The following is a 57,671-nucleotide window of genomic DNA, read 5'->3' as shown; positions in this document are numbered from 1 at the left end:
TCAGCGAAGCTTTCCGAATGAACCCAAGCGAAGTGGGACACATCCAAGAAACCTTCCATCTGCCGGCCGGCAGAGCCGGCAATGTCAATGGAAGGCGGAAGGATATTCAAATATCCCTCATCCTCCCACGCAGGCAATTCCGGAATGTCTTCTTCATCACTCGCAATCGATGTCCATACCAAGCCGTAACGCTCGACAGTTGGATAAATATTAATGCATAGCCGCGGGGAAATCTTGGCACCGGGATGTGCAGGTATCCCGGTACAATCACCTTCCGGACCATACCTGAAACCATGGTACGGGCATACGATATCATCTCCATCAACCCATCCCATGCTTAACGGCACCCCTCGATGGAGGCAAAGGTCCCTTGCAACGATGATCTTCCGATTGACCCGATATAGGACAAGGTGTACATCAAGAAGTTTAATGCCTATCGGCTTTTCTGCCACTTCCTCGACTGCCGCTACAGGAAACCAATATCCGGTTAATACATCCCAGTCCTTTTTACTGAATGTGCACTCTTTCGGAAATGGCGTTACTCTTTTTTTCTTGTATGAACCTATCCCTTCACCCATGTTATGCACTTCCCCTTCGGACTTTTTTGTAAATAATAACAAAATTATTATATTTTGTCATTAACTATGTTATAAAACCTCACATTTGATGAACGCCCAAAATGTCCAACAACGAAATTTGTAAGATATGTCAAAGGGTTTGTATGATATGATAATGAAAATCCGCTAAGCAAGTCCATAAAACTACATTTATCAGAATGAGGTGTTCCATATGAAGGTAACAGAACTTTTGACATTGCCCGCATTAGCCGGCATGAATGTAATTGCAGGGGAAACAGGGACCGATCGGGAGGTCTACACAGTCAACATGATGGACGCTCCAGATATCATCCACTTTTTAAAGCCTAACGAACTTCTTGTAACCACCGCTTATCACGTAAAGGACAAGCCGCACCTTTTGTCATCCCTTGTCGAGGCAATGGCCAATCAAGGCTGCGCAGCACTCGGAATAAAGACAGGGAGGTTCCTGACGGAAATCCCTGAAGCTGTATTGGTTCTCGCAAACGAATTATCCCTCCCGATCATCGACCTGCCTCACGAATTGTCTCTTGGGGAAATCATCAACTACACATTGCGGGGGATATTGGATCAACGGGCAGCAGAGTTGGCATTTGCCATGGAAACCCATAAGCAATTCACCGATTTAATCATGCGCGGCAAAGGTATCGAGAAATTACTTGATCATTTATCCGAAATGATTGGATATCGCATTCTTTTAGTTGACCAATACCTTAAACCGCTATCCCGTCCAATATCCACATCCGGAATTATTCCAATAATCAAAAAGATGCGTGGTGCAGGCTTTCGATTTAATAAAACAAAAGCTTCGTCCTTTTCCTTTACATCCCTTACCAACCAACAAACCTATACCATTTTCCCCATATACATGGACGAAAAAAAGTTTGGTTATTTGACGATAGCAGGAGAGGTCAAGTCGAGCGATAACCTTGTAACACTGACGATAGAGCAAGCCACAAACGTCATCTCCTTCGCTCTAATGAAGGAACACGCACTTAAACAGCACGACCGGAATATCCGGAATGATTTCTTCCTTCATTTTCTTGATGGCAATTTTTCTTCACAAGAGGAAATCACAAACCGGGCTAAAGAGTTTTCCTTACGCAATGAACAAGCGTATATTTGCGCAGTCGGCAAGATCGACGGACCCGAATCTACGAAAAGCTATACACAGCTGCAAAGGCAGGCCGATTCGATTTTTCAATCCTTGGAAGATGAACTTCATCTATCACCCCATCCCATTCATCTCTTCACAAAAGGAAAGAAATGCATTCTCTTATACGAAGTCAATGAAGTTTCTGGGGATGTTCTCCAATATGTCGAAGCCTCGTTAAAATCATTGCAAAAAATCACAGCCAGCCAGTTCGGTTGCACGATTTCTTTCGGCATAAGCACAAGGAGCCCGAGTTTTTTACAAACCAAGAATTCGTATAAAGAAGCGAACGACTCCCTCATTGAAGGAGGTCTCGCAAAAAAGACCGAATACATCCAATCATTCAGGACGAAGGACATCATGGAATTATTGAGGATTATTCCCGAGGAAGACTTGAAGAATTTCTACTTTTTTGCCTTGCAGGGATTTTCCAAGATCATTACCGAGGAGGAGCAGTCCTTATTGCAAACATTATCTGTATATCTTGAAACACATTGCCAAATATCCGAAACGGCTAAACGGTTGTTCGTTCATAGGAACACCGTCGTGTACAGACTGGAGAAGTGTGAAGAACTACTCGGCAAAAGCTTGAAAGACCCGGAGACAACACTCCAAATACGACTTGCCCTTCGCATTAAATCATTGCTAAATGGATGATCCGCCCTACTCCCTTCCGCACTTTATGCAGTTTGCTCATATGATTATCCAAAAATTGTCTAAAATAACTAATGACAATTTTCTGATTTTTTATTATGATATACTTCATAACAAACGTGTGTTATATAATATAACATTAAATGAAGGAAGGGAGTTTTTATATGAATAAGTTCAAAACCTTCTCGTTAGGTCTTCAACACGTTCTTGCCATGTACGCAGGAGCGATCCTCGTACCAATCATCGTCGGCGCTGCATTGGGTGGGGCTCACCTCTCAACAGCTCGCCTACCTGATTGCCATTGACCTATTAACCTGTGGAATTGCTACTCTATTGCAATCTTGGAAAAATGAATTTTTTGGCATAGGACTACCCATCGTTTTGGGGACATCTTTCGTAGCCGTCACCCCCATGATCTCCATTGGCAGCCATTATAGCATTTCCGCCATATATGGAGCGATCATCGCAGCTGGTTTATTCATCATTTTATTTTCCAACATTTTCAGTAAACTGCTTAAATTATTCCCCCCTGTCGTGACCGGTACCGTCGTCATCATTATTGGATTATCCTTAGTGCCCATCGGAATCCAGAATATGGCCGGCGGTTCAGCCAACAAAGATTTCGGTTCAGCAGAAAACTTAATGCTTTCCTTCGGCGTCCTTGCTGTCATTCTATTAATCAATCGCTTCTTCACAGGATTCATCCGCTCCATTTCCGTTCTCATCGGCATCATCACCGGAACGATCGCTTCAACGGCATTTGGTGAAATGGACTTTTCCACCGTTTCCCAGGCATCTTGGTTCCATATTCCTGCCCCTTTCTACTTTGGATCGACCACGTTTGAAATGGCCCCGATTCTTACGATGCTGCTGGTTGGCACGGTCATTTTAATTGAATCCACCGGCGCATTCCTTGCCCTCGGAAAAATAACCGGTAGAGTATTAACCGAAAGGGATATAGTCAAAGGCTACCCGGCAGAAGGCATCGCATTCACTTTAGGAGGGATTTTCAATGCCTTTCCATATAGTACATTCGCACAAAATGTTGGCCTTGTTCAGTTATCAGGAGTCAAAAAAAGAACGATCACCATCGTTGCAAGCTTCATCTTGATCGGACTTGGGCTGACACCCAAAGTCGCAGCGCTCGCTACACTGATCCCTACGGCCGTTCTCGGGGGTGCAACCGTGATCATGTTCGGAATGGTCATTTCTTCAGGAATTAAAATGTTGAACGACGTCGATTTTTCCAACAACGCCAATTTATTGGTCATTGCTTGTTTCGTTTCACTTGGACTGGGTGCCACTGTCGTTCCCGAGTTATTTTCCAGTTTTCCTGAAGCCATCCGGATTGTCGTCGGTGACGGAATCATTACTGGAAGCCTGACTGCGATCATCCTGAACTTGATCTTCTCCCCGCCAAGGAAGGAGACGGCCAAAGGTGATGGCACGATCCCCGATTCCGATCGGTTAATAGCCAAAAGTATATAAAAAAGGAGGAAAAAAATGCTCACACTTGCGGAGCTAAATGCACAAAGCGAAAAGGAATTCACGAAGTTCCTTGGTGATACTTTCGAACATTCGCCATGGATTGCCCAGAAAGCGGCAGCAAGCAGGCCCTTTCATTCCATCATGAACCTTCATCAATGCCTCGAGGCTATAGTAAGGAATTCATCAAAGGAGGAAAAGCTGGCATTAATCAGGAAGCACCCGAACCTTGGGGACAAAGTAAAAATGAGCAATGAATCGCTTTTGGAACAGCATGGTGCCGGTTTAGGCGACCTTACTGCCGCTGAATATGAAAATTTCATAGCATTGAACAGGCAATATATGCAGAAGTTTGGCTTTCCATTTATCCTGGCTGTACGAGGCAAAGATAAAAATGACATCTATCAATCCATGCTAACAAGGATGAACCATACAACGACGGCTGAGTTCGATAAGGCTTTGGCTGAGATTTACCGGATAGCCCTATTTCGTTTGCAGGATAAACTTAAAATTGAAGGGAAGAATTTCATGAAAAATAAATCTGCTGCCCAATCACTTAGTTACGGAAAGGGCAATGTTTTCGCTTATCGGACCTATTCCATTCCTTTGACCGGAATTAAACAAATTCCAGAATCAACTTTTTCGGGCAGGGATCATATCATTTTTGGCACCAATGTTAAAGTATCCGTAGGCGGCTCGGCATTTCTTCCTTCCTTCACGGAAGGAGACAATTCCATGGTCATTGCGACCGATTCAATGAAGAACTTCATCCAAAGGCATTTAGCGACATTCACGGGGACTACATTGGAAGGATTCGCTTCATACGTGTCAGAGGCCTTCCTGAATAAATATCCGCAAATCGATACTGTCAAATTGATGGCCGAAGACATTCCTTTTGAAGCAGTCACTGAAGCGACAGGCACTCCCTTGAAACCGAGTGACCTCGTATTCAAAAAATCCCGCAATGAACGGGCACAATCCTCCCTTGAAATCATCCGTGGCGAAAATGGAAACGAAATCACTCAGCAGTGCAGTTCCATCCTCGATCTCCAATTAATCAAGGTAAGCGGAAATTCTTTTGTCGGTTTTGTCCGCGATGAGTATACGACGCTTCCTGAAGACGGGAACCGGCCGCTTTTCATTTACCTGAATCTCCATTGGATTTATGAGGATCAAAAAGATGCATTTGGTACGGACCCTTCAAAATACGTAGCTGCCGAGCAGGTAACCGATATCGCTACATCCGTTTTTCATGAATTGGAAACACCATCCATCCAAAATCTGATTTTTGAAATCGGCTGCAGGATTTTAACTAGATTTCCACAGCTTCTTGAGGTTACATTCGAATCCCAAAATCACACATGGGAAACCGTCGTTCCCATCATCTCGGACTCTATGGGAAAAGTATATACCGAGCCTCGTCCACCATTCGGCTTTCAGGTCTTCACCGTTAAAAGGGAACATCTCGAAAACGACAATATTTTGGCTGCTGCAAAAGCAGCGGGCAAGGAGTGGATATGACCGGGATAACTACGCATGTTTTGGATGTAATGCAGGGCCAGCCTGCGGCGAATGTAACGATCGAATTATACTATTGTGAATCACCCTCGGCTAGCTGGCAGCTGCTCCAGACAAGCGTCACTAATCCCGATGGAAGGCTCGCTGCCCCGCTGCTGAAAGCAGAAGATACGAAAATGGGAAACTACGAAATCGTCTTTCATATCGGAGATTACTTCCGGAGAAAAAACCTCGGACTTCCCGAGCCACCCTTTTTGGACCTGGTTCCCGTCCGTTTTGGCCTATCTTCGCCATCCTCTCACTATCATGTGCCGCTCATCATTTCCCCATGGGCCTATCAGGTTTATCGGGGAAGCTAAAAAAACTGCCGGACTTCTTCTCCGGCAGTTTCTTTGTTGATTATATCGTATTGTTAGACCGAACTTCGGCCATGTTTTAAATCATCGGGTAAATTTGATATAATTTCTCAGAAGATAAGGAATGAGAATGTGAGAGCTAATATTGTAAAGGAGCTTGAGCCATGACAGAATTCTGGGAGTCCAGCTTTATAGAAAATCAAGAGATGTGGGGATATGAACCTTCAGACTCGGCAATCTTCACAAAGGACTTTTTCCTTGAAAAAAAAGTGAAGGATATTTTGATTCCTGGTATTGGATATGGCAGGAATGCAAAGGTGTTCATTGATAATGGAATAGATGTAACAGGTATTGAGATTTCAAAAACAGCGATTGAATTGGCAAAGCAAAGCGGGCTTACTATTCGTTATATACATGGTTCAGTCACTGATATGCCTTTTGATAACAAACTTTATGATGGTATATTCTGTTATGCCCTTATTCACTTATTGAATGAGCGTGAGAGAGAGAAGTTTATTAAAGATTGCTACAATCAATTAAAACCTAATGGATACATGATTTTCATCACTATTTCAAAAGAAGCCCCCATGTTTGGAAAGGGTAAGCAAATAGGGAAAGACTATTTCGGGATTTTCGATGAGCTAAAAATGTTTTTTTATGATTCCGATTCGATAAAACAAGAATTTGGCACATATGGCCTGATGGAAATTTCGGAAATTGTTGAGCCCCATAAAAATATGGAAAATAAGCTTCCATTTCCATTTATAATGGTGAAATGTCAAAAAGAACGTACATAATAAAACCCCACCTGTTCCCAATCGGCAACTGGTGGGGTTTCTAACTTGCTTCTACATCTACATCAACCGGGAGATCCATCTCGTGCAAACACGCCCTTTCACTTATACGGCTAACTTACTGTACTCATCCAACTGGTCTTTGGTTAAATTTTTAATGAAATGGTCGAAGTTTATCGACTCGATTTCATACCTTTTACAAATCTTCAAATAACTTTCATAGGCTTTATCATGAATGTTCATGAGCTTGACTCTCCTCTCTGTTATATAACAACATTTTTATCTTGTTAATAATATATAACAAAAGTTTTTCTCCGTCCATACATTTTTTTGAAAATCACGGACTATTTTCTTCTTTTATTATCTCCCAAATCGGTCTTTGCTAACCCTCTTCCATCACAATAAACAGAACAACAAATGTTTAATTCCCCTCAAGGCAAAATTAAAAGGATTACGTCCGGGTGGTACCGAACGTAATCCTTGAAAGCAGCGTACCTATTATTTTTTTGCACTTGGACTATCTAAACAGCACTTTGGTTGTTACCAGTTTGGATGGGGATGGGGTTGGAAGCAATTCTTTTTGTAAGATAGGGGCATATGTATCGACACGACGGTCTCTAAAGAATTGCAGCATATTTCTCGTTCTTTCTATTTCTTTCAAATCTATTTCTTGTACAATGATTCCTTCCTCTTCATCCAGAGAAGCCAGGATATTCCCTAGTGGATCGCTTATGAATGACCCACCGTAAAAATTCATGTCCTTTTCCTGCCCGACTCGATTTGTCGCTGCGACAAATACACCGTTAGAAATGCCGTGAGCGGAAATCGCTTTTTCCCACGATGATCTTGTTGATATCCCGGGGTGATCGGGCTCCGAACCAATAGCAGAAGGATAGAATAAGATTTCTGCACCTTGTAAGCTCATGATTCGGGCAACTTCCGGAAACCATTCATCCCAGCAAATACCAACTCCGATTTTCCCATAAGCTGTTTCATAGACAGGATACCCAGTATTACCTGGAACGAAATAATATTTTTCATGATACTGGGGACCATCCGGAATATGATTTTTTCTTGTAATCCCTAAACATTCGCCGTCAGCATCAAATACGGCTGCACTATTGAAATAGACTCCAGAACCAGCCCTTTCGTAAAATGGCACAATCAAGACGACTGCCAGTTCCTTTGCTAATTCACCCATTTCCACCAAATTACCGCTATTTGTCTCTTCCGCTAAATCATAATTTTTCACATTAACCGTTTGCGGAAAATATTCCGAAGAAAATAATTCCTGTAAGCAAACGATTTGTGCCCCTTTATTTGCCGTTTCTTTTATTTTCCCCATCGTTTTTTGAATATTTTGTTCGATATTTTCTCCACAATGGATTTGAATAAGACCGACTTTTACTTTTGACATTTTCTCACTACCTGACTTTATTTATTTTTTCGACTTATACCCTTTGGACCGCCTGGCTTTCATGCACGATCTTTCCGTCCATCACCGTCATTTTCACTTTTGTTTCCAGGATTTCCTCTGTCGATATGCTAAATAAATTTTTATCCAGTACTGCGATATCCGCTATCTTCCCTGCTTCCAATGTCCCTAGTTCTTTTTCCCTGAAAGACCCGAATGCCGGAATGTTCGTGTAGGATTTTAACGCTTGTGCCACTGTTATGCCTTCCGATTCCTGCCATGCCTTCCCTGCCAAATCTTTTCTGGTGATCGCCTGATAAATGCCCATCATAGGATTTAGGGGCACGACAGGAAAATCCGTACCAAAGGCAATTTTTGCACCTGTATCGACTATTGTTTTGACAGGATAATAAAGGGGTTGCTGCTTCTCACTAATCCTGGCGGTATATGCCTCACTTTCCATCAATTCGATATGTTTGGGCTGAAAGGAAGCGATGACATTCAATTCCTTAAAGCGATGGACGTCGTCAGGATGCAATACCTCCACATGTTCAATGACATGTCTGGCGTCTCTTTCTCCATTTGCATTTCTTGCGTCTTCAAACGCATCCAACGCCAAGCGGACAGCCCCATTCCCGATGGCATGGAAGCGAATTTGGAAGCTTTCCTTATCTGCCCTTAGCACCAATTGTTTAATGGTTTCAGCTGGATAGGTGGTTCCCCCTTTCGTATCGGGACGATCTTTGTAATGATCCAATAAAAAAGCGGTATGACTTGTCACCACACCATCTATAAATTGCTTTAATCCCGAAAAGGTAAGCTTATCGGACTGATAATTTGTTTGTAACTCCATTGCGTCAGCTAAATCCATTTTTAACTCCGGCGAAAAGTGGATTCTAGTTGTAAGTAACCCTTTTTGATCGAATTCCTTGAAAATCTCCAGATCATCTAATGGATTTGGCGCAATTTTAGCTCCGTATAAATCATTAACGGATGTGATTCCCAACCTTTTGGTTTCATTGAGGAAGACTTGAAATAGTTTTTCCCGTTTTTCTTTCGGTAACTTGTATGCATGTTCTGATGCAAAACCAATTGCCTGCTCAAACAGAAGGCCAGTCAGCTCCCCATTTTCATCTTTTCCGATTTCTCCATATTCGGGATTGGGGGTATTCCTCGTCAATTGAATCTTTTCGATTGCTTTACTATTGATCCAGGCATAATGCACTTCTGCATTGAATAATAAAACAGGACGATCACAAATATATTGATCTAATGTTGATCTATGTGGGAGCACTTTGTTTTTCCAATTGGTATGATCCCAGCCAATACCAAATATCCATTCATCATTTGGTCTCGTTTCTGCAAATTCACCTACCATTTTTGCTGCCTCTTCCTCTGAAGCTGCAGTAAATAATTTGGCGCTATCCTCCTGTAAAATGCTTCCCATCATGATGTGCATATGAAAATCATGAAATCCCGGAATGATCAATCCATCTTCCATGTCATAGACTTTTGTTTGATCGCCAATCAATGACGTGATTTCTTCTATCGAACCGATTTCCATAATTTTATTCTCTTTAATGGCGATAGCCGCTTGAATTGGCTCATCTTGTAATCCAGTAAAAACATGTTGACCAGAAAGTACGATGTCTGCTTTTCCCATTTTTATCCTCCTCGATGAATATTGCTTTATGCCTGAATTTCAGTTTCCGCCACACTATCAATAGAAAGCTCTGGTGGCCGCTTACTAAACATTTTCGTATTGGAAAGGAGCAGGATGAAACCTATTCCAAACCATCCCAGTCCGAGGAAAAGTGCCTTTAAATCAAGACTAGTCCATAACCAAATGGTGAAACTTGCCCCCATCAGCGGCAATATAAGATATTTTAGTGTGTTGATCCCGTCCCTTTGCTTCTCCCTCATAAAATAATGAGAAATAACCGAAAGATTCACGAATGTGAATGCCACGAGCGCGCCAAAGTTAATAAAGGAGGATGCTGTCACTAAATCGACGAATAAAGCAGATAAAGCAAAAATTCCCACTAAGATGATGTTGTGTGTTGGCGTCCGGAATTTGGGATGGATATGACCAAATATTTTTTTAGGAAGAACGCCATCTCTCCCCATCGCATACAAAAGCCGTGAAACACTCGCATGGGCTGATAGACCGGATGCCAGCCCCCCCGTGATATAGCCTGCTAGAAAAATGGATTGAAATAAATTCCCTCCGATATACATGGCAATCTCCAAAGCAGCGGAATCCGGATCATTAAAAGCTTGGAAATTTGGATAAACGAGGTGACAGATGTATGAGATGGCGATAAACAGACCTCCGCCTATTAATGCTACCAGGAAAATGGCTCTTGGTATGGTTTTTTTCGGATTAATCGTTTCCTCAGAAAATGTGGTGACCGCATCAAATCCTAAAAAAGATAAACATAGAATAGAAGATCCTGCCAATACCAAGGATAGCGGTATATCTCCATTCACAAATGGCGAATGCATGAATAATGTCCCTGAACCCATTCCGGTAAGTAATCCTTTAATGGATAGGAATGTGAATATCGCTATGATGGAGAATTGACAGCCAACCAATAAAATATTTATCTTGGTTGCAATCTTCACACCAATGATATTGACGAAGGTGATTAAAAGGACAAAGCCAATTAACCAGGCAGAGAAAGGAATGGATGGAAAATATGCGTTTAAGTAAATGGCAATCAATAATCCGTTAATCATCGGCAAAAATAAATAGTCCAATAGGATGACCCAACCTACCAAGAAACCAAGATGAGGATTAAAGGCCTTTTGAGTGAATGTATACGCAGAACCAGAAACCGGGTAGGCCTTAACCATCTGGCCATAGCTATAAGCTGTAAACAACATGCCCACCAAAGCTATGATGTAAGCAGCAGGTACCATCCCTTTCGTTATTTCGGCTACTACCCCATATGTGGAAAAGACGGTGGTCGGTGCCATATAAGCCAACCCAAATATCACTAAAGGAAATACGGTTAACGAACGTCTTAATTTTGCATTCTCCATGTATCACTCCACCCATAATCAGACTTAACCAACTAATATGCAAATATCATACCAAGCCGAGTAAAGGTTTCTTGACGATTGGGATGCTATATTTTCTCAATAATTACAATAAACAGATTATTTATTAGGTGTTTAGCTTTATGCACCCCTACATCAATTATGCAACATTGCATACTAAGTCGTGGGCGAAAAAGCTGTTTCACGACTATTGGTTGATCCCGAATGATGCTCCCAACACCGCTCATGATAAAAACAACCGTTTGATTTCATTTATCATGTAAAACGTGTGCGCAAAAGACACACACCCCATAATTATCCTTCCGTTACTTGGTTCAACGTAGCATAAGAATATCAGAGATAAAAGGCTTCTCGTTGTGTAAATCACGAGAAGCCTCAGTTTGTAGACAAAAGGGGTTCGGAATTAAAAAATTCCGAACCCCTTTTGAAATTCCTTTGAAATTTTAACCAAAGGTTACGAGATTTGGGCTCTTCGAGCCGCTATGTTAAGCCGTTTTAGGACCTTGCCATGTCCAAGTGGCCATCTTCTTTACATTCATGGCAGCGAAAGTAAGCATCGCCTGCATCGACAATTTTTTAAGTCCCCTTAAAGTAGTCCAACGCATACCATGCTTTTCTTTTGCATCTGCGAATACACGCTCAATCGTTTCTTTGCGTTTCGCATATATAGGTTTTACCTCTTGATGATGACGCAGATGATCTGCTTCTTCCACATATGCTTGCCAGATATGCCGTGTCACTACTTTTTGATGGTCTTTGCTTTCCGTACACCGTGATAAAAATGAGCATGTTGCACAAATTTGTTTTGGCGATTTGTATGCGCGATAGCCCTCTTTATTTGTTGTTGAGTACTTTAAAGTTTCTCCCGAAGGGCAAAGGTAACAATCAAAGTGTTCATCGTAAACATAGTCATGTTTGCGAAAGAATCCTTCTTTTGTACGAGGACGTGTATAGGGTAAAGCAGGTGTGATTTCTTTGTTAAATAGGTAGCTTGTAATCGCTGGTGTTTTATAAGCTGCATCTGCGGCAGCATGGAATGAATAGGCAAACTGTTTTGTTCATTCATCTTTCACATAGTAGCCACTCTCAGGATCCGTAGTACTTTCTTTAATTGCTTTGGTTTCTTCCTTATCAAATTTATCTGGTGGAAAAGGCTTCTTTCCGTGGTTTTCACGATCTTGATTGATTTCTTCTTGAAGACGTCCTTGATACGCTCGTGTTTCTTTACGAACGATTTTCTTTTCAAATTTCCGTTTATTCGCACTGGCTTTCACATGTGTGGAATCCACGAAAACGTGTTCTACACTTATTAACTTTTTATTAGCAGCTGTCATTAAAATGCGACAGAAAATCTGTTCAAACAGGTCTGTATCTTTAAAGCGTCGCTCATAATTTTTTCCGAACGTAGAGAAATGAGGCACTTTATCATGGAAACCATAGCCTAAGAACCAACGATAAGCCATATTGGTTTCAACTTCTTCAATCGTTTTACGCATGGAACGAATACCGAAGGTATATTGAATGAAAGTCAGTTTAACTAAAATAACTGGATCAATACTTGGGCGTCCTACCTCTGAGTACATATCTTTCACCAAGTCATAAATGAAAGTGAAGTCAATGGCAGCCTCCATTTTACGAACCAAATGGTTCGGTGGCACCAGTTGATCTAAAGTAATCATTTCAAGTTGATCTCGCTGAATAGAATCATGTTTAGAAAGCATCCTCATCACCTCAAGTTTTAATCCTTCAATTTTAAAACAAAAATGACTCCAGTCAAAAGTGTTCTATCTAAAAGGTAAGACAAAGTTGATTGGAGCGGGTGTTCGAGACTCCTGCGGGAAAAGCGCGTCTAGGGGAGACCCCGCAGGCAAAGCCGAGGAGGCTCCCCGACCGCCCGCGGAAAGCGAGTGCCTGGAGTGGAAATCAACGTCTAAATTGTACAGGCCATAAAAATAGACTAACTCGATTTTCATCGAGTTTGTCTACAGTCTGAGGCTTCTCGTTGTGTAAATCACGAGAAGCCTTTTTTAATGATGGATGATGTTACACCTATAGTATTTCAGGTCCTTTTTATTGTTCTTTGAAGCAGAAACGGACCTCTCATTCCAAGACTCGGTGCTTCAAATTAGGAAACACATCCCGAATTTCAGCAATCTGAGATGGATCAATCTCCGTTTTAATAATGGCTTCTTCATCTCCTCCTGCAGCCACAACAATCCCCCATGGGTCAACCACTTGACTATGGCCAGCTAACAGAACGTCATTAGTATTGCCAACACAATTGCTTGAAATTAAGAAGCACTGGTTTTCCAATGCCCGAACTGAATTGAATAATTTCCAATGCTCCAATCTTCTATGCGGCCAAGCAGATGTAACCAGAAGCATTTCTGCTCCAAGATCCACTTCTGCGCGGTACAATTCAGGAAATCGCAAATCATAACAAGTTGATAAGCCGACTTTCCCGAATTCCGTATCCACTACAGTCGTTTCATTTCCCCTCGTCAATATTTGCCCCTCTTTTGAACCGTATTGAAACAAATGCATTTTTCGGTAGGTACCTATAAGTGTCCCGTCCGGAGAAAACAGGACGCTCGTGTTGTAATATTTCCCATTGTTTTTTTCTATAAAACTGCCTGCAAATATATATGAATTGACCTCTTTTGCCTTTGAGGAGAATCGCCGTACAAAATCCCCATTCAGCTCTTCCGATTCATCAATATAACGATCAAAAGAAAAGTACCCCGTTGCCCACGTTTCTGGCAGAACAATTAAATCCTGTCCTTTTAATCCGTCAATCATTGACTCGACGCGATCTATGCGATCATTTTTTGATTCAATATCTTTAATCTCCAATTGTATTGATGCAATTTTCATTTCTGCAACATCCTTTTTATTTAGATTTTTTATATTCGTTCTCTCACTCTCACCTGAGGTAGGATGGTAAAAATTCATCCACCATTTGGACCCGCTCATACTATCAGATAAAGCAATCTTTACTACCGTTAAATCCTTTTATGGCATGCAAACGAGCAATCCTTCCTTCAGTAACTCTTGAATGGCTTTCGCTAGAGACGTTCTTGAAATATTTAACCATTCAGCTAATTGAATTTCAGTAAATAATCCATCACTGGTACTGCCACCTTTTTTAACCTGTTTATACACTTTATCTTGCGTTGGACTTTCCTTCCCGATTGGCTATAATTGTATTTTTGCCATATGAACAATCGAATCTACTATTTTGTCAAATCCTTGCATGTGTCATGTATACATATTACTAACATGCCAGACACAAGCCAATGATATATTCTCATTTTTCAAAATTTTTTTCTCGGACCCCCAATGTTTGAAATGGACAATGTAACCTAGATTACAAGCTAACAAAAAATTCTTCACGCTCACCGCTACTTGAATTAGTGTTATCTCATTATTGCATTTTTGCATTTTTGGCAACATTAGGTCTTTCTTGATTATGGTTCTTGCAGCCCCTTTGATCCAAATTTCATACATGAAGACCAAAAGAAGTTCCTTTTGTTTTTCCGATCCCATTAAAAAGCTTTCATACACTGATTACACAACGATTATCATCATTTCATGTACTATGCGAAAGGGATTTTTGTTATCATTAGTTCATATTCTTGGGAATGAATGCTAAGTTTTTTAAGGAGGAACCGTTTTGAAAAATCCATATTCGGAATTAACGATCGGGATGCTGAGGACGGGCATTTTAGGTTTTGGCGGCGGACCATCTGTCATCCCGCTCATCCGTCATGAAGCCGTTTCCCGATATCATTGGCTCGATGATGATGAATTCGGTGACACGCTGGCGATCGCCAATACGCTTCCAGGGCCGATTGCCACCAAGATGGCGGCATACCTTGGTTATCAATTGAAGGGCTGGCCGGGAGCACTTTTGAGTGTGGCTGCACACGTATTGCCTTCATGTCTTGCTATGGTTTTCCTGATTGGATTCATTAATGTGCTAAGCAATTCAGCAATGGTCGGCACAATGATCGCTGCTGTCATGCCAGTTGTTGCCGTCATGCTTGGTCAAATGGCTTATGAGTTTGGCGAAAAGGCGATAAAAGGGTTAGGGATGGTGCTTGGCATCACCTTTTTTGCGATTTCTTTTATCCTGCTCCAGACGGTCTCCCTTCACCCAGGTATCGTCATCATGATTTTCCTTTTGTATGGAGCGTTCCACTTTAAATTAAAAGAAAAATTGAAAAGTAAAAAGATGGATCGGAAGGAGGGATCTTCCTAATGGGCTTTATCATCCCGATCGGGGTCGCTGTTTTTCTTGCGTTCTTCATTGCCAACCTTCTAGGATATGGCGGAGGTCCAGCTTCCATCCCGCTTATGTATGATCAAATCGTAACCCGTTACGGCTGGCTCGATAATACCCAATTCTCACAAATGCTCGCGCTGGGAAATTCCCTTCCAGGTCCGATTGCCACCAAGATTGCCGCATATGTCGGATATGATGTGTATGGCTGGCCAGGTTTCTTAGCTGCATTGGCCGGCACCATCATCCCTTCCGCCGTGGCATTGATCTATTTATTGAAAATCCTGCGTAAATACAAGCAATCATCTGTCGTAAAAGGGATGTCATTACTGGTACAGCCCGTAATCACGATCATGATGTTATTGCTTACCTGGAGCATGGCCGCAGATGCCGTCGGTTCCATTGGTTACATCCATTCGATCATCATCGCCGGATTGGCCTTCTTGGCTTTAGGTAAATTCAAGATCCATCCAGCATTCGTAATCGTCCTTGCCTTTGCTTACGGAGGCTTTGTCATTCCGCTCACTTAAATCCCGCCAAATTTAAAGTTTAAAAATTGATTGCATAGTGGACTCATTGAACACATTTCTTACCTATAGGCGAAAATTCAAAAGGGGTTCGGATTTTTAAAAATTCCGAACCCCTTTTGTCTGCAAACTGTCCCGCCGATATCTCGGCCTTATCTTTAATGAATGATCCGGAGCCAAAAGTAAAGCCCGATCAATGTAATCAATAAGGTGGGGACGGTTAGGATGAACCCGACCTTGAAATAATACCCCCAAGTGATCTTGACACCTTTTCCCTTTAAAACATGCAGCCACAGCAACGTGGCCAAAGATCCTATCGGGGTGATTTTCGGTCCTAAATCAGAACCGATCACGTTTGCATAGATCAGCGCTTCTTTAATTGGCGCTGTTGTTTGTACCTCGGCGATGGCCAATGCATCAATCATCACTGTTGGCAGATTGTTCATGAAGGAAGAAAGAACCGCTGCGATGAACCCCATGATGATCGCAGCCGAAAATAATCCTTGATTCGCCGTCGCCTGAATGACATCAGCTAACAAGCTGGTCAATCCAACATTCTTCAAGCCGTACACGACTACATACATCCCGATCGAAAAGAAAACGATATTCCACGGTGCCCCTTTCATTACACCTTTTACGTCCACTGCAGGACTTCTCCTTGCCAGCAATAAGAGGAAAAGCGCAATCGCAGCTGCAATGAAAGATACAGGAATGCCGATGAATTCGCTAACGAAGTATCCAACAAGCAAAATCGCAAGGATCAGCCAGGAAATCTTGAACATGTTTGCATCCCTGACCGCTTCTGCCGGTATCTTTAAATGCTTTGCTGCATATGTAACGGGTATCTGTTGCTTAAAGAATAAGTACAGGACCAAAATGCTTGCGCCTAGACTGATTAAGGTAGGAACGATCATCCTGCTGGCATACTCGCCAAAACCGATCCCAAAAAAATCTGCGGAAACAATATTCACTAGATTGCTGATGACAAAGGGCAAGGACGTCGTATCTGCGATAAATCCACTTGCCATGATGAATGGCAGCACCATTTTATCTTCAAAATTCAGTGCCCGTACCATTGCAAGAACGATTGGAGTCAAAATCAAGGCTGCTCCGTCATTGGCAAAAAACGCAGCGGTTATGGCTCCCAAAATCAATACCAATACAAATAAACGGACACCGCGGCCGTCAGCAACACGAGCCATATGGAGCGCTGCCCACTCAAAGAAACCCACTTCATCCAATATTAACGAAATGATGATTAACGCGACAAACGTCAATGTCGCATTCCAGACGATTTGCGTTACATCACTTACATCCTGAAAAGAAACGACATCGAACATCAACGCAATGATTGCCCCGCCGCACGCACTCCAGCCTATCCCTAGACCCTTGGGCTGCCAAATAACCAAAACCAACGTGACAACAAAAATAATTATCGCCAATATTATCGAACTCATGTTATCTGCACCACTCGCAACTCCTTCTACGAAACTATCTCTTAACTATATAAGAATAATAGTTAAGACACAATCCGGACGCTTCAACAAGTCCTGACAATTCAATACTCCCCTTCCAGCTCATTCTCATGCACCTGGACAAGGAATGGGACGTCGACGAAATCATTTCCTGTCGAATAGCCATTCCCGGTAAAGGAGGTGTGAGGAGATGTCTCCTTTCCTTTGGCATCATAAAAACTAGTGAACACTTGCAATCCGTCCCCCAGCGCCAGAAATTCATTCTGTCCATCTTCGGCCTGTATTTTCGCATACTGTGTCATAAGCTCCTGCCAATGATCAGGATACTCCTCGACTCCGTACATTTTTTCTTGAAGCGTAATCCGGTGCATCATTTCCATTCCTGGTTGATAGGTATCCACTCCATCTGCCACCATGAATTCCCTTTCTTTCTTTAGAAAAAACCTGATTTCGCCAACGTCATCTTTAGGATTGATATTCCAGATGATTTTTGATTTCTTTTCTCCATTCCAAACCTGAGGCTGACCTCCTTCATTCACGGAAGCTGCTCTCCATTTATTATTCTTCCAGATCCAAAAGCTCATCCCATACCCATCATCTTCGCTAATAAAAGGAACAAATACATGTGTATCATCCAAAAAGATACGGTCTTGAATGATCTTTGGCTGGGCTTCAGAAAAAAATGAGTTGATGCGTTTGATGACTTGCTTATCCGATAGGAAAGGGGCAGGGTCTTTAGGTAATTGAGTAAATGAAAGAACACCGATTATCAATAATATCGCAGCTAGTAAAATAATCTTTTTTGTTTTTTTAGCCATTCTCCCCATCACCTCCTTTCAAAATCGATTCCTTGAGCCTGAAGTAGACTTGACGTCCTTTATTAGGTGTAATCAGGATTCCCCTGCCATCTTCTTCAATGAAAATGATTGCTTTAAGTCCGCTCCCCTTTGCAGCGGTTGTCCCATTCAGGATATAAGGGAATTTCTCTTTGTAATCGCCATCTTTACGGATTCGATTATACCAAGATTCACTCTCGATCTTTTTTTGTTTCATCTTTCCCATCAATTTTTCCAGCTTTGCTTTATTTAATGTTCCTTCTTTCGAGTGGGGGTGGCTCGCTATCAATGAAGCCTTTTTAACATCCATCATATATGTCGACGGTACATTCTTCGGATACATCATTCCATCAAGCGGTATGGCTAAAAGGGCAAAAGCGAAAACGATGAAATTCGATAAAAATCCGAGCCAGGCAAAACGGCGATATCGCTGCCATCTCGCCGCATTCCCTTGCCTTCCCAAGAGCCAAGAGAGGAGAGCCACACCGATTGGGAGAATGGGTATGCTTATGACCTCTTCTGCTAGATTAAAAGTGAAATGAAAAGCGAACATTCCTAGCACTAATACGAGAATAGCCTTCCAGAGCTTAGGAGATGCTGGTTTTTTTCTATAAATGATGGCAAATAAGGTTCCGATCAGTATGTAACTGGACGCTGTAGCAATTAAAGAGGGTGCATGCATATATTTTTCGAAATCGAACATATCTTCTGAAATTCTCCTTTTTTAGACATTTCACTCCACATTTGATCCTGAGTACCTATACAATACCATATATATCCTAAGTTGTAAGTGAATGCAGGCTGTCACCCCCTCATTGAGAAATCGAAGGCGGAGGTTTTACAGCCTGCTTAAGGTGGGACAAACGTTTATGATCATTCAAGGTTCCCTTCTTCAATCCTTCGCTTGAAAGGTCTTAGCAATCGTTTTGTATTCTTCTTCATTGATGATGCCGATTTTTTTGAATAAAGCCGAATACGCAAGTATTTTTTTTTGGGTACGGTTTGTACAATTCATAACGATCAGCTCCTTTTTTACATTATATTCACCTGATGACAAAATGTTTCCTTTACTCAACAAAATTCATTTCGGTAAACCAAGGAAAACTCTCATTCTTTCATTCTGCTGGAATCGGGAAAGCACCAGATGGAGTTGATTTAAAATGATCGCAGTTCTCCTTGTAAACTGCCTTCATTCGGATTATGTTTAGTATGGGAAGCAATGTGGTCGCTCTGCATAATTCCTTCATATTTATCCTCTATAATGACTTTAACAAGAAGGTGAACATCTTGAAAATCTCCTTGAAGCTAGGACTCTATATATTTAGTAGCATTTTCCTATTGGAAACAGTTTCGATGCTTTACTTACACAATCACGTCATCCAATCGCGGATCAATCAAGAATTGGAATCATTGAAATCCCGGGGCAACAGCCATCGAGATGTGTTAGAACTCTCGTATTCCGAGGGGACCCTTAAGCATATCGGCCTGATGGAATCCCATACAGATACAGATGTCGTGATAACGCATTCAACAGGCGATATTCTGCAATCTTCGGAAAATATAAATGCAGAGATGAAAACAATCTTACGGAAGACTCTTCCCCAAGTTCCCCGAAAGGGCTTGATCATCCAATCAAGTTGGAAGGATCAACCGTATATTGCCACCGTTACACCATATAACAGTGACAATGAATATGAAGGCTATGTCTATATGTTCAAAAATACAGGTGAAGTAGAAGAATTGATTGCCCAATTGAATAAGCACTTCCTTTTTGCAACGGTATTGCTTCTTTTCTTCATGCTCATCATCATCTATTTCTTATCAAAAGCCTTGACCAGACCACTTATCGGCATGAAGGAGGCGACAACGAAATTAAGCGAGGGGAATTTCTCCGTAACTGTACCCATTCGATCACATGATGAACTTGGTGAACTTGCTCAATCGATACAAAGCTTGGCTAATGAATTGAATTATTTAAAGAAGGAACGCAACGAATTCTTGGCTAGCATATCCCATGAACTGCGCACCCCTCTCACCTATATCAAGGGGTATGCTGATATTGCCCGAAGAAAAGACTTGGATGTATCCGAAAGGACGTCATATTTGGAAATCATCCATGATGAATCACAACGATTAAACAAATTGTTGGACGAACTATTCAATATGGCTAAAATGGATATGAATACCTTCACCATATCAAAAGAAACCGTCCGGCTTGCTTCATTCCTGGAAACGATTCATGAAAAGGTGCTCCCAGCCTTTCAGTATAAAAAAATGCAATTGCATCTCGAATGCAAGGAGGATTCATCGATTGATTTAGATCCTGCAAGGTTTGAGCAAATCATGCTTAACCTGCTGGATAATGCATTAAAATACTCGAACGAAAATACGGTTACCACCATCAAAGCAGAACGGTTACCTGGCAGTATCAATATTTCCATCATCGATCAAGGGGTGGGCATTCCCGATGAAGATGTCCCTCATATCTTTGACCGTTTATACCGTGTCGAGAAATCACGCGCTAGAAATACCGGCGGATTCGGTTTGGGGCTCTCCATCGTCAAACAGTTAGTCGAGATTCAAGGAGGAACCATTTCAGTTAGAAGCAAACTGAACCAAGGGACGTGCTTCACGATCATATTCAAAGGAGACCATTAAATGAAAACAGCAGTTCTGGTAGATGATGAACAAAGAATGATGGATCTGATCGAGTTGTATCTTGCTCCTCAGGGATATACGTGCATAAAGAAGGACTCGGCGCTTGAAGCGGTATTGTTCTTGAAGCATAATCATGCTGACATCGTCATTCTTGATGTGATGATGCCTGAGATAGATGGGTGGGAAGTCTGTAAAAGGATTCGGTCATTTTCTGCCATTCCCATCATCATGCTCACTGCCCGTGATGCAGCGGAAGATATGGTGAAAGGGCTGAACAATGGCGCCGATGATTATATAACGAAGCCTTTTAACGAAGATGTGTTACTGGCCAGGATCGAAGCTGTGACGCGACGGATATCGCATCACGAAGTCGACGGGGTGTCCTTTAAGGGGTTAAAATTAAATGAATCCGCTTATGAAGCGCATTATCAAGCCAAGTCCATTTCATTGACGCCGAAAGAATTTTCCTTGTTGTCCTTGTTTTTAAAATCACCTGATCAAGTATACTCCAGGGATCACCTGCTTACGACCATCTGGGGTTTCAGATCGAACACGGAAGATCGGACAATCGATTCCCATATTCGAAATATTAGGGAAAAACTGCGCCATGCCGGCTTTCCGGCAAATGAGCATTTGAAAACGGTATGGGGCGTCGGGTATAAATGGAAATCTTCTTGATTGATATGCATTTCTTTTCTGAGGCGTTAGCATCAAGCGGTCACTTGTCCATTCTTGTCAGTATCGTCTTTAACATTTTGATTAGCGTGCTCGGTGTTATTCCCAGCGCTTTCATCACTGCAGCAAATATCACCGTGTTTGGATTCCAGGAGGGATTGATCGTTTCTTACTTAGGGGAAATTATAGGAGCGGCAGTGAGCTTTTGGATATATCGGAAAGGCATCAATCACTTCAACCAAAATTCACGAGGAACCGTTGGATCATGCGACTGCAAAAGTCACAGGGATTTCCTGCATTTTGGATGATCCTCTTGCTTAGGCTCCTACCTTTCGTTCCTTCCGGCGTGATTAACCTCGCGGCAGCATTAAGTAAGACGAGCATCCTGATTTTCTTCGTCGCCACATCGATCGGGAAGATGCCCGCCCTCCTCATCGAGGCGTACTCCGTGAACCAAGTATTGAAGGCTTCAAACGAAGGGAAAATATTTTTGGTGTTGCTGCTTCTCATTATGGCATTCCTTTATTACGTTAAAAGAAATAAGAATACAGACCTATAATTCAATAGGCTTTTCTTTTTACTAATATTCGCTAGAATACACTTATTCGAAGAAACAGGATTTCCACTTTCTTCCTTTCGGCTATAAGGCTCCTCCCTTCCATTATTATTCAGCTGCGCAGGGGCCTCGCCGAGTTCCTTATGTAATGTCCTCCTTGCTGCGGATGGCTTCGTAGCCTTTTTCCTTTTATTCCCTTTCGACGAAACATTCAAAGAAAGACTCTACCATGTCTGGATCGAAATGCTTTCCTTTTTGTTCGTTCAAGAAGGATAATGCCCGTCCCACTGACCAAGAGTCTTTATACGCCCTTCTGCTTGTCAGGGCATCGAACACATCCACAATCGCAGTGATCCTTGCTTCCAATGGAATCTCCTCCCCTTTCAAATGATGGGGGTATCCCGTCCCATCCCATTTTTCATGATGATAGAGGATAATATTTTCCGCCACTTCGAGACTGCTGATGAACTCATTGTTTATTTCCCGAGAGATCTTATTCAAAATATCGGCTCCCATTAATGGATGCATCTCAATGATGGTTCGTTCATACGGAGACAATGGACCAGGTTTATATAGGATCCCTTCAGGAATCTCCGCCTTGCCGATATCATGCAGAATACTCGCATGAGCGATATGATGAATATCTCTTTCAGACATCCCCAGTTGCATTCGCCTATTATGTACGATTACAAGCTTTTCACTTAAAGTTTGCACTCTCGATAAATGCTCCTCTATGCTTGGATCGCGAATTTCGCATGAAATGGCGAGGATCTTCAATAATTCCCTTTGCGTCTCTGTCCTTTTCTTTTCCGAAAGATAAACTCCTTACTTCAATTGTTCCAATTCTCGAAAAACCCCGACGAAATAAGACTTGTTTTTCACTTGAACAGGTGTGATCGTTATCGAGGAATGCCATACGTCACCTGATTTCTTCCGATTGGTCAATACCCCTGACCAGGGATTCCCGTTCCTTAATTCGTTTTTCAAAGATGTGTAGGTAGTTGCTGGTGTTATACCTGACTTTAAAAAACCAGCTTTGAAACCGATTATGCTGTCCCTTGTATATCCCGTCGTCTGTTCATAATAACGATTAATATCAAGTATTCGATGATCTTGGTCCGTAATGATGACGGCATCCCCCAGCTTTAAATATCCCGCCAATTCAATTGGCAGTACAGATTTCCCTTTCAAATTCCATCCCCCCGCTAATTGATTCTTTCTCTGCTGCCCGTGTCTTCTAGGTTAAATGAACTATTTTCGAATAATAAGGTATATAATACCATAAAATAACTTGAACGGTGGTTACTTATGTCATGAATTTTTCAGGAACTTGACTGCATGCGAAATCATTCTTAGCTCCCTTTACCTTCGCAGGACAAAGGGTAAATCGATTCAGTTGCTGGAAAGGATCGCCGATATCTTCGGGAGATGACTCTACTATATTCCTGTTTTCTGGAAAAATAGAGTGATTTAATTGTGTTTTCAGGGGCAATTCCTATATAATGCGCATTAGATGATTTTTTTAGCACTGAATACGAAAGGAGACTGAACATGAAAAAACTATTGTACCCTATCGTTATCGGATTATTGGCTGTTGCCTTGACGGCTTGTGGATCGAACGATGAAGCGGATAAAAAGAATGACGAGAAAGAAACTAAAACAACCGAGGCACAGCAAAGCAAAGAAACGGCTAAAGCAACTGAGGAACAACAAAAAAAGATGGAAGAAATGCAGAAGAAACTAGACAAACAAAAAGTGGATGAAAAGAAAACGGTAGCCATCGTCAATGACGAAAATATTACCGGTGCGGAATACAATACCGTGTTATCGTCAACACAAATGCAAATGCAGCAATTTGGACAAGACCCAACTACCAAGGAAGGTGCCAAGCAAATTAAAGAGCAAACGATCAATTCGTTAGTGGGGCAAACATTACTGCTGCAAGCTGCTGACAAAAAAGGCTACACAGCCTCCAAGGCTGAAATCGAAAAGCAACTTGCGAAAATCAAAGAGCAATATAAAACCGAGGAAAAATTCAAGGAAGCGATGAAGCAAGCAGGCCTGAATTCAGAAACGTTAAACACGCAGATTGCCGAAAATATTCCCTATACAAAGTACGTAGAAAATGAGATTAAAGTAGAAGAGCCAACGGATGAAGAAATTCAGAAATATTATGATCAGATTGCCGAGCAATCCAAGGCAAGCGGGCAAAAGGTAAATAAACTGGAAGAAATGAAACCGCAAATCAAGGAACAACTCGAACAGCAAAAGAAACAAGAAAAGCTTGTGAAACATGTGGAAGAACTTAAGAAAGATGCTAAGGTCGAAGTTAAAATCTAACCAAGTACGTTCAGTTCATGGACCAAAAGGTTTCGGAGGGATTCCCTTCCGAAACCTTTTTTGATATTCATTGGATTGGAAGCAGGTATTATCGCATTCTTCTACACGGTGTGAGTGATCGCCTTACCTATCAATAGGCTGGACGCTTCGCCCAGACTATAAGGAGAGCGGGATGAGCGACCAAATACAGAGCCTTCAAGTCTGCGGGCAATCAGGATTCCAGCTTAATTTACATGCAAAAGGGCATGGAACGAAACGGACAAAGTGTAAAAACTAAAAAAAGGCAGACAGCCTCCATTATTATCGAGATTGTCTGCGATCGGAGAGCAGCTGATTTATAGCAGCTCCTTTTTCATGAACATTTTTCATGTCATTTTCGAAACGAGTACATCCTTATCTTTCCGACCGTGAAGAACATGATAAATCGGTATGCCCATTATAATTAGCCCCGCCAGCGATAAATACATACCTCTGTATCCGATTAAAGGGACCAGGCAGCCTAATATGAATGGACCAAAACCTATCCCCAATTCAAGAAAAACGAGATATGTCGATGTTGCCAATCCGATTCTTTCCCTAGGGGTCACCTTGATGGCAAGCGATTGTGTACAAGATTGGAAATTCCCATACCCTAATCCGACAAAGGCCGATGCCACTAAAAAGACGAAACTCGTTTGTGCCTGACTAATTAGAATCATACCAATTGCAAATAAAACCAAGCCAGGATAAGCCACGCTATTGCCGCCTTTCAAATCAACCAGTTTCCCTGTAAATGGCCGTGAAACCAGAATGGCCAGTGCATAGACAAGAAAGTAAAAACTGCCCGCCTCTACTAAATCGATTTCCGCCGTATACGCGGTGATAAATGACAGAATGCTTGAATACCCAAGTGCTATTACGAATATCGAGAGTGAAATGGGCAAGGCCTTCGGTTCAATGAAACTGGAAAACGTAAATCGTTTCCTGGCAGACGACATTATCTCCTTTGCTGGAGAATCGACAAGAACGGAAATGATCAAGCTTCCCAACCCGACCGCTAATGAAAATACAAAAATACTCGTGTAATTAATATATTCTATAAGCGCGACTCCAATCAAAGGGCCGATAGCTGCCGCCAACACTGCACTTAAACTGAAATAACCGATTCCTTCTCCATATTTATTAGGCGGGATGACCTTCCCTACAATGGTTCCAGTTGCTGTAGTCGCCATTCCCACTCCTATTCCCTGTAAAAAGCGAATAACCATGAGGGCAAAGATATTAGTAGGCATAAAATAAAAAAAGGTCATTATGATATAGATGGCAATCCCCATCATCAGCATTTTTTTATTGCCTACCATTTCTATTTGCCGACCAGCAAATAAGCGACTCATTAAAGCGCCAATTATAAAGATACTGGCAACCAATCCAGCAGTACTGACCGAAACACCATATTTTTCAATAGCATAGGGCGCCATCGTTACTAACAGTAAATACATCGATAACATCAATCCGAAGTTAACCACTGATATGGAAATGAAATCTTTTGTCCATAATCCTTCTTTTTTCATGATACACAACCTTTGTACGCTAGTATTTTGGGAATATTCTTAGAGACAGTCATCATTTTCCGATACGTTTGATCCTTCAAGCATTTTTTGGGCTTCCGCTCGATCGTGCGTTTTGTCACAATATTTCGTTAGTTAAATCCTCAACCATGCAGTATAACCTTCCAAATATATAAATGCTAGTAATTTAATTGATAACAATTTTCATTATCAATTGGATGAATGGAAATGTCAATATAATGTTTCTCATACAAAGGGCGATATACATTAGGTTTTTATTAAGTAATTACGCCCTCATCCAATCAAGGCTAATCCATCCTGCGTAGTATGTAAAAAAAGCAAATGGGGTGATGATTATGAAATTACAAGATATCCAGGGATCCTATGATTTGGTAGTGAGCTTAGGCGCGTGGTGCGGTCCCGCATTGCACTCAAAACGTCATGATTTAAGAAGGCATTCATTGCCTTTCGATTGGGTTCAATCCCCTAATCTATCCGAAGTAAATCGTTTATTGAGAAATGGGTTTCAGGGTTTCATGGAGCTGGAAAATATGGTGGAAAAGGACATACTGGCACATTTCGTTGATGAAGGTAATGCCGTCTTTCAAGAAGGAGAAACTGAACCAGCCAGGGCACATTTCATTCATGATAGTCGTTATAAGATTGATTCCGTTCATGATTTTCCAATGATCGTTAATCAAGATTGGACAGCTCAGTATCCATTATATAAGGAAAAATTGAACACTCGAATTCAACGATTTTTCGCCCAAATTGCCCAAAGTCAATCCACTTTATTCATAAGGTATGAATGGCTAAACGCGAATTATGAAAACACCGCAGAACTACAAGCCATCTTGTCTGGACTCACTAAGGGTAAAGTAACGATTCTGTTAATGGAGCAGCTTGAAGGTTTAAAGGGAATAAGAGAAGTGGAATGGGGTTTGGACGGGGTTTCTTTAGTACAAGTTCCACGTCAAGAGCCCAGTAACCATGAGATTTGGGATCAAGTCCTTGAGGGCATATCGCTAGCCAAATAAAAAGGGCCTTTCCAAGCCCTTTTTCAAACCGGAGGCCATAACCTTTAAGCATGATGGGGGCCTCCGTTAATATGGAAAGGACAGGATAGCTACATAAAGTTATTAAAAAGAATGCCCTCTTTACTTAAGCCTTTAAATCTAAACAAGCTTATATTATCAACGATGACATTATAGTGGGCTTTTTTCCATACTATACTTTTGGGGTGAAAAAACGCCAAGGGTAAACTACCGAATTTCAGACGCCGACTTAATGGAAAGGATGATGAGAGCAGAAGGCGAATGGCATATCAACCTTTTGCTGGCTCTTTAAAAATCATTTTTTTTTATGGGACGAAACCTGGAGCATGTGAAAGTGTTTATACAGGTTAGGCTAGGAGATTTATTGTAATTATTTCTTTCTGATGCGTAATGGTTGTTGGTTTCAAATTGCAACCTAGCACTTAAAATAAAGATATATTAAGACCAGCCTGACTTCCGACTGGTCTTTTTGCCAACGAAGGACTGCCACAGTATGAACTCTCCATTGTTGCAGTTGCTGGGATATCCGTTTCACACTGCAATCTGTCGCTTCCTATCTTACAATAGTTCCCTATTTCGCTGCCAATACAGCAGCAGCTTCTTCCGCTTCCGCATATGCTTTGGCTAACACTTCTTCTCCGCCAATCAAGGCCGTTCCTTGTACACGCAACATTTCATAATCTTCAATGCCAAAAAAATTGAACATGGATTTCAAGTATTTATGGGAGTATTCCACTTCTGCATACCAATCATCGTTTGTGTAAATAGATCCACTTCCTTGTATGACAAGCATGCTCCGTCCATCTTTCAATAGACCCACTGACCCGTTTTCTGTGTATTTATACAATTCCCTTGGAATCATAATATTGTCCATATAGTCTTTTAACTTTGATGGAATATTAAAGTTATGCAGAGGCAGCACAATCACATATTTATTGGCACTTTTGAATTGGTGTAAGACTTCTGTCATGCGGTCTGTCACTCTTTTTTCTTCCATTGTCAGCTCTAGGCCCTTAGCGGTTTTTTCCCAGGCGTTCAACACCTGTTCATCTATCGCCGGTACTTCATCTCTGTACAATTTTATTTCTTCAATTTCTTCTTCTTCACCATGTATTTCTTTATAACGCGTCAGAAAATGATGGAATACTTTAAGGCTAAAAGAAGAAGCAGAATTGACTCTCGGATGTGCATTGATAATTAGCAATTTACTCATAGGTGGGATCTCCTTCGGATATATAGAATGGTGATTTAATTAAAGATTAATCCAATCGACGATTAACTCGATCAATAATATACCTCTGATTATGTTGTTTGTCAAACAAAAAAAACTCCAGTGAATGATGGATCGAAGGTTTGCATGATTGACAAAACTATCTATTACTTCTAATATACATTTAATTATCTTATGAACGAAAAGTAGGTGAAGTTATTATGTCATATGGCGTTGGAGTCGAATATGCATTGCACTGTCTTGTTTACTTAATTGATGTACCAGAGAAGACGAGTGTTGGAATTAAAGAGCTCTCCGAATTTCAGGGGCTTTCGGAAACGTTCCTTTCAAAAGTGTTTGGTAAATTGTCTAAGGCAGGCATCGTATGTTCAGTTCCTGGAGTCAAAGGTGGTTATAAGTTGGCAAGATCCGCTGAGGAAATTTCTTTTTGGAATGTAGTCGAAGCGGTTGAAGGGGTAAAACCAATTTTTCAATGTAAAAACATTTTACAGGGTGGTCTGCCATACAAGGATAAAGAGGAATCCATCTGTTCTTCTTGCCCTTCGGGAAATCTTTCTTGTCCCATTAATTTGACCATGCTACAAGCGGAAGAGCAAATGCGTGCTTTTCTCCGTCAGAAGACACTTGCTCAGCTTCAGGCTGAACTGGATGTTCTTTTACCGAAGGAAGTTCGTTCTTTTACGAAAGAGTATTTCACTAAGGGCAAATGATCCATTCTCGATGTCATCGACTTTATACACACGAAGACACCACACATTGACTTAATTGGATTTGTCAGTGTGTGGTTTTTGCTTTGGCATTTTTGGCATACTTTGTTGCGCATGTGATGTGCAAGATGCGATCTATCGCCAAGCTGTTATCGCCGCAGGCACCGGCTGTAGGGCTTCCAGATGAACGGTTATGCGTATTGTATCAATATGCATACAGCTGTTGCCTGAAAAACGGAACAACGGATTTATTGTGTGAGTGTATGGGAACGTGAACTTGACAGAACGTATTACCTTGATTCCAACAAAATGTCCCAAGTTGACTATAATGGAGCTTGAAGCAAAAAAACTGCCGAATGACCGGCAGTTTTTTTCAGCATTATAAATATTTTCGGTGAATCCCTTTTCCATCATAGGAAAACAGGACCTCTTTTCCTTCCATCACTGATTCCATATGCACGGAGCGTCCCCAGAGCTGATGGATATATGGCATGACTTTCTCGAGGTATTTCAGGTCCAGCTCTATACCTTCGAACCAATGCTTTAAATATAGCTCACCATTACGCATGTAGTCGCCATCATTCACGGTGATATATGGGAATCCGCCGTTCACCCTCATGCTGACGAGCTGATCGCGGACCTGTTCCCATGCCTTATCGACGATTTTATAATCTTTGCCCTGCTTTTGGAATAGATACATATCCTCCCGCATGACCAGGTCCTTCGTCAAATAATTCCGGAGAAAGGAAATATCGGATTCGATCTCCCTGACCTCGAACATCTTTTCCCGGCCAGATCCAGGCTTGACGCCCAGCCTGATCATTTCTTCGGTTGGATTATCATAGCGTTCCTCGATATCCTCAAGCACTTTCAATCCAAGGTAATAAGGGTTGATGCTGGTGCGTGATGGCTGAACGACGCCTGCATTCAATTTGGCGAACTCGATCGCTTCCCCTGAGGATAGATCCAATTCGCGGATGATGCGCTGATGCCAATAGGAGGCCCAGCCCTCGTTCATGATTTTCGTTTCGAGCTGAGGCCAGAAATACAGCATCTCTTCCCGCATCATCGTCATGATATCCCGTTGCCAATCGGCTAGATCCCTGCTGTACTGTTCAATGAAAAGCATAATATCCTTTTCAGGCCGCGGCGGGAATTTTTTTCTTTTTTTAATGCTCGATTTCTTCGGTTTATCCTTGCTATCCAGGTTCCATAAATCATCGTATTGAGTCGCTGCCGGTTTTATCTCTTCTTCCTCTTCCTCGTCTTCCATCGACCAGGCTAGCTTAGGTCTCATCAGCGAAGGGTCGATGTGCTCTTCGATGGCTAAGAGTGCATCAAGGAACGTCTCCACTTCCTTTTTGCCATGCAGGATTTCATAATCCCGAATTCTTTCTGCGGTCGCTGACATGCTTTCGACCATATCCCTCTTCGTATTATTGAAGCGAATATTATTCTTAAAGAAATCACAATGCGCCAATACGTGGGCAACAATCAATTTATTCTGTACAAGTGAATTGGAGTCCAGCAGGAAAGCGTAACAAGGATCAGAGTTAATGACAAGTTCATAGATTTTGCTTAACCCAAAATCATACTGCAGTTTCATCTTATGAAATTGTTTTCCAAAGCTCCAGTGAGAAAAACGGGTCGGCATCCCATAGGCACCAAATGTATAAATGATTTCCGAAGGACAAATCTCATAACGCATCGGGTAGAAATCCAATCCGAATCCAGTTGCTATTTCTGTTATCTCACTAATGGCATATTCCAGAGCCTTTTGCTCCGCTCCATTCATCCGATATCCCCCTTGTCTTCCGCCTTTACACTAATGTATGAAAAAAAGGAGGAAAAATGCCGTGATCATGTGTAAAGGTCACCGATAACGAAAAAAACATCTTCACTTTGATGAAGATGCCAGCCCTGCACCGCTGCAATGATATCCTTCAGACCGTATTTCACTATTTTGGGAATCCCCTAATCACCGGCTTTTTAGAAAAGGTGCCAAGGGATGATTAGTCCAGCCATAATTACAAAACCTAAAAATCCTGTAATTGGATAAACCGTTCCTACAAGACTAGCGATGATCACAGAGATATAAAACGGGGTGCCCAATCCGATATTTCCCAAAACACCTCCAATACCGGCTTCTTTCCTATCCTGAAGGTCGCTCCCTTTACGGCCAGCATGGCCATTCCAGCCATAATATGATATGTAGCATATAGCCATGAACCTTTAGCCAATTTCTGGTTACAGTCTTTCCTTTACTCGAAGAAGATAAGATTTCAATAAATATGGAATTATCCGTAAAAAATGATAACATGAATGAATTAACATGATGATGAACAATAGCGGTGTGACGGCACTAATGATGGATAACATTGTTACAATCGTAAGGACGGTCATGACGAAAAACTCAGGCTATACCTGGAAAGCCGGGTTGTCTTCGAAAATCGCACCGGAGCCAGGGAGCATGAAACAAGAAAATGTCATCATCTTATCGATGACCCGGCCCACTACAAATCCGCCATTTTAACCGCGGTAAGGGTTTGATGCGAAGGAATGCAAATCCATGCCCGATACAAGGACTTCAACCATCTGCATCTCCTCATGATCTGCTATTGATGATTGGGATTTAAAGATTAAATCACCTGACATTCAAAGCTCAGGCTTCCCATACTTCTCAAAAGTAAGAATGATGGCTTTCGTCAGGATTTCAATTCCAGAAAGCAAAGCATTTTTGTTGAAGGTCATATAAGGATGATGGAGCCCAGGTGCCAAATCACACCCCAACCCAAGCATTGTCGCTTTGATTTCTGGCTTTTTAAGCGTGTAAAAATGGAAATCCTCCCCTCCGGTCGTTACGACTGGTGCCACCAGATTTTCTTTCCCGAGTGTATCAGCTATAGCTTCAGCCATTATTTCCTGTGCTTGTTCGTTCACGATTGCCGCAGCTACATTAGATACCGGCTGAAGTTTTATGTCAACATCGTTAGCAATCGCCAGAGACTCTGCAACTTTCCCCACTTTTTTGGTGAGAAGCTTCATCATTTCATTATCTTGAGCCCGTAAATCCAATGAGAAACTGGCTTTTCCAGGAATGATATTGGAGCTTTCACCGCCAGCAGCGAACTGCGTCATTTTCACTGAATATGGAATGGATGGGTTGAGGTGGATGCCGTTTAACAATGTGACGAATGATGCTCCAATTTCAATCGCATTTTGGCCTTGGTGCGGTCTTGCCCCATGAGCATCCGTCCCGATTATTTCGCCTTTCATGAACTGGGCGGCACCATGAACAATGGCTGGCGACGCCTGCCCGTCCTTCACTTCCTCCACCGGCCTTAAATGCACCCCATAAAGGAAATCGACATCATCCAATACATTCTCTTCAATCATCTTCAAGGCACCTGTCCCTTTTTCCTCAGCGGGCTGAAAAATCAATCTCAGTTTACCTGCCGGCCTATAGTTCATCTCGTTCAACACGAGGAACACCCCTAGCAGCAAGGTCATATGCCCATCATGCCCACAAGAATGATTAGCCTGAAATGCTCCACCCACCTCCTGCCAAAGTGCATCGATATCCGAGCGCAACCCAACCGTGAAAGCACCGGCACCGATTTCCCCGACCACTCCTGTACAGCTTTCGAAGGTTTGTACCGTACAGTGGTTTTCTCTTAAAATATGGGAAATGAAGGCTGTCGTATTCACTTCATTCCAACTCGTTTCAGGATGGGCATGCAGATGGTCGAATATCCCGAAGATGCGCGGCCTTAATGTTTCTATCGTTTGTTTAATATCCATATCATTCTCTCCCTCATCGGTTTGGAACTTTAAAAGAAATTGTCATCTTGGTTGAACGCATCATAACTGTTGCTCAGCTTTAATCGATACACCAGCTGCCAAACTATTCAATACAGAAAAATGAACCAGTCGCCGAATCGTTGGTGAGGTCGGCAATCGTTGGAACGAAAGAGCTCCGTATCAGGTCCATACAAATGGAAATCCTCCCGAACAAGCCTGCGCATAAAAGTTAACCAATATGCTGCCGATATGATGAACAATGTGCAGAAATCAAATGATTATCAGCTATGGCAAACTTATCGACCCCTTTGGAGAAATCATCATCGAATAGTTTCTGTATTGTCTATTCCATGCCGCGTATATCCCGCCCCATCTCTTGAGCCATGAAGTTGGGCTGATTGGCGGCTTCAAGTTTGCTGTTCTTATATAATAACTAATTATGGATAAGGTTTTAAAGTTCCGCAACTCCAATTAACCCTATTGAATAACAAAAGCGGACGCCGATTTCCGTCAAAAGCTTTTAGGCTGAAGTGACTGCCAATATATTGAATTGCACTAACCACTATTCTGCTACTGTTTTGCGACAGACCCCACCTTTTGCTGTAAAACATCCCTTTCAAACCATGATATGAATCTTACACTTTTAATACGATAAATTTGAAGTCATGCCTTCATTCAACGATCGAGATTATTTTAACATGGCATCTTCAGGAAAGGCTGTTTTCGCACATTTGCTATTCACCAAGTAATGGGTTTGGTGGTTTACCCTCCAATGCTCAGCTTTACTGAGGGCGGTCGTGAGGGGGAACGCCTGTGGGGTTTCCCGGTGCTCCCGCAGGAGTCTAGCAACTGCTCCATTAAACCTTAAGAGCCTGATGACATACCAATATCCAGGATTAACAATATAACGATCCGCTCTCTAAAAAGACCCACGAAGCCGGCTCCATGGGTTACTTTGCTTTATTTTTTATGACGCTTCGCATAGCCGCACCGTTTGCACAGTTCTTCAACGGCGCATCTTCTGGAAAAGCCATCATACATATTTCTAGCACGTTCACCATTCAGGATGTCTTCAAGTGACGTTTCAAAAATATTGCCAAGGGGGATTTTCCCTTCACTATCCAAGCAACAAGGTACAACCGTGCCATCCACCAAGATTCCCAATTGATCTCTTAACGCATAGCAGAATATATTCTCGTCAATTATGTCACGATCCAATTCCGGCCATTCAAATTTTTCGGCCATATTTATATAAACCCGATCCTTCAACTTGATATTATTCTTTTGCTGAAGTGCTTCGCTCAGACGTATATCCAACGAGAGCTTCTCCTCCAACATGCTAAGTATATCGTCGTTCAGGCCATTACTCGCTTTTAGCTCATCGGTATCCATATTCCATAAACGGATGGCACAAATCACTTCACTTGTCGCATTGGCTTCATTAATGAAGTCGGCAATATTACTGACATATGTGTCAAGGCTATTTGTTGTATCATTCGCTTCAAAGCTATGAAGTGAAATATTGATTTGACGAAGGGCTTTTTTCGAAAGCAGCTTTTCCTTGACCTTCTGAATCAAAGTGCCATTCGTTGTAATGTTCACCTTCAAATCATTTTCAGCACTGATATCGAGGAATGTACCCAAATTTTTATTTAAAAATGGCTCCCCCATTAAATGGAAGTAAATATGATCGGTGTGTGGTTTGATTTTCTCAATGACATGCTTAAAACCTTCTGGATCCATGAACTTCAGGGTCCTTTGCAAACTGGAGCTAGGACAAAAATTACACTTCAAGTTACATATATTAGTAATTTCCACATAAACTTTTTTAAACTTTCTCATGATATTGATACCCCTAAAATCAAGCTATATTGTTTCAATCCATACTAACTATACTGGTATGCAGCTCATAAAAGCAATCAAAAGTTCATGGAAGCGGAATATGGACGATCCTATCATCTAAAGTTTGACCATTTCCCCCATTCCTAAAAGAAGCGAAAAAAAACATCTTCTCAGACGAAGATGTTCGGCAAAGCGCTTGCCCCTTTTGTTCGTAATCTGAACTCACTTTCCTTTTTGCTCCGTGACCTTTAAACTAAGCAATTTTTTATTCCGCAAATCGTGTTGAACGGTCACGATGACATTGAACTCCATTCCATTAGATCCTACCAAAAATTTGAAATCGTCTTCGACAAAATTCTTCGCTACTGTTTTTCTGCCCTTATATTCATAATCGGTAACCTCATTTTCGGAATAATCCGCCTGGACAACGGCAATCGCTATTTTACCGTATTTTTCATAATCGGGCTTTTCGGCAGCTGCTGCTGAAATCGCCCCTGTGTGGAAAAGCAAAAAAACTCCGATAAATATCATGATGACTTTCTTCAAAATTTTTCCCTCCTCGTATCTTACTCTTACGTATTATTATGTAATATTGTTCAATTGTTATGCAGCTGGCTCGCTTCTTTTACAAGCATGATTCCAATGGAACGATTCCTTTCCCATTCCTCGGGAAATACAGTTACCGGTGGATTGGTTTCCTCCACTAAATAACTAAGCTCGATTGTCATACCGGGACGATTGAATTTTGTGATGAACCAATCGGTAAAACCGCTGCCTACCGCTTCTTTTTCGGGAAAGCTCAGTTCATACCCAGTCAATTCCGCCGTTTTTTTGGCAATCCCATAATCCCTCGCCATATTTTCGCGTTTATTGTGATAATGCCAAAAGATTTCCCTTCCTGACGTATGGTAGGACACCGAGATAAGAGGGTCCATTTCCTCAGTGAATTTCACAAGCGCCTTAACCTCGGCTGCCTGAAGGGGCTGTTCCCCTTTAAAAAATTGGTAAGCTGGTTTCGTTTCATGGCTTATGACTTCGTTCCATCCAGCCGGATACTGCCTATTCAAGTCGACTCCTTTGGCATTTGCCTTCCATCGTGACCAATTTGTACTATACCTGTTCATCTTCCAGACGGATATTTTTTCAAGAACATTCAAGCTTGATAAATCGCCTTGTTGAATGCTGACGCCATCCGGATTCAGCATCGGGATAAACCATATGCTGACTTGATTCAATAATTCGGAAGGGTACCCCTCGATGGGCTTTCCTGCACGATAGGCGGCTGCATAGTTTTCAAGCATTGCAATTAGGATTTTCGAGCTTAGCCATTCGCGGCCATGATGCGATCCAACAAGCAGAATGGATTTTTTTCCATTTCCTAACTTGACTGCCTTGATATTTTTCCCTTTTTCCGTTTGGCCGATTATTTGTACATCCAATTTATATTGGTCCTGGATTGCTTTCAGGTCCATCTCCATACGTTCAGGGGAATATACAGCTTCTGCAAGAGCCGTTTTCGGAAGAAAAAGCAGGGACACTATTCCAATCAGCATTATTTTTCTCATGGATACCTACTCACCTTTGTTTTTATTCAGGTAAAAAGCAACAACAGCGGTCCAAATACATCGCCACTTATTGTTAGGAGAAGTTAATCGGGAACTGAACAAAATACAAATAGCTCCTTAATAAGGGGGAGAACTACATGAGGATCGCGGATTATGATCAGGCATTGTTTCACACACATCGTTCTGATTGGGACAGCTTGTTAATATTGATGGTTCGAACGAAAGACCATATTCTTTCGAAAAAAATCGAACATTTTTTACACGCCTACAGATTTGAGCATGATTATCAAATCGTTCAATCTCAGCTTTATGCATTGCTTCGTTACTTGGATCATGCAGCAGAAAAAACAAATGCTTATTTAAGTGAACTTCCAGGCTAAATCACCTATAGTTTTTGCAAAACGGGAAAATATATACAAGGAAGATGGATTTTTAGGGATAAACTTTGGCTGGTGAACCCCATAAAAACAAGGAAGGGTCAGGTATACATATACCTGACCCTCATCTCATTATTTTTTTATTGTCGCATAGGCAGTTGCATACATTTTAAGTTCCTCAAGTAAGCCTTCTACCAGTACGGCTGACTCTTCAAATAAACCATCTTTTTCATAATCGAAGCAATGTGGATCAAGAACCAATTGTTTCGGGATTACATTGGCATAGAGGCTGCGCCCCACAGTTCTCACGGAATTCAAGGCGTTAATCCCGCCTTTCCCTCCACCGGAAACCGCCAGTAATGCCACTGGTTTATGTGCAAATTGCTCACTGCTTAAAAAATCCAAAGCGTTCTTCAAAGCTCCACTCATGGAACCATGATATTCAGGAGTGGTAAGGATCACTCCATCCGCTTCCTCGATGCTTTTACGAAGATCTTGAATCACTTCCAATTGATATTGCTCACCTTCACCAGAATACAAAGGGATCTCACTATTGCTTAAGTCAATAAGTTCCGCTCCGTATTTCTTGGATATGTAACGTGATGCAATTCCTGTACGTCCTTGTTTACGTGGTGAACCATTAATAATTACTAACTTCATGTTATATACCCCTCCATTTGTAACGCGCTCTCTTGTTAGATGATAATCGATTGACTCCCATCACTCGCCAATCCAGTATACCAAAAATCGGAGCTGAATTACCTTGAAATTATATGTCAGCTCCTAAATATTTTTCGGCATCTTCTCGCCTTTACTGTCAAAAAAAACGAATTCTCACCTTCAGTCTTACGCTAAGCAGTTTTTATGGCAGGCGCAAGCGGCCGAGGCGGCTCCCCGGCCTCCTCTGGATAAGGGAGTTGCCTGCTGACGAATGCAACGTTCTATGTACAAACCCTCCAACTCTGTGGACAATAGGAATGAAACGTTCATTTTCGCTCACATTGGAAAAATTACATAACCACAAAAAAACTATAGACAAAACTCCATGGTTCTTGAGTTAGTCTACAGTCTGTAAGGATAACCGAATGATTACATTGTGTTTTCTTAAACTAATGCCTCAATCTGGCTCATGAAATTCGTCATCACTGCCGATAACTTGGTTTCAGCTTCCGACATTGACTTACCTTGAACGCCAAAATAGAATTTAATTTTCGGTTCCGTGCCTGAAGGGCGAAGGCATACCCATGTGCCATCTTCGAGAAAATACTTCAGTACGTTGGATTTAGGCAGCTCGATCGCTTCTTCGGCATTTGAAGGCAATGTTACCTTCTTACTGCTCTGATAATCTTCCACTGTGTTTACTCGGCTGCCGGCAATTTGGGCAGGAGGGTTTTGGCGGAATTGATTCAATATTCCAGAAATTTGTTTCGAACCCTCGATTCCCTTCAGCGTCAATGAGCGCAGCCCCTCAAGGTAAAAGCCATATTTTTCGAACACGTTCAATAACCCTTCATAAAGAGTGAGCCCTTGTTTTTTATAATGAGCACAAACCTCTACAGCGAGTACAGACGCTTGAATGGCATCTTTATCACGGGCAAAGTCTTTAATCAGATAACCGTACGACTCTTCATATCCGAATAAAAAGCTGTGTTCCCCGCTTTCATTATATTGCTGGATTTTCTCGGCGATGAATTTAAAACCTGTAAGAACGTCAACTGTATGCAGGCCGTAGGATTTTGCAATCGCCCTGCCTATTTCCGAGGTGACGATCGTTTTCAAGATGACTCCGTTTGCTGGAAGCTCCCCTTTTTCTTTTTTCTGGGCAAGTAAATAATCAAGGAAAAGGGCACCAGTTTGATTCCCCGTAAGGACAACATATTGGCCGGATTCGTTTTTCACGGCAATTCCCAATCGGTCGGCATCCGGGTCCGTTGCAATCAATATGTCCGCCTCTACCTTGTTTCCGAGCTCGATCGCCATTTCAAATGCAGCTGGTTCCTCTGGGTTTGGGGACTTGACTGTCGAAAAATCGGGATCTGGCAGCTCCTGCTCCTTCACGATATGTAAATTTTGATAGCCTAAGCTTTGCAGAGCCCTTCTGACTGATTTATTTGCCGTTCCATGAAGCGGCGTAAAAACGATAGACACATCAATTTCCTCTGCCAGCTCAGCATTCTCGGGAACTGTCAGCAACTCCCTATTGTAGGCTGCATCCAATTCCTCACCTACGATTTCAATAAGGCCCTTCTCTTTTAGGAATTCAACTTCTTGAACTTGAATATCAAGCTCACTTTCAATTCCATTCACATAGCCGATCACTTGATCCGCAGCTTCTGGCGTCAGTTGTGCCCCATCTTGACCATAAACCTTGTATCCATTATATTCAGGCGGATTGTGGCTTGCCGTGATGACGATTCCAGCAAATGCATTCAACTCGCGTACAGCAAAGGATAATTCGGGAGTCGGGCGCAGCTCATCGAATAAATAAGCCTTCACTCCAAATGTCCCTAATGTTTTAGCTGCTTCAAGCGCAAATTCAGGGGACTTGTGCCTTGAATCATAAGCGATCACAGCCCCTCTTCCTTTTGCATCATCCCCAAACGACGTGATGAATTGAGCTAATCCAGCCGTAGCCTTCCTAACCGTATAAAGGTTCATCCTGTTTGTTCCAGCTCCGATTTCCCCGCGCATGCCGCCTGTCCCAAACTCTAAATTTTTATAAAAGGCATCTTCCAGCTTCGCTTCATCACGCTGCATTTCCTCAAGGAGGACACGTAATTCCCCATTTAAGTTCTGGTACTCTGCCCATTTGGTGTATAACGTCTTCCAGTCCATCTCCAACATCTCCTCCAAACGCTTTTTTATGTGTTATGTATCCGGCTTACACATACAAAATTATCACATTTTTTCCAATAAATGAAGTAAAGGCTCGAAATGAGAGGAAACACACGAAGCGTACCTACTCATCACGAGCTCTTTAACTGTTTATTTTTCACCTTTTTGATAGTGTAGCTTGTATATATCATGACGGCGATCTTTCAATTGCCTTACCGTCCCCGACTGTCTTTCTCGTCGTAGGATTTCCAGATCGACATCGCCGATCAGGACCATCTCCAAGTTCGGGCTCGTTTCCCCGACTATGCCATCACGGGCAAATTCGAAATCCGATGGAGCGAAAATACCCGATTGGGCATATTGGATATCCATATTTTCCGTTTGCGGCAAATTGCCGACCGTTCCGGAAATGACGGTATAAATTTGATTTTCGACAGCACGGGCCTGGGCACAATAGCGAACGCGCAAATAACCTTGCCTGTCTTCCGTACAAAATGGCGTGAAGATGATTTTGGCTCCCATGTCGGTAGCGATTCGGGCAAGCTCCGGAAACTCAATATCATAACAAATTTGTATCGCAATTTTCCCGCAATCCGTATCGAAGACACGCACGCGGTCACCTGCGTTGATCCCCCACCATTTTTTTTCATTCGGTGTGATATGAATCTTATATTGCTTTTCGATCGTTCCGTCACGACGGAATAAATAAGCTATATTATAAATGTTATCATCGTCCTCTTTCACGAAATGAGAACCGCCGATGATATTGATGTTATACCTTACAGCTAGAGTGGTGAACAACTCAATATACTGCTCCGTGAAATCGGATAGCTTCCTTACAGCCAAGCTTGGCGATCTTTCATTCAAGAATGACATGAGCTGGGTGGTGAACAATTCCGGGAATACCGCGAAATCGGCATTGGCATCCGAAGCTACGTCAGTGAAGTACTCGACTTGATTGGCGAAGTCATCAAAGGAATCGATCTTGCGCAGCATGTACTGCACCACACATATCCTTACAGGTTCGGATGTTTTATAATAACGTTTGGATTTCGGCTGGTAATCGACATTATTCCACTCCATGAGCGTGGCGTACTTATTCGATTGCAGGTCATCCGGTAGGTAATTCGGATTGATCCTCATGAGCGTGAATCCATTTAACAGCTGGAATGAAAGTACTGGGTCATATATTTTATGTAACTGTACTTCTTTCACATATTCCCTTGGTAAAAGTTCATCCGCATGTTTATGGTAATTAGGTATCCTGCCGCCGATGATGATGCTTTTCAAGTTCAGCTGCGCAACGAGTTCTTTTCTTGAATCATATAGCCTTTGGCCGATTTTCATCCTGCGGAAATTTGGATGGACCATGACCTCGATTCCATATAAATTATACCCGTCCGGATTATGATTCGTGATATAACCATTATCCGTTACATCGTCCCATGTATGTCGATCATCATATTCGTCAAAATTAATAATGAGGCTCGAGCATGACCCAATCACTTTTCCATCATATTCAGCAACAAATTGTCCTTCAGGAAAAATTTCCAAATGACTCTCTAGCTGTTCCCGCTTCCAAGGAACCATTCCTGGAAAGCAACTCGATTGCAAAACGATTATTTCATCTATGTCTTCTAGTTTCATGTTACGGATTTCCATTATTTTTTCATATTTATGCAGGTCCAAATTAGGCATTTTCCTCAAACTCCTTTAATCTCTTCCATAAGGATTATACCCCTTATCCAAAAATTAAAACAACTTTACCTATCCATGTATCTCAAATTCACCTGGCTAATCTCCCCCGAAAAAGAATATATATTTTACAGACCCCATCCATACATACTATACTTTTCTTGAGGGCAAAAAGAGATGGGGAAGAGGCACCAGGCACGAGCCAAACCGCAGTGAAAAAAACAGGTATATCGTAGCCTGAGCTGCATCCGTCTGTGTGATGTTTCAAAGCTTCCATTTTTTTTAAAAAAGTGCAACGATCTTTATGCACTTTATTGGTTCCGCGCATCGTATCCTTTTATAGGAATTTGCAATCATTAGAAAAAATCATTGGATCATGTTATTCGAATCGATGCGTGGATTTGCACGTATCATTAATTTCTGACCATACCTCTGCATGCTGAAGGAGTACCTGCAGAGGAAAATACATGAACGTGTCCGGTTTCATTACCGACCCGTTCCTAGCCTTGGCTGCATTCGTCACATATGCAGTTACATCGTCTGGACAAGATCCAAGGAGGTTGCAGCTTAATGAAGAAAATGGCTATTATTTTAGTGATAATCGTAGCTTTATTTGTCATGATGGGCGTTTTGACCACTATGAAAAAAGAAGAAAAATCAAAAGGAAATCCCTACGGCAAGGATAAACTTGACCCGGCCACTGTCGATCAGCTGAATGATCCCAATTATCAGAACTTGATACTGCCCCAGGAATTGGAGCAAGACCTCCAAGACAATAAAGACGTGACTGTTTATTACTACAGCCCTAAAAACGGTTATAGTGAAAAGACCACTCCGATCGTAGCGCCGTTGGCGGAAAAACTGGGCATCGATCTTGTTCAATATAATCTTTTGGAATTTGAGCAAGGATGGAGCGATTATGGCATCAAGGATACCCCGACCATCGTCCATTATAAAAATGGACAGGAACAAGAACGGATCGTTGGATTTAAAGAAGAGGAAACCTTCAAGAAGTGGTTCGAAGACAACGACATTAATTAATAATGAAGAAAATGAGCCGGCCCCGACGGAAAATGCTTCTCCCGTTATAGCCTGCTCATTTTTTTGGGCTTATACTAAATATTGATTCGCCACATGGGCATCCATCATTTGCAAATCATTACTCGCTTCTTGGTTCATATTTGAAAAATGGTCATAATAAAAAGGGAAAAAGATTCCGTATTCATTTAATAACGTTATGTTATGTTGGAACAATTCCGCCGAATCGGGATCATTCCATTCTTCTGCCTGCTGTTTGCCCAATATGGATAGGAGTACCTGGAGGCAGGTCATTACTTGAAAAGCATCCCTTAAGGTTCCCAAATAGGTAAACCTACTGCTGCTGCGATTGCGCTCTAAAACGCCTATCTTCCGAAAATGAAGGATTTCACTTTCGGTAAAGTATTTTGGAAATACAGTTTCGTAGAATCTCGAAACGAGACTCGCTATTTCTTGTTCTTGTTCTTCTGTTGAAGAAAAGACCGTCTTCAATAAAAAAACCACCTTTTTTCAGATCCGTTAGACCTATCTAATATATGTATATTCTAGGACGAGCGATTTCTTTCCCCATAGAATAACATAAAAATTGTAAAAAATATGTGGTAATTTCCACCACCGCAATCTTGACAATAGGTCCTTTGTTACTTTTTTTATATTTCACCTGTAATTATTATATTCATTTTTCATTTAACCTCAACCAAATAAGCCGAAAGTAGGAATCGCCATGGAAGATTTTAATACAAAAAATCCAAGTATGTTCATTAATGTTCTGGGAAATTGGAATGGGCTATCGCTGGAAAAACTCTTTAAGGAACGATGGAAGGCCCCAAAGAAGCTGGTTCATGAATGGAGAATGAGTAAAGAAGTAATGCTGAACGGCAGGACTGCCATATGGTCCACCATTCTACAGCAAGGAGATTTGCTCAGCATCCCATTAATGGATGCTGCTGAAAATGAAACCGTTCAAGCGACTAACTTAGACATTCCGATTTTATATGAGGATGAATGGTTGCTGGTAGCCAATAAACCGGCTGGCATTGATACCCACCCATCTCAGCCTGGTGATAGCCATTCTCTCATCAATGGAGTGGCCTACTATCTTCAACAAACCGGTCAGACCTGTATGATCAAGCATATACATAGGCTTGATAAAGATACGACAGGAGCAGTCCTTTTTGCCAAAAACCGCCTGATCGGGTCAATGCTTGATAGAATGTTGGAAGAAAGGGAAATCAAACGGACGTATGTAGCTTTAGTCGAGGGAACCCTTCATAAGAAGGAAGGAAAAATCAATGAGAAAATTGGCCGGGACCGACATCATGCAACGAGACGCAGAGTGTCACCGACCGGCCAGACTGCCCTCACCCATTACCGGGTTCTCAATCACGATTCCAAACGTAACTTGACACTTATCAGCTGCACCTTGGAAAGCGGGCGAACCCACCAAATCAGGGTTCATTTCAGCCATTTGAATCATCCGTTGGCAGGCGATACATTGTATGGCGGCAAAAAAACTTTTCATCGCCAAGCGCTGCATGCACGGAAAATCGAATTCACCCACCCGATTTCCGAAGAGAAAATGGCAATAGAAGCGCCATTCTTGGATAAACCTGAAATATTTGATGGAAGGAACCTTTAATGGACAAAAAAACCGTTCCACCACGAAACGGTTTTCAGCCCATTCATCTAAGCGTGCGAGCAATACCCTTACCTTAGCAAAGACTTTTCATTATAAATGGACAAAAAAATAGCTGGCCGCTTGGGCCAGCTTTATTTTTTATATTATGAAGCTTTTCTCATGCCTTTTAAGATAAGGCTTAAGATGAAGACAAATACGATTGCACCAATCAATGCTGGAATGATAGCGAAGTCCGCTACTGAAGGTCCCCAAGTTCCAAGAATTAATGAACCTAACCAAGCCCCTACAAAACCTGCAATGATGTTACCGATAATTCCAAATGGTACGTCACGTCCAACGATCATACCTGCTAACCAACCAATGATACCTCCGATAATTAATGACCATAAAAATCCCATAATATATTTCCTCCTTCAAATTAGTTGTTTTTTTCCAGCAGACTCAAGAAATCTCTTTACGTTAAGTCCTGCCCATCCAGTTCTTTACCTTTACACTCAAATGGTATGATGCCAATTTTGCACACTCTTTAATGAATGCGACTGTTTTAAATTAGTGGGTAAAGTTAGCTAGCTAAGCCCTGCGGAACTGATTGGCGCTCCTCGATGTTAGTGTGTTTTCTTTTTGTTTGCCGCTGTACTCATTATTTTCCCCGTTTCTATAATCTAAAACCTAATTTCTTTAAAATATATTTGGCAATAAAAACAAGGTTATTAGAAGGAATGAACGGGTATATATTACGCTTAATTCTGTCACATAATTAGTATAAGCAGGAACTGCCTCAAATATGTCCCTACATAAAAGAAAGAGAAGGCCCTATCTTTTGGGATATCCCTCCCTTTCCGACATAGACGTTTTGGGAGCCTTCTCCCGCCTGGCTCCTGGATATTCAAGTGCCTGCAGTGAAACGAACGTTCAAAGTCCAAGATACAAATACTGTGGGCCTTTGAAATTCCGGAGTTCCAATTCGAATGTAATGACCTGCTAAAACCTAAAAAAACTGCAGACAAACCCCATTATTCTCGAGTTTGTCTGCAGTCAGGTAAGGGAACCCACATAGTGGGACAGCCTCTGATTTCCGCCGTATTTAAAACAAAACCTCATCCGGATTGCTTCCGAATCGTTCATTTTTGTTCAAGGAATCAATTTGATTCATTTCGTTAAGGCTCAATGAAAAGTCAAACACCTGGGCATTCTCCTCGATGCGGGCCGGTGTGATCGATTTCGGTATAACGACGATATCATGTTGTAGATGCCATCTAATCAGCACTTGCGCTGGGCTTTTCCCATGCTTTTTCGCAATATGATTAATCGTCGGTTCTTCCAATAGATTCCCCCTGCCTAGCGGGCTCCATGCTTCCACCTTGATTTCATTCTTTTCACAGTAATTACGGATTTCCCCCTGAGTCAAAAGAGGATGCAACTCGATTTGATTGACGACTGGTTTCACTTCACAATTCGCCAGTAAATTTTCCAAATGGTGAACATGGAAATTACTGACGCCGATCGATTTCACTTTTCCATCCTTATAAAGCTTTTCTAAAGCCTTCCATGTATCCAAGTACTTGTCTTTGCCCGGCCAATGGATCAAATATAAATCCAAGTATTCCAAACCAAGGCGTTTCAAGCTATCATCAAATGCCTGAAGGGTAGTATCGTATCCTTGCTCCGTATTCCACACTTTAGATGTAATGAATAGCTCTTCACGGGGAACTCCACACTCAGAGATTGCCTGTCCAACCCCTTCTTCATTTTCATAAATGGCTGCCGTATCAATCGCACGATAACCCACTTCAATTGCTTTCTTGACGGAAGCAACCGTTTCATTGCCATTCTTCACCTTGAAAACACCAAAACCCAATTGCGGCATCTTAACCCCATTATGTAAAGTGATCGTTTCCCGTATATTTGAAATCATCTACATTCCCCCATACTTTTATTTACCAATTATACAACTCCCTTTCTCCTATTTCTAACCATAAGCCTCGTATTTTCGTTTCCGTTAAAATGAAAATCCACCAGATAAAAGGAAAAATCACACATTTATTCCTTCACTAAATTAAATATTTTGTAAAAAAATGACCAAACATCTATCCTTATAGATAAGAAATTCGTTACAATTGAATAGTTGTTTAAAAACAAGTTAAAGAAGGTGCGATTTTTAAAGAATAATCAAACGTAAAACCCCCATTCTAACTAATGAGGAGTTGCAGAACAAACCTTTCAGTGTTTACAATCCAAATTCAATTTTTACATATTTGAATATTAAGGGAGTCTTCCATGTATGAGTAGCATTTTCATCTTAACCGCGTTAATTATCGTTTTTGCTTTGGTCTTTGACTTTATCAATGGATTTCATGATACGGCGAACGCCATCGCTACAGCCGTGTCAACCAAGGCGCTTAAGCCGCGCCACGCCATCATCATGGCTGCAGCCATGAATTTATTAGGGGCACTGACCTTTACAGGTGTGGCACATACGATTACGAAGGATATTGTGGATCCATTCACATTGAACAACGGTTCTTATGTCATTTTGGCTGCGCTTCTTTCAGCAATAACTTGGAACTTGGTTACCTGGTATTTTGGCATTCCAAGCAGCTCTTCTCATGCGATAATCGGTTCAATAGCCGGGGCGGCCATTGTCGCCAGTGGGTTCGATGCGATTAAATGGAGCGGATTCACCAAGATTGTCCAAGCCTTGATTCTTTCACCCATCCTTGCTTTTACACTTGGATTCATTGTATACAGCATCTTTAAGGTGATTTTCAAAAACAACAATTTAGGAAAGACCAACAAGCGATTCAGGAGAATACAAATTCTCACGGCGGCCGTTCAATCCTATACACACGGAACGAATGATGCACAAAAATCCATGGGTATCATCACCATGGCTTTAATTGCTAACGGGTATTCCACTAATTCCGAAGTCCCTTTCTGGGTCCAATTATCCTGTGCAATAGCCATGGCGCTTGGAACATCAATCGGAGGCTGGAAAATCATTAAAACCGTCGGTGGGAAAATCATGAAAATTCGACCGGTAAACGGGGTCGCTGCCGATATGACAGGAGCGGCGATCATTTTCGGTGCTACCTTCCTGCACATGCCTGTCAGCACGACACATGTCATTTCTTCATCCATCCTTGGGGTCGGTTCTGCACACAGAATCAAGGGGGTAAAATGGGGAACGGCTAAAAGCATGTTAATCACATGGTTCATAACATTGCCCATCTCCGCTTCATTAGCCGGTATGATTTATTATATTATTGCCTTGTTTTTATAACATCGTCAGCCTTTCCTTCCGGAGAGGCTTTTTTTACATCGGATTCCGCTTAATAAGTGTAATTGGTTCCCATTTTTTACTTATCCTTGTTTTAATTTGTAAAGTTTTATTAAGATTTTGTAAATTTTCGTCGAAAAACCTTCCCTGAATGTATATGAATTCGTTACAATCAACTTGTTAATACTAAGCGTACGACTAAGGTGCGTAAATTGCATGAATAATTGGGAGGCTTCAACATGGCTTTTAAATCAAAAAAAGACAAATTCGCAGTAATGCTTTTCAACATCGCTCAAAACCTTAAAGAAGGTGCTGACTATTTCGCGGATTATAAGCTGAAAAACATCTCCGATCTAAAAGTATTTTCAGATAAGATGAAAGATTATGAGCATAAAGGCGATTCAATGGTCCATAACGTGATCAAAGAGTTGAACAACGCTTTCATCACTCCTATCGAACGGGAGGATATCCTTGAATTAACCATGAGAATGGATGATGTCATTGATGGTTTGGAGCACTGTTCCGCATTATTCGAAATGTACTCGATCGTCAATGCAGACGAGTATATGCTGAAGTTTGTTGATGCAATCAAGGAATGTACGTATGAAATCGAAACAGCTGTAGATACTCTCTCGACAAAAAAATTACCAATGATTCGTGAGAATGCAATTAAAATAAAAGATCTTGAATCTGTTTGTGACGGAATACAACGTCAATCGATCAAAAACCTGTTTACAGTTGAAAAAGATCCAATCAGAATCATTCAATATAAAGAAATTTACGAAAGCCTGGAAGAAATCGCCGATCACTGTCAAGCGGTGGCCAATACACTTGAAACAATCATAATGAAAAACGCCTAAGGAGTACCCCAAATAAATGGATACTTTATTAATTCTGACAATATTAATCGTTTTCTTTGCTTTAGCATTTGACTTCATCAATGGATTTCATGATACAGCCAACGCTATAGCGACTGCCGTTTCAACAAAGGCCATGAAGCCCCGCCATGCCATCATCATGGCCGCCATCATGAACTTCGTCGGAGCCATGACATTTACTGGCGTGGCGAAGACCATTACAAAGGATATCGTGGATCCATTCACGCTTCCTAATGGTTCTTATGTGATCCTGGCCGCTTTGCTGGCTGCGATTTTTTGGAACCTACTCACTTGGTACTACGGAATACCAAGCAGTTCCTCCCACGCACTGATCGGCTCGATTGCAGGGGCCGCCATTGCTGCAGCTGGTTTTGCCGGCATAAGATGGGAAGGATTCCTAAAAATTCTTCAAGCTTTGATTTTCTCCCCGCTAATTGCTTTTGCAATCGGGTTTATCGTATACAGCATCTTTAAAGTTGTCTTCAAAAACAATAATTTGACGAAAACAAACCAAAAATTCCGTACTATACAGATTGCCACTGCAGCACTTCAATCGTATACTCACGGGACGAATGATGCTCAAAAAGCGATGGGGATCATCACGATGGCCCTTATTGCGAATGGTTATGCTTCAAGTTCGGATATCCCCTTCTGGGTCCAATTCTCCTGTGCGCTAGCGATGGGGCTTGGAACTTCCGTAGGTGGATGGAAAATCATCAAAACCGTCGGCGGCAAGATCATGAAGATCCGCCCAGTAAATGGTGTAGCGGCGGATTTAACCGGTGCCTTCATCATTTTCGGCGCGACCGTGATACACATGCCCGTCAGTACTACCCATGTTATTTCCTCTTCCATTCTTGGAGTAGGATCGGCTCATCGGGTTAAAGGCGTAAAATGGGGAACGGCAAAAAGAATGATCATCACTTGGTTCATCACGATTCCCATTTCAGCAACATTGGCAGGTTTGATTTATTACCTAATCAATTTCCTATTTTAAAAAATCAGAAAATCCCTTCCGGTTTCCATCGGAAGGGATTTTCTGTTATATGTACACCCCCCCCATGCATTTAATCCATGCGTATTCAATAAAAATCGTATAAAATTCAAGGAGAAGGAATTTTTTTAGCGAGGGGCAAAAATAAATATGAAGGAATTCGAAAAAAATAGAGATATTTTTAAAGACCTTTATGGAGATATGATGGAGTTTGCCGATAGAATCAGTTCGGTTTTAGGTTGCCCTATTACAATCGAAGACGGTAACCACCGTTTACTTGCATATAGCACACATGATGATACTACCGATCAGGCACGCATAATGACCATCATCGGAAGACGGGTACCTGAAAAGGTCATCAACAGTTTATGGAAAGATGGCATCATCCCTGCTTTATTGAAAAAGGATGCCCCCATCAAAATCGGGGCCATCAATGATGTTGGCCTCGGTAATAGGGCTGCGGTTTCCATTCGAAAAAATAATGAAGTCCTTGGTTTCATCTGGGCCCTGGAGGTCAATGCGCCTTTCTCCGATGAAGATATGGACTTTCTCCAATTTGCAGCCAAGGAGGCTAAAAATCAGTTACAGCAATTGCAGCTGAAAAAGAAACGGAAAGAGGCGGGCCATCAGGAATTCCTATGGCGCCTGTTGACAGGACACTATCAAGAAGAAGCAGAAATAATTGAAAACTTCACGAAATTTTCGCTTCATGTACCTGTTGTTTTTTCGATCATGGTATTCGAATTTCCTGAAGAGATCAATCGTGAAGTGGAACGATACATTTCATACATGCTAACGACTACTCAAAAGATAAATAGTTCCCTCTTTGCCATTGACCAAAACAAGCTCATTCTTTTCGCAGGCGCCACAGAGGAAAACAGTCCTTTTTTCACTACATCCATATATGATTTCATTCCATATTTCATCCTGGAAATGAAACAGCGCTTCGGTGTAGAGCATATCCTTGGTACAGCTGGCAATACGTATAAAAACTTTCTGGATGTTAAATCAAGCTACGAGGAGTCACAATACACGTTAAGGATGAAGAATATTTTCCCTGATGATATGAACCTCATCGTACACTTTGAAGAGCTTGGCATGTTCCAAATGATTGAAGCGCTTGCAGGCAATAAACAGCGTCATGCCCATCCAGCCATTTTAAAATTAACAGCATATGATAGGAAGAACCAAACCGAATTGCTGCAAACACTTACCGTTTATTTGGAAAAAGACTGTAACCCAAACGAGGCATCGAGAAAGCTTCATATTCATGTGAATACATTGAATTACCGTTTAAAGCGAATATCCGAAGTGGGGGCCATCCGTCTAAAAGACCCGATTCAAAAAATGTCTCTTTTTCTTAATATTAAACTGGATCAATATGATGATTATTTCAAGAAAAATTCATGAAATCGTGCCCGGTATGGAGATACTAGAAGCATGGAAAGGTTGGTCTTATGAAACTGGAAACAAAAGAAGAGCTTGAGAAAGAATTACGAAACATCGAAAAATGGGAGAAGGATCAAAAGGGACTATGGTTTTGGGAACGAATCGGACGACTCCCCTTCAAGCTATTGGATAAGTTGACCCCAGACTTCATTCAGGATAAATTGGGGATCATGCTCGATGAAATCGGCAGTTACATTCAGACTGGCGGAAAGTATTTAACGAAAGAGACCCACATTCTGGCTAAGCTTCAAGCCAAAAGTCCCGAAACGAACATTAAGGGTCTGGATGATGTTTCAAGCTTGCCGCTCCATGTCATGGATGGCGTGAGCCAGGAAATTAAAAACTCCGGCAGCAAATTGGCAACGGTTCAAGGAGCCACTACCGGTATAGGCGGAATCTTCACCTTAGCCATCGATATTCCCCTTCTTCTCGGCATGTCGATCAAGACACTTCAGGATATCGCCATCTCGTATGGCTTCAATCCCCGTGACCGTCAAGAACGGATTTTCATCGTCAAATGCCTGCAATTCACAACATCGGATGTTGTTGGAAAAAAGGCCATATTAGAGGAATTGTCTAAAATGAATTTGCCTGAGTCTGAATCAAAGAGAAAAATCGCCTCCGAGATGCAAGGATGGCGCGAAGTCGTATATACATATCGTGATCAGTTTGGCTGGAAGAAGCTTTTGCAAATCGTTCCGATTGCCGGGATGATCTTTGGCGCCATCACCAATCGCTCCATGATTGCCGATATGGCTGATACAGGTATCATGCTGTATAGGAAAAGACGGATTTTAGAGCGCATTCAAGAATCGACACTTAAAAGTTAAGCCCCTTTGTCATATTATGTCACATTATTGATATGAATGAAGGGCTCACAACGAGCAAGTCCATGTTTATTGAATCTGCGTTTGTGGAATTTCACAAATACACCTTTTTCATTTTTCTGATTTCCACATACTAACTGTTACTTTTTCCAACTATACTTGTGTTACAAATAGTAAAACATATTATTGGAGGGATTAAGATGAGAATAGGAATTCCGAAAGAGATTAAAAACAATGAAAACCGTGTAGCTATCACTCCAGCAGGCGTTGTAGCATTAGTGAATGCGGGACATGAAGTATTAATCGAAATGAACGCTGGTCTAGGAAGCAGTTTTACAAATGAATCATACCAAGAAGCTGGTGCAGTAATAGTCGAGGACGCTGCTAGCGTTTGGTCAAGTACAGACATGATCATGAAAGTAAAAGAACCTATCTCATCTGAATATAAATATTTCCGTAAAGATTTAATTCTCTTCACATATCTACATCTTGCAGCCGAACCGGCCCTTGCACAGGCCCTAAAAGAAAGCGGTGTCTTGGCCATTGCTTATGAGACGGTTGCAGTAAACCGCACACTTCCGTTATTGACGCCAATGAGTGAAGTGGCAGGACGGATGGCTGCACAAATCGGTGCTCAATTCCTTGAAAAGAATAATGGCGGCAAAGGAATCCTATTAAGCGGAGTTCCTGGAGTGAAACGCGGTAAAGTCGCAGTTGTCGGCGGAGGAATGGTTGGGACGAACGCAGCTAAGATTGCAATTGGTTTAGGCGCAGATGTAACCATTCTTGACTTAAGCCCCGACCGTCTTCGTCAATTGGATGATATTTTCGGAAATGAGCTGACTACGCTTATCTCCAATCCTTATAACATTGCTGAAGCAGTCAAGGATGCTGATTTGGTGATTGGCGCTGTACTGATTCCAGGTGCCAAAGCTCCAAAGCTCGTAACGGAAGAAATGGTTAAGTCGATGTCTCCAGGTTCAGTGATCGTCGATGTTGCAATCGACCAAGGCGGAATCTTTGAAACGGTTGACCACATAACAACACATGATAACCCTACTTATGTAAAACATGGAGTTGTCCATTACGCAGTGGCGAACATGCCAGGAGCAGTGCCTCAAACATCCACTGTCGCTTTAACGAACGTAACGGTTCCATTCGCCCTTCAAATCGCAAACAAAGGAGCTCTTAAAGCGATCCTTGAAAATGATGCCCTTGCTAAAGGAGTCAATGTGGCGAACGGTGAAATCACGTTCGAAGCAGTTGCAAACGACTTAGGCTACAACTATGTGAGTGTTGAAAATGCCTTAAACCCAAATAACATTAACGCTTAATATAAAAAAAGAAGCCTCCAGACACGGTTCGTGTCTGGAGTTTTTTTATCGGAAATCTCAGGAATTTTTTGCTGTAGGCCGGTTTATCCCCGATGCGGGGCGAAATACTAACTCGTTCGGACGGATTATTCCGATGTTGGTCGGATTTTCTGCTCGGACGGGCAGATTATTTTACACGTCAGGCATTTTTTCCGAATGTGCTTGATATAGATCGAAAATTTCGGACACTCATGTAGTTCAATTACGTGTAATCGGCGTTGACTTGCCGTTCTTATAGGAACCGCAAGTCTGCCCTTTCACTAATTTCTTTATTGGAAGATACTGCTCATCTAGCACCCTGTACTCTTCTAATCTGCGAAAATTTTACCTGGATTCATAATTCCTTTCGGGTCCAGTGCATATTTGATCGTTTTCATCACTTGGTAAGCTGCTCCGTGCTCCCTTGACTGATACTTCAATTTCCCAATCCCGACACCATGTTCACCCGTACAAGTGCCACCTTTTGATAGAGCATATTCGACAATTTCTTCATTTAATCGCTTCGCCTCTCTCACTTCCTCATCGTTCTGTAGATCAATCATGAACAAAACATGATAATTGCCATCACCTACATGTCCTACGATCGCTCCCTCCACTTTGGAAAGTTCGACCTTCTTCCTCGTTTCCAAGATGGCATTCGATAATTCATGCAGCGGTACGCTTACGTCGGTCACCATCAGTTTCTTGCCCGGAGCACTATGAATGAAGGCATACGCGAGATTGTGCCGGGCCTCCCACAAAGCATTCCGTGCTTTTGAATCCATTTCGAACTGGATATCGCCACACCCAAAATCACTTACTATTTCCTTGGCGAATTGGACATCCTGTTCCAAACCGGCAAAATTCCCGTGAAATTCCAGAAATAAGGTAGGTCTGACGTCATAGGCTTTGTCCATGAATTGATTAACTTTTTTTATTGATTCTGCATCAACCAATTCGATTCGTGCAATCGGGATTCCTGCAAGCATGATCCCATTGACCGCAGATACAGCCTGTTCGACGGTCGGGAACGTCGCTCTTCCTGCCATGGTGACTTCAGGGATTCCATATACCTTTAATGTCAGCTCAGTAAAAACACCTAATGTACCTTCCGATCCTACAAACAGGCCATTCAAATGAATGCCTGATGAAGATTTTGTCGCTAAGCTGCCCGTGTGGATCACTTCACCGTTTGCCAGTACGACTTCCAGATCCCTGACTTGATCACGCATTATCCCATATTTAACCGAGGTCGTCCCACTTGCATTCGTGGCGGCCATTCCGCCCAGCGTCGCATCGGCGCCGGGGTCGACGGAAAAGAACAGTCCATACTTTTTCAACTCTTTATTGAGGTGTGTCCTTGTCACGCCCGGCTGCACCTTAACGAGAAAATCATTTTCCCTGATCTCCAAAACTTGATTCATTAAGGTCATATCAAGGGAAATCCCTCCTTTAACCGGAACGACATGCCCCTCCAAGCTTGATCCTAACCCGAACGGAATCACAGGAATATCGTGGTCATTCGCATACCTCATGACTGCACGTACTTCTGCCGTATCCTTTGGATAGATAACCGCATCAGGTAAATGCGGTGTATGGTACGATTCATCATGACTATGCTGTTCCAATAACGTTTCATTCACCGTTACTTGCTCATCCGTCAATATATTCCTTAAGTCCTCTATGTACTGATTCATCCTGCACCCTCCTTTTTTGACAAAACATTCTGAAAACGATAACCAAAAGGAGATTGCCCATTGGGGGCAATCGTCACTCTCTTATTTGCCAATCCCTTTCGCTTTATCCGTACATGCCTTCATTGCTTGTAAAATGCCCGATCTAAGCTGTGCCTCTTCCAAAGCAGCCACTGCTGCTATCGTTGAACCACCTGGAGTGCAAACATCATCCTTTAAAGCGGCTGGATGCCTTTCCGTTTCAAGAACCATTTTAGCAGCCCCCATTACAGCTTGTGCTGCCATACGGTATGCTTGTTTTCGCGGAATGCCATCTCGAACCCCGCCATCAGCCAGCGCTTCGATGAACATGTATACATATGCTGGAGACGATCCACTTATGGCCGGTACTGCATCCATCAAATTCTCATGAAGGATCTCCGTTTTTCCAAAGCTATTGAGCAGTGCCGTTACATTTGCGATATCATCATCCGTGATTTCATCGTTAATGCTTATGGCTGTCAAGCCCTCACCCACAAGGGAAGGAGTGTTTGGCATCGTCCTTACGACCTTCACTTTCCCTTCAAAGCTGTTTTCTATTAGAGAAATATTGATTCCTGCCGCCATCGTAATGATCACGGTGCTTCCTTTTACATGACCCTTCACCTGTTCAAGCACTTGCTTATGCATGGCAGGTTGAATCCCAAGAAAGAGAATGTCGGCAAACGCGGCAACTTCTTCATTATCGATGGTGCCTTTAACCTTATGTTTCGTGGTGATCTTCGTCATGGATTCCAAGCTTGCAGTACTTACCATGATTCGATCGGGCGAAACCACCTCAGCAAGCAACATGCCCTCCAGCATGGCCTCCCCCATTTTACCGCAGCCGATAAAACCGATTTTTTCATTCATATCTTACACTTCCTATCCAGATCCATCTATATTCCTTCTTATTATATCGGATTTGCTATATGGAAACACGCCGGAATATCCACTAGGAAGAATTTAGCGATTTCCAACCGAATTACTAAGGGGATATGGAGAAAATCTTGATTTTTTTAGCGAAAAAAAACCATTGACTAATTGGTCATTTCACCTATATAATTTTGACCTATCAGTCACAATGAATACAGTTTGAGGAATGGGGAAATGGTATGCAAATGGAGAAAAAAGCAGTCAATACCAGGCTTGTCTTAACAGGGTTGATCATTGGAATGTTTTTCAGTTCATTGGAACAGACGATAGTCGGGACGGCCATGCCGACGATTATCGGGCAATTGAATGGTTTTACCATATTCGCTTGGGTAACGACTGCCTATTTAATAGCTTCAACGACTGTTGTACCGATTGTTGGAAAGCTTTCTGATCTATATGGCAGGCGATCGCTCTACCTGCTTGGTACGATCATTTTCACGATTGGTTCATTTTTATGTGCCACTGCCACCTCCATGGAGCAATTGATCATTTACAGGGGGCTGCAAGGCATAGGCGGCGGAATGATCATGCCCTTATCCCAGACGATCATCGGCGATATCTTCTCGGCGGAACAAAGAGCCAAATGGCAAGGAGTATTCGGTGGCCTCTTCGGGTTAAGTTCTGTCATTGGACCTTTTCTTGGCGGAGTGATCGTAGACCATATCAGTTGGCATTGGATCTTCCTCATCAATGTGCCGACAGGGTTATTATCCGCCATCCTGATTTATGTCGGGTTGAAACATGAGTCGATCAGTAAAACGGAGAAAGTGAATATTGATTATCTTGGCATCTTCACCTTGATACCTGGTATTGTCCTATTATTATTGGGCTTGACATTCGGTGGTGATAAGTTCGATTGGGCATCCCTTGAATCTCTCTTGATTTTCGGCTTTACCATCATCTTCATTTCTCTATTCATCATTTTTGAAAGAAAAGCAGTTGAACCGATCCTTGATTTAGCCCTTTTTAAAAATCGTGTTTTTGCGACCACCAATATTCTCGGATTCCTGCTTGGCCTCGGCATGTTCGGGGCGATCATGTTCGTTCCCCTGTTCATGCAAGGAGTGCTTGGCGTTTCACCTACAAAAGCGGGATCGACCATGACTCCCATGATGGTCGGTTTAATTCTTTCCAGTATCGTAGGCGGTAGGTTGTTATTAACCTTCCGTTTTCGCACAGTGCTTACCTTTGGAATGGCCATCGCGACTTTAGGCTTCTTCCTAATGAGTACGATGGATGGCAGTACGACGATTTACACTGCCTATTCCTTCATGGCCGTTCTTGGAATCGGGATGGGGCTTGTCATGCCGACATTGATGATTGCCGTTCAAAATGAATTTCCTAAGTCACAGCTTGGATCGGTCACGGCGGCCTCTACCTTCTTCCGATCAATAGGCGGGACGATGGGCATCACGATTTTAAACGCAGTCATGAATCATAACCTACAGAAAAATATGGATGATGCAGCACTAAGCGAAAAGAATCCGATATTGCACGAGGCACTGACTGCACTAGCGGATAAAACGGATAAGTTATTCAACATCATGCTTTATCCCGAGAATCTTAAAGTACCTGCTGAAGTTGGCAGCGTCCTGATAAAAACGATCGAAAACGCTTGGATAGATGCCTTTTCCAGTGTTTTCGTCACTGGTATCTTTTTTGTTGCAGCGGGCATATTAGTGGCACTTTCCGTGGGATCCGGCAGAATCAAAAAAGATCAAGAAACGGAAAAAGAATTAAGTTGAACAAAAACAAGGCCGGCTGAGTGGTTCAGCCGGCCTTGTTAATCCCTTCAAATCGATGTTTCTTCTTCTTTGATTAGGGAAACTTACCTGTAAGCAATAAAATGGAGTGATCATATGACCGAAATAACGAACCATTCAATCTTATCAGGCGATTTTTATGAACAACCCACGCTCGAGCTGGCAAAATCCCTCCTCGGGTGCCTGCTTGTAAAAGAAACACCGACTGGAACCGCTTCTGGATTCATCGTGGAGACCGAAGCCTATATGGGTCCTCTTGACAGGGCTGCACATAGTTTTGGAAATAGAAGGACAAAACGGACGGAAGTGATGTTCGGCAAGTCTGGATTGATTTATACATACGTCATGCACACCCATACTCTGGTCAACGTCGTAAGCGGCGGGGCCGGGAACCCGGAAGCCATTTTAATCCGGGCGGTTGAACCTTATTCAGGCCTTGAGACCATGCAGGAAAGGCGCGGCATTGCCGACATGCGCAAATGGACGAATGGTCCTGGAAAGCTGACAAAAGCACTGGGCATCACCATGGAGGATTATGGCCGATCCTATACGGCTCCCCCTCTTTATCTCGCTGTCGGGAAGCAGCCTGAACACATTTCCTGCGGCCCCCGCATCGGGATCGATAACTCTGGGGAAGCCAAGGATTATCCGTGGCGTTTTTGGGTGACAGGAAGCCCCTATATATCCCGCACCCGCACCATTAATAAAGGATGAGCCCACTCCCCTCCATGATCAAGTGATATTGATACACTTGATCATGGAGGGGATG

52 protein-coding genes and 2 pseudogenes (1 of these 54 cut by a window edge) are annotated in these 57,671 nt (G+C 42.1%); 25 read left to right on the top strand and 29 right to left on the bottom strand.

The features are described from left to right. A protein-coding gene (locus MHI53_RS05370) for a Rieske 2Fe-2S domain-containing protein (protein ID WP_340372946.1) crosses the window boundary here: on the bottom strand, positions 1-578 show its 5' portion. Its footprint begins 475 nt before the window's first position; 578 of the gene's 1,053 nt are visible here — the first part of the coding sequence; its start codon is at positions 576-578; its stop codon lies beyond the left edge, outside the window. Positions 579-789: 211 nt separating this feature from the next. Between MHI53_RS05370 and MHI53_RS05365 the strand changes: the two genes are divergently transcribed. The 5 genes and pseudogenes from MHI53_RS05365 (at position 790) to MHI53_RS05345 (ending at position 6,559) form a co-directional block, all read left to right on the top strand. Beyond that, positions 790-2,406: a PucR family transcriptional regulator ligand-binding domain-containing protein gene (locus MHI53_RS05365; RefSeq protein WP_340372945.1), complete on the top strand. Its 1,617-nt coding sequence runs from the start codon at positions 790-792 to the stop codon at positions 2,404-2,406. A 161-nt stretch (positions 2,407-2,567) separates the two neighbouring features. Next, a pseudogene (locus MHI53_RS05360) lies at positions 2,568-3,891 on the top strand (nucleobase:cation symporter-2 family protein). Between the two features lie 15 nt (positions 3,892-3,906). Beyond that, positions 3,907-5,409, top strand: coding sequence for a factor-independent urate hydroxylase (gene pucL, locus MHI53_RS05355; protein WP_340372944.1), 1,503 nt, complete (start codon positions 3,907-3,909; stop codon positions 5,407-5,409). Further along, complete coding sequence (uraH, locus tag MHI53_RS05350; protein WP_061143229.1) at positions 5,406-5,765, top strand: hydroxyisourate hydrolase; 360 nt, start codon at positions 5,406-5,408, stop codon at positions 5,763-5,765. Before pucL ends, uraH begins: the two co-directional genes overlap by 4 nt. 161 nt (positions 5,766-5,926) lie before the next feature. Further along, positions 5,927-6,559, top strand: a complete 633-nt coding sequence (locus tag MHI53_RS05345) for a class I SAM-dependent methyltransferase (protein WP_061143230.1) — start codon at positions 5,927-5,929, stop codon at positions 6,557-6,559. A 102-nt stretch (positions 6,560-6,661) separates the two neighbouring features. Here the strand turns inward: MHI53_RS05345 and MHI53_RS05340 are convergent, their stop codons facing one another. The 6 genes and pseudogenes from MHI53_RS05340 to MHI53_RS05315 all read right to left on the bottom strand — a co-directional run bounded on the left by MHI53_RS05340 (position 6,662) and on the right by MHI53_RS05315 (position 13,907). Further along, the gene (locus MHI53_RS05340) at positions 6,662-6,799 is read right to left on the bottom strand and encodes a hypothetical protein (protein WP_185113114.1); all 138 of its coding nucleotides are present in this window, start codon (positions 6,797-6,799) and stop codon (positions 6,662-6,664) included. A 274-nt stretch (positions 6,800-7,073) separates the two neighbouring features. Further along, positions 7,074-7,973, bottom strand: coding sequence for a carbon-nitrogen hydrolase (locus tag MHI53_RS05335; RefSeq protein WP_061143231.1), 900 nt, complete (start codon positions 7,971-7,973; stop codon positions 7,074-7,076). A gap of 34 nt (positions 7,974-8,007) precedes the next feature. Then, positions 8,008-9,633: an amidohydrolase gene (locus MHI53_RS05330; RefSeq protein WP_340372943.1), complete on the bottom strand. Its 1,626-nt coding sequence runs from the start codon at positions 9,631-9,633 to the stop codon at positions 8,008-8,010. Positions 9,634-9,659: 26 nt separating this feature from the next. After that, positions 9,660-11,015, bottom strand: a complete 1,356-nt coding sequence (locus MHI53_RS05325) for an APC family permease (protein WP_340372942.1) — start codon at positions 11,013-11,015, stop codon at positions 9,660-9,662. A gap of 503 nt (positions 11,016-11,518) precedes the next feature. Further along, positions 11,519-12,754: pseudogene (locus MHI53_RS05320) on the bottom strand (IS1182 family transposase). Positions 12,755-13,133: 379 nt separating this feature from the next. Then, positions 13,134-13,907: a carbon-nitrogen family hydrolase gene (locus tag MHI53_RS05315; RefSeq protein ID WP_061143234.1), complete on the bottom strand. Its 774-nt coding sequence runs from the start codon at positions 13,905-13,907 to the stop codon at positions 13,134-13,136. A 799-nt stretch (positions 13,908-14,706) separates the two neighbouring features. Between MHI53_RS05315 and MHI53_RS05310 the strand changes: the two genes are divergently transcribed. Both MHI53_RS05310 and MHI53_RS05305 read left to right on the top strand, forming a co-directional pair. Beyond that, positions 14,707-15,294, top strand: a complete 588-nt coding sequence (locus MHI53_RS05310; RefSeq protein WP_340372941.1) for a chromate transporter — start codon at positions 14,707-14,709, stop codon at positions 15,292-15,294. Beyond that, a complete protein-coding gene (locus tag MHI53_RS05305; RefSeq protein WP_340372940.1) occupies positions 15,294-15,845 on the top strand; it encodes a chromate transporter in 552 nt (183 codons plus the stop codon). Before MHI53_RS05310 ends, MHI53_RS05305 begins: the two co-directional genes overlap by 1 nt. 155 nt (positions 15,846-16,000) lie before the next feature. Here the strand turns inward: MHI53_RS05305 and MHI53_RS05300 are convergent, their stop codons facing one another. The 4 genes from MHI53_RS05300 to MHI53_RS05285 form a co-directional block, all read right to left on the bottom strand. After that, positions 16,001-17,299, bottom strand: coding sequence for an arsenic transporter (locus tag MHI53_RS05300; protein ID WP_340372939.1), 1,299 nt, complete (start codon positions 17,297-17,299; stop codon positions 16,001-16,003). Between the two features lie 101 nt (positions 17,300-17,400). Further along, positions 17,401-18,135 carry a hypothetical protein gene (locus MHI53_RS05295; protein WP_340372938.1) on the bottom strand — a complete coding sequence of 245 codons (735 nt, stop codon included), beginning with the start codon at positions 18,133-18,135 and terminating at the stop codon, positions 17,401-17,403. Further along, complete coding sequence (locus MHI53_RS05290; RefSeq protein ID WP_340372937.1) at positions 18,128-18,856, bottom strand: hypothetical protein; 729 nt, start codon at positions 18,854-18,856, stop codon at positions 18,128-18,130. Before MHI53_RS05290 ends, MHI53_RS05295 begins: the two co-directional genes overlap by 8 nt. Positions 18,857-19,045: 189 nt before the next feature. Next, on the bottom strand, positions 19,046-19,168 hold the full coding sequence (locus tag MHI53_RS05285) for a hypothetical protein (protein WP_257390714.1): 123 nt from the start codon (positions 19,166-19,168) through the stop codon (positions 19,046-19,048). Positions 19,169-19,431: 263 nt separating this feature from the next. Here MHI53_RS05285 and MHI53_RS05280 point away from each other — a divergent pair, with 263 nt between their 5' ends. The 3 genes from MHI53_RS05280 (at position 19,432) to MHI53_RS05270 (ending at position 22,045) form a co-directional block, all read left to right on the top strand. Continuing rightward, positions 19,432-20,811, top strand: a complete 1,380-nt coding sequence (locus MHI53_RS05280) for a HAMP domain-containing sensor histidine kinase (protein ID WP_340373647.1) — start codon at positions 19,432-19,434, stop codon at positions 20,809-20,811. Continuing rightward, on the top strand, positions 20,812-21,489 hold the full coding sequence (locus MHI53_RS05275; protein ID WP_340372936.1) for a response regulator transcription factor: 678 nt from the start codon (positions 20,812-20,814) through the stop codon (positions 21,487-21,489). Between the two features lie 202 nt (positions 21,490-21,691). Beyond that, positions 21,692-22,045 carry a VTT domain-containing protein gene (locus MHI53_RS05270; protein ID WP_340372935.1) on the top strand — a complete coding sequence of 118 codons (354 nt, stop codon included), beginning with the start codon at positions 21,692-21,694 and terminating at the stop codon, positions 22,043-22,045. Between the two features lie 186 nt (positions 22,046-22,231). Here the strand turns inward: MHI53_RS05270 and MHI53_RS05265 are convergent, their stop codons facing one another. Together MHI53_RS05265 and MHI53_RS05260 are read right to left on the bottom strand one after the other, a co-directional pair. Further along, positions 22,232-22,819, bottom strand: coding sequence for an HD domain-containing phosphohydrolase (locus MHI53_RS05265; protein WP_340372934.1), 588 nt, complete (start codon positions 22,817-22,819; stop codon positions 22,232-22,234). 48 nt (positions 22,820-22,867) lie between these two features. Beyond that, positions 22,868-23,233 (bottom strand): PAS domain S-box protein, encoded by a 366-nt coding sequence (locus tag MHI53_RS05260; protein WP_340372933.1) that lies wholly within the window; start codon positions 23,231-23,233, stop codon positions 22,868-22,870. Positions 23,234-23,593: 360 nt separating this feature from the next. On the opposite strand from MHI53_RS05260, the gene MHI53_RS05255 reads away from it, so the two are divergent. Then, complete coding sequence (locus tag MHI53_RS05255; RefSeq protein ID WP_340372932.1) at positions 23,594-24,382, top strand: SurA N-terminal domain-containing protein; 789 nt, start codon at positions 23,594-23,596, stop codon at positions 24,380-24,382. Between the two features lie 365 nt (positions 24,383-24,747). Here MHI53_RS05255 and MHI53_RS05250 read toward each other — a convergent pair whose 3' ends face one another. Beyond that, positions 24,748-25,932 carry an MFS transporter gene (locus tag MHI53_RS05250; RefSeq protein ID WP_340372931.1) on the bottom strand — a complete coding sequence of 395 codons (1,185 nt, stop codon included), beginning with the start codon at positions 25,930-25,932 and terminating at the stop codon, positions 24,748-24,750. A gap of 353 nt (positions 25,933-26,285) precedes the next feature. On the opposite strand from MHI53_RS05250, the gene MHI53_RS05245 reads away from it, so the two are divergent. Continuing rightward, positions 26,286-26,966: a DUF1796 family putative cysteine peptidase gene (locus tag MHI53_RS05245; RefSeq protein ID WP_340372930.1), complete on the top strand. Its 681-nt coding sequence runs from the start codon at positions 26,286-26,288 to the stop codon at positions 26,964-26,966. 589 nt (positions 26,967-27,555) lie between these two features. On the opposite strand, the gene MHI53_RS05240 is transcribed toward MHI53_RS05245, so the two are convergent. Continuing rightward, positions 27,556-28,197 (bottom strand): NAD(P)H-dependent oxidoreductase, encoded by a 642-nt coding sequence (locus MHI53_RS05240; RefSeq protein ID WP_061143245.1) that lies wholly within the window; start codon positions 28,195-28,197, stop codon positions 27,556-27,558. A 218-nt stretch (positions 28,198-28,415) separates the two neighbouring features. Here MHI53_RS05240 and MHI53_RS05235 point away from each other — a divergent pair, with 218 nt between their 5' ends. Beyond that, positions 28,416-28,925 carry an Rrf2 family transcriptional regulator gene (locus MHI53_RS05235; RefSeq protein ID WP_340372929.1) on the top strand — a complete coding sequence of 170 codons (510 nt, stop codon included), beginning with the start codon at positions 28,416-28,418 and terminating at the stop codon, positions 28,923-28,925. Positions 28,926-29,301: 376 nt separating this feature from the next. Here MHI53_RS05235 and MHI53_RS05230 read toward each other — a convergent pair whose 3' ends face one another. Together MHI53_RS05230 and MHI53_RS05225 are read right to left on the bottom strand one after the other, a co-directional pair. Then, a complete protein-coding gene (locus tag MHI53_RS05230; RefSeq protein ID WP_061143247.1) occupies positions 29,302-30,717 on the bottom strand; it encodes a SpoVR family protein in 1,416 nt (471 codons plus the stop codon). 194 nt (positions 30,718-30,911) lie between these two features. Next, a complete protein-coding gene (locus MHI53_RS05225; RefSeq protein WP_061143248.1) occupies positions 30,912-31,148 on the bottom strand; it encodes a hypothetical protein in 237 nt (78 codons plus the stop codon). Positions 31,149-31,254: 106 nt separating this feature from the next. Between MHI53_RS05225 and MHI53_RS05220 the strand changes: the two genes are divergently transcribed. Continuing rightward, positions 31,255-31,455 carry a hypothetical protein gene (locus MHI53_RS05220; RefSeq protein ID WP_061143249.1) on the top strand — a complete coding sequence of 67 codons (201 nt, stop codon included), beginning with the start codon at positions 31,255-31,257 and terminating at the stop codon, positions 31,453-31,455. A 122-nt stretch (positions 31,456-31,577) separates the two neighbouring features. Here MHI53_RS05220 and MHI53_RS05215 read toward each other — a convergent pair whose 3' ends face one another. The 4 genes from MHI53_RS05215 to MHI53_RS05200 all read right to left on the bottom strand — a co-directional run bounded on the left by MHI53_RS05215 (position 31,578) and on the right by MHI53_RS05200 (position 36,130). Then, a complete protein-coding gene (locus MHI53_RS05215) occupies positions 31,578-32,723 on the bottom strand; it encodes a M20 peptidase aminoacylase family protein (protein WP_185113116.1) in 1,146 nt (381 codons plus the stop codon). A gap of 960 nt (positions 32,724-33,683) precedes the next feature. Further along, positions 33,684-34,565, bottom strand: a complete 882-nt coding sequence (locus tag MHI53_RS05210; RefSeq protein ID WP_340372928.1) for a radical SAM/SPASM domain-containing protein — start codon at positions 34,563-34,565, stop codon at positions 33,684-33,686. A gap of 222 nt (positions 34,566-34,787) precedes the next feature. Continuing rightward, positions 34,788-35,111 (bottom strand): DUF3889 domain-containing protein, encoded by a 324-nt coding sequence (locus MHI53_RS05205; RefSeq protein WP_061143251.1) that lies wholly within the window; start codon positions 35,109-35,111, stop codon positions 34,788-34,790. Between the two features lie 50 nt (positions 35,112-35,161). Continuing rightward, a complete protein-coding gene (locus tag MHI53_RS05200) occupies positions 35,162-36,130 on the bottom strand; it encodes a M14 family zinc carboxypeptidase (protein ID WP_340372927.1) in 969 nt (322 codons plus the stop codon). 137 nt (positions 36,131-36,267) lie between these two features. Here MHI53_RS05200 and MHI53_RS05195 point away from each other — a divergent pair, with 137 nt between their 5' ends. After that, complete coding sequence (locus MHI53_RS05195; RefSeq protein ID WP_061143253.1) at positions 36,268-36,510, top strand: YhdB family protein; 243 nt, start codon at positions 36,268-36,270, stop codon at positions 36,508-36,510. Between the two features lie 129 nt (positions 36,511-36,639). Here MHI53_RS05195 and MHI53_RS05190 read toward each other — a convergent pair whose 3' ends face one another. The 3 genes from MHI53_RS05190 to MHI53_RS05180 form a co-directional block, all read right to left on the bottom strand. After that, entirely contained in the window at positions 36,640-37,167 is a 528-nt protein-coding gene (locus MHI53_RS05190) for an NADPH-dependent FMN reductase (RefSeq protein ID WP_061143254.1), read from the bottom strand. 444 nt (positions 37,168-37,611) lie between these two features. Then, positions 37,612-39,342, bottom strand: a complete 1,731-nt coding sequence (locus MHI53_RS05185) for a phospho-sugar mutase (protein ID WP_340372926.1) — start codon at positions 39,340-39,342, stop codon at positions 37,612-37,614. Positions 39,343-39,492: 150 nt separating this feature from the next. Beyond that, positions 39,493-41,040, bottom strand: a complete 1,548-nt coding sequence (locus tag MHI53_RS05180) for a bifunctional GNAT family N-acetyltransferase/carbon-nitrogen hydrolase family protein (RefSeq protein ID WP_061143256.1) — start codon at positions 41,038-41,040, stop codon at positions 39,493-39,495. Between the two features lie 567 nt (positions 41,041-41,607). Between MHI53_RS05180 and MHI53_RS05175 the strand changes: the two genes are divergently transcribed. Further along, on the top strand, positions 41,608-42,078 hold the full coding sequence (locus tag MHI53_RS05175) for a thioredoxin family protein (RefSeq protein ID WP_061143257.1): 471 nt from the start codon (positions 41,608-41,610) through the stop codon (positions 42,076-42,078). Between the two features lie 69 nt (positions 42,079-42,147). On the opposite strand, the gene MHI53_RS05170 is transcribed toward MHI53_RS05175, so the two are convergent. Further along, a complete protein-coding gene (locus MHI53_RS05170) occupies positions 42,148-42,567 on the bottom strand; it encodes a DUF5365 family protein (RefSeq protein ID WP_061143258.1) in 420 nt (139 codons plus the stop codon). A gap of 232 nt (positions 42,568-42,799) precedes the next feature. Between MHI53_RS05170 and MHI53_RS05165 the strand changes: the two genes are divergently transcribed. Continuing rightward, positions 42,800-43,714: an RluA family pseudouridine synthase gene (locus MHI53_RS05165; protein ID WP_340372925.1), complete on the top strand. Its 915-nt coding sequence runs from the start codon at positions 42,800-42,802 to the stop codon at positions 43,712-43,714. A 143-nt stretch (positions 43,715-43,857) separates the two neighbouring features. Here MHI53_RS05165 and MHI53_RS05160 read toward each other — a convergent pair whose 3' ends face one another. Continuing rightward, positions 43,858-44,112 (bottom strand): GlsB/YeaQ/YmgE family stress response membrane protein, encoded by a 255-nt coding sequence (locus MHI53_RS05160; protein ID WP_180319977.1) that lies wholly within the window; start codon positions 44,110-44,112, stop codon positions 43,858-43,860. Positions 44,113-44,798: 686 nt separating this feature from the next. Next, entirely contained in the window at positions 44,799-45,629 is an 831-nt protein-coding gene (locus tag MHI53_RS05155; RefSeq protein WP_081092492.1) for an aldo/keto reductase, read from the bottom strand. A 366-nt stretch (positions 45,630-45,995) separates the two neighbouring features. Here MHI53_RS05155 and MHI53_RS05150 point away from each other — a divergent pair, with 366 nt between their 5' ends. The 6 genes from MHI53_RS05150 to ald all read left to right on the top strand — a co-directional run bounded on the left by MHI53_RS05150 (position 45,996) and on the right by ald (position 52,473). Further along, positions 45,996-46,994: an inorganic phosphate transporter gene (locus MHI53_RS05150; protein ID WP_061143260.1), complete on the top strand. Its 999-nt coding sequence runs from the start codon at positions 45,996-45,998 to the stop codon at positions 46,992-46,994. 236 nt (positions 46,995-47,230) lie between these two features. Continuing rightward, positions 47,231-47,851, top strand: a complete 621-nt coding sequence (locus MHI53_RS05145; protein ID WP_061143261.1) for a DUF47 domain-containing protein — start codon at positions 47,231-47,233, stop codon at positions 47,849-47,851. 16 nt (positions 47,852-47,867) lie between these two features. Next, positions 47,868-48,866, top strand: coding sequence for an inorganic phosphate transporter (locus MHI53_RS05140; RefSeq protein WP_061143262.1), 999 nt, complete (start codon positions 47,868-47,870; stop codon positions 48,864-48,866). Positions 48,867-49,013: 147 nt separating this feature from the next. Beyond that, entirely contained in the window at positions 49,014-50,273 is a 1,260-nt protein-coding gene (locus tag MHI53_RS05135) for a helix-turn-helix domain-containing protein (protein ID WP_061143263.1), read from the top strand. Positions 50,274-50,320: 47 nt separating this feature from the next. Beyond that, complete coding sequence (locus tag MHI53_RS05130; RefSeq protein WP_061143264.1) at positions 50,321-51,142, top strand: EcsC family protein; 822 nt, start codon at positions 50,321-50,323, stop codon at positions 51,140-51,142. A 197-nt stretch (positions 51,143-51,339) separates the two neighbouring features. Then, the gene (gene ald, locus MHI53_RS05125; protein WP_061143265.1) at positions 51,340-52,473 is read left to right on the top strand and encodes an alanine dehydrogenase; all 1,134 of its coding nucleotides are present in this window, start codon (positions 51,340-51,342) and stop codon (positions 52,471-52,473) included. A 347-nt stretch (positions 52,474-52,820) separates the two neighbouring features. Here ald and MHI53_RS05120 read toward each other — a convergent pair whose 3' ends face one another. Together MHI53_RS05120 and proC are read right to left on the bottom strand one after the other, a co-directional pair. After that, positions 52,821-54,188 (bottom strand): FAD-linked oxidase C-terminal domain-containing protein, encoded by a 1,368-nt coding sequence (locus MHI53_RS05120; protein ID WP_340372924.1) that lies wholly within the window; start codon positions 54,186-54,188, stop codon positions 52,821-52,823. Positions 54,189-54,269: 81 nt separating this feature from the next. Next, entirely contained in the window at positions 54,270-55,076 is an 807-nt protein-coding gene (gene proC / locus MHI53_RS05115; RefSeq protein WP_340372923.1) for a pyrroline-5-carboxylate reductase, read from the bottom strand. A 242-nt stretch (positions 55,077-55,318) separates the two neighbouring features. On the opposite strand from proC, the gene MHI53_RS05110 reads away from it, so the two are divergent. Then, the gene (locus MHI53_RS05110) at positions 55,319-56,884 is read left to right on the top strand and encodes an MDR family MFS transporter (protein WP_340372922.1); all 1,566 of its coding nucleotides are present in this window, start codon (positions 55,319-55,321) and stop codon (positions 56,882-56,884) included. A 114-nt stretch (positions 56,885-56,998) separates the two neighbouring features. Continuing rightward, positions 56,999-57,616, top strand: coding sequence for a DNA-3-methyladenine glycosylase (locus MHI53_RS05105; protein WP_061143269.1), 618 nt, complete (start codon positions 56,999-57,001; stop codon positions 57,614-57,616). Positions 57,617-57,671 lie beyond the last annotated feature (55 nt).

The organism is Peribacillus sp. FSL E2-0218 (assembly GCF_037992945.1).
Lineage (GTDB): Bacteria > Bacillota > Bacilli > Bacillales > DSM-1321 > Peribacillus > Peribacillus simplex_B.
This window is presented reverse-complemented; position numbering and strand designations above follow the sequence as displayed.

Bases quoted from the DNA above. Each gene is read 5' to 3' on its own strand.
- MHI53_RS05200 (WP_340372927.1), bottom strand. From the start codon at position 36,130: ATGAGAAAAATAATGCTGATTGGAATAGTGTCCCTGCTTTTTCTTCCG.
- MHI53_RS05285 (WP_257390714.1), bottom strand. From the start codon at position 19,168: ATGAATTGTACAAACCGTACCCAAAAAAAAATACTTGCGTATTCGGCT.
- uraH (WP_061143229.1), top strand. From the start codon at position 5,406: ATGACCGGGATAACTACGCATGTTTTGGATGTAATGCAGGGCCAGCCT.
- MHI53_RS05235 (WP_340372929.1), top strand. From the start codon at position 28,416: ATGTCATATGGCGTTGGAGTCGAATATGCATTGCACTGTCTTGTTTAC.
- MHI53_RS05340 (WP_185113114.1), bottom strand. From the start codon at position 6,799: ATGAACATTCATGATAAAGCCTATGAAAGTTATTTGAAGATTTGTAAA.
- MHI53_RS05275 (WP_340372936.1), top strand. From the start codon at position 20,812: ATGAAAACAGCAGTTCTGGTAGATGATGAACAAAGAATGATGGATCTG.
- MHI53_RS05140 (WP_061143262.1), top strand. From the start codon at position 47,868: ATGGATACTTTATTAATTCTGACAATATTAATCGTTTTCTTTGCTTTA.
- MHI53_RS05225 (WP_061143248.1), bottom strand. From the start codon at position 31,148: ATGGCTATATGCTACATATCATATTATGGCTGGAATGGCCATGCTGGC.
- MHI53_RS05335 (WP_061143231.1), bottom strand. From the start codon at position 7,973: ATGTCAAAAGTAAAAGTCGGTCTTATTCAAATCCATTGTGGAGAAAAT.
- MHI53_RS05195 (WP_061143253.1), top strand. From the start codon at position 36,268: ATGAGGATCGCGGATTATGATCAGGCATTGTTTCACACACATCGTTCT.
- MHI53_RS05175 (WP_061143257.1), top strand. From the start codon at position 41,608: ATGAAGAAAATGGCTATTATTTTAGTGATAATCGTAGCTTTATTTGTC.
- MHI53_RS05300 (WP_340372939.1), bottom strand. From the start codon at position 17,299: ATGAGTTCGATAATATTGGCGATAATTATTTTTGTTGTCACGTTGGTT.
- MHI53_RS05120 (WP_340372924.1), bottom strand. From the start codon at position 54,188: ATGAATCAGTACATAGAGGACTTAAGGAATATATTGACGGATGAGCAA.
- MHI53_RS05220 (WP_061143249.1), top strand. From the start codon at position 31,255: ATGATGATGAACAATAGCGGTGTGACGGCACTAATGATGGATAACATT.
- MHI53_RS05130 (WP_061143264.1), top strand. From the start codon at position 50,321: ATGAAACTGGAAACAAAAGAAGAGCTTGAGAAAGAATTACGAAACATC.
- MHI53_RS05305 (WP_340372940.1), top strand. From the start codon at position 15,294: ATGGGCTTTATCATCCCGATCGGGGTCGCTGTTTTTCTTGCGTTCTTC.
- pucL (WP_340372944.1), top strand. From the start codon at position 3,907: ATGCTCACACTTGCGGAGCTAAATGCACAAAGCGAAAAGGAATTCACG.
- MHI53_RS05105 (WP_061143269.1), top strand. From the start codon at position 56,999: ATGACCGAAATAACGAACCATTCAATCTTATCAGGCGATTTTTATGAA.
- MHI53_RS05165 (WP_340372925.1), top strand. From the start codon at position 42,800: ATGGAAGATTTTAATACAAAAAATCCAAGTATGTTCATTAATGTTCTG.
- MHI53_RS05215 (WP_185113116.1), bottom strand. From the start codon at position 32,723: ATGGATATTAAACAAACGATAGAAACATTAAGGCCGCGCATCTTCGGG.
- MHI53_RS05180 (WP_061143256.1), bottom strand. From the start codon at position 41,040: ATGCCTAATTTGGACCTGCATAAATATGAAAAAATAATGGAAATCCGT.
- MHI53_RS05315 (WP_061143234.1), bottom strand. From the start codon at position 13,907: ATGAAAATTGCATCAATACAATTGGAGATTAAAGATATTGAATCAAAA.
- MHI53_RS05190 (WP_061143254.1), bottom strand. From the start codon at position 37,167: ATGAAGTTAGTAATTATTAATGGTTCACCACGTAAACAAGGACGTACA.
- MHI53_RS05255 (WP_340372932.1), top strand. From the start codon at position 23,594: ATGAAAAAACTATTGTACCCTATCGTTATCGGATTATTGGCTGTTGCC.
- MHI53_RS05160 (WP_180319977.1), bottom strand. From the start codon at position 44,112: ATGGGATTTTTATGGTCATTAATTATCGGAGGTATCATTGGTTGGTTA.
- MHI53_RS05250 (WP_340372931.1), bottom strand. From the start codon at position 25,932: ATGAAAAAAGAAGGATTATGGACAAAAGATTTCATTTCCATATCAGTG.
- MHI53_RS05295 (WP_340372938.1), bottom strand. From the start codon at position 18,135: ATGGCTAAAAAAACAAAAAAGATTATTTTACTAGCTGCGATATTATTG.
- MHI53_RS05145 (WP_061143261.1), top strand. From the start codon at position 47,231: ATGGCTTTTAAATCAAAAAAAGACAAATTCGCAGTAATGCTTTTCAAC.
- ald (WP_061143265.1), top strand. From the start codon at position 51,340: ATGAGAATAGGAATTCCGAAAGAGATTAAAAACAATGAAAACCGTGTA.
- MHI53_RS05135 (WP_061143263.1), top strand. From the start codon at position 49,014: ATGAAGGAATTCGAAAAAAATAGAGATATTTTTAAAGACCTTTATGGA.
- MHI53_RS05185 (WP_340372926.1), bottom strand. From the start codon at position 39,342: ATGGACTGGAAGACGTTATACACCAAATGGGCAGAGTACCAGAACTTA.
- MHI53_RS05330 (WP_340372943.1), bottom strand. From the start codon at position 9,633: ATGGGAAAAGCAGACATCGTACTTTCTGGTCAACATGTTTTTACTGGA.
- MHI53_RS05245 (WP_340372930.1), top strand. From the start codon at position 26,286: ATGAAATTACAAGATATCCAGGGATCCTATGATTTGGTAGTGAGCTTA.
- MHI53_RS05290 (WP_340372937.1), bottom strand. From the start codon at position 18,856: ATGTTCGATTTCGAAAAATATATGCATGCACCCTCTTTAATTGCTACA.
- MHI53_RS05240 (WP_061143245.1), bottom strand. From the start codon at position 28,197: ATGAGTAAATTGCTAATTATCAATGCACATCCGAGAGTCAATTCTGCT.
- MHI53_RS05210 (WP_340372928.1), bottom strand. From the start codon at position 34,565: ATGAGAAAGTTTAAAAAAGTTTATGTGGAAATTACTAATATATGTAAC.
- MHI53_RS05155 (WP_081092492.1), bottom strand. From the start codon at position 45,629: ATGATTTCAAATATACGGGAAACGATCACTTTACATAATGGGGTTAAG.
- MHI53_RS05325 (WP_340372942.1), bottom strand. From the start codon at position 11,015: ATGGAGAATGCAAAATTAAGACGTTCGTTAACCGTATTTCCTTTAGTG.
- MHI53_RS05365 (WP_340372945.1), top strand. From the start codon at position 790: ATGAAGGTAACAGAACTTTTGACATTGCCCGCATTAGCCGGCATGAAT.
- MHI53_RS05345 (WP_061143230.1), top strand. From the start codon at position 5,927: ATGACAGAATTCTGGGAGTCCAGCTTTATAGAAAATCAAGAGATGTGG.
- proC (WP_340372923.1), bottom strand. From the start codon at position 55,076: ATGAATGAAAAAATCGGTTTTATCGGCTGCGGTAAAATGGGGGAGGCC.
- MHI53_RS05150 (WP_061143260.1), top strand. From the start codon at position 45,996: ATGAGTAGCATTTTCATCTTAACCGCGTTAATTATCGTTTTTGCTTTG.
- MHI53_RS05110 (WP_340372922.1), top strand. From the start codon at position 55,319: ATGCAAATGGAGAAAAAAGCAGTCAATACCAGGCTTGTCTTAACAGGG.
- MHI53_RS05230 (WP_061143247.1), bottom strand. From the start codon at position 30,717: ATGAATGGAGCGGAGCAAAAGGCTCTGGAATATGCCATTAGTGAGATA.